This window comes from Solirubrum puertoriconensis (assembly GCF_001483135.1).
Lineage (GTDB): Bacteria > Bacteroidota > Bacteroidia > Cytophagales > Hymenobacteraceae > Solirubrum > Solirubrum puertoriconensis.
In genome coordinates, this window is sequence record NZ_LNAL01000008.1 from 1,146,000 (window position 1) to 1,201,846 (window position 55,847).

General features: G+C 61.3%; 51 protein-coding genes (2 of these 51 cut by a window edge). 23 read left to right on the forward strand and 28 right to left on the reverse strand.

Annotation, left to right across the window (positions count from 1 at the left end; all coding sequences use genetic code 11):
* Positions 1-70, reverse strand: the start of a protein-coding gene (locus ASU33_RS19170) for a redoxin domain-containing protein (protein ID WP_059072410.1). It extends 539 nt beyond the left edge of the window; only the first 70 of its 609 coding nucleotides appear in the window; the start codon lies at positions 68-70; its stop codon lies beyond the left edge, outside the window.
* Between the two features lie 27 nt (positions 71-97).
* Positions 98-745, reverse strand: coding sequence for a 4'-phosphopantetheinyl transferase superfamily protein (locus ASU33_RS19175; protein WP_059072411.1), 648 nt, complete (start codon positions 743-745; stop codon positions 98-100).
* Positions 746-868: 123 nt separating this feature from the next.
* Here ASU33_RS19175 and ASU33_RS19180 point away from each other — a divergent pair, with 123 nt between their 5' ends.
* The 7 genes from ASU33_RS19180 (at position 869) to ASU33_RS19210 (ending at position 9,925) form a co-directional block, all read left to right on the forward strand.
* On the forward strand, positions 869-1,807 hold the full coding sequence (locus tag ASU33_RS19180) for a WD40 repeat domain-containing protein (protein ID WP_059072412.1): 939 nt from the start codon (positions 869-871) through the stop codon (positions 1,805-1,807).
* A gap of 108 nt (positions 1,808-1,915) precedes the next feature.
* Entirely contained in the window at positions 1,916-2,917 is a 1,002-nt protein-coding gene (locus ASU33_RS19185) for a DivIVA domain-containing protein (protein ID WP_059072413.1), read from the forward strand.
* A gap of 176 nt (positions 2,918-3,093) precedes the next feature.
* A complete protein-coding gene (gene folB, locus ASU33_RS19190; protein ID WP_059072414.1) occupies positions 3,094-3,465 on the forward strand; it encodes a dihydroneopterin aldolase in 372 nt (123 codons plus the stop codon).
* A gap of 291 nt (positions 3,466-3,756) precedes the next feature.
* Positions 3,757-4,170, forward strand: a complete 414-nt coding sequence (locus tag ASU33_RS19195; RefSeq protein WP_059072415.1) for a BlaI/MecI/CopY family transcriptional regulator — start codon at positions 3,757-3,759, stop codon at positions 4,168-4,170.
* The gene (locus ASU33_RS19200) at positions 4,157-6,691 is read left to right on the forward strand and encodes a M56 family metallopeptidase (RefSeq protein ID WP_059072416.1); all 2,535 of its coding nucleotides are present in this window, start codon (positions 4,157-4,159) and stop codon (positions 6,689-6,691) included. The genes ASU33_RS19195 and ASU33_RS19200 overlap by 14 nt, the downstream gene beginning before the upstream one ends.
* Positions 6,692-6,925: 234 nt before the next feature.
* Positions 6,926-9,505, forward strand: coding sequence for a DUF5916 domain-containing protein (locus tag ASU33_RS19205; protein WP_078063261.1), 2,580 nt, complete (start codon positions 6,926-6,928; stop codon positions 9,503-9,505).
* A 15-nt stretch (positions 9,506-9,520) separates the two neighbouring features.
* Entirely contained in the window at positions 9,521-9,925 is a 405-nt protein-coding gene (locus ASU33_RS19210; protein WP_059072417.1) for a VOC family protein, read from the forward strand.
* Positions 9,926-9,941: 16 nt separating this feature from the next.
* On the opposite strand, the gene meaB is transcribed toward ASU33_RS19210, so the two are convergent.
* The 6 genes from meaB to ASU33_RS19240 form a co-directional block, all read right to left on the reverse strand.
* Positions 9,942-10,919, reverse strand: coding sequence for a methylmalonyl Co-A mutase-associated GTPase MeaB (gene meaB / locus ASU33_RS19215; RefSeq protein ID WP_059072418.1), 978 nt, complete (start codon positions 10,917-10,919; stop codon positions 9,942-9,944).
* Positions 10,920-11,078: 159 nt separating this feature from the next.
* A complete protein-coding gene (locus tag ASU33_RS19220; protein WP_059072807.1) occupies positions 11,079-12,185 on the reverse strand; it encodes a WD40 repeat domain-containing protein in 1,107 nt (368 codons plus the stop codon).
* A 223-nt stretch (positions 12,186-12,408) separates the two neighbouring features.
* A complete protein-coding gene (locus ASU33_RS19225) occupies positions 12,409-12,951 on the reverse strand; it encodes an NUDIX hydrolase (protein WP_059072419.1) in 543 nt (180 codons plus the stop codon).
* A gap of 35 nt (positions 12,952-12,986) precedes the next feature.
* Entirely contained in the window at positions 12,987-13,355 is a 369-nt protein-coding gene (locus tag ASU33_RS19230; protein WP_059072420.1) for a cupin domain-containing protein, read from the reverse strand.
* Positions 13,356-13,518: 163 nt separating this feature from the next.
* A complete protein-coding gene (locus ASU33_RS19235) occupies positions 13,519-14,253 on the reverse strand; it encodes a L,D-transpeptidase family protein (RefSeq protein ID WP_059072421.1) in 735 nt (244 codons plus the stop codon).
* 120 nt (positions 14,254-14,373) lie between these two features.
* Positions 14,374-14,694 carry a hypothetical protein gene (locus ASU33_RS19240; protein ID WP_059072422.1) on the reverse strand — a complete coding sequence of 107 codons (321 nt, stop codon included), beginning with the start codon at positions 14,692-14,694 and terminating at the stop codon, positions 14,374-14,376.
* A 185-nt stretch (positions 14,695-14,879) separates the two neighbouring features.
* Here ASU33_RS19240 and ASU33_RS19245 point away from each other — a divergent pair, with 185 nt between their 5' ends.
* The 4 genes from ASU33_RS19245 to ASU33_RS19260 all read left to right on the forward strand — a co-directional run bounded on the left by ASU33_RS19245 (position 14,880) and on the right by ASU33_RS19260 (position 18,313).
* Positions 14,880-15,425 carry a DUF4136 domain-containing protein gene (locus tag ASU33_RS19245; RefSeq protein ID WP_059072423.1) on the forward strand — a complete coding sequence of 182 codons (546 nt, stop codon included), beginning with the start codon at positions 14,880-14,882 and terminating at the stop codon, positions 15,423-15,425.
* Between the two features lie 7 nt (positions 15,426-15,432).
* On the forward strand, positions 15,433-16,401 hold the full coding sequence (locus tag ASU33_RS19250; protein WP_059072424.1) for an alpha/beta hydrolase: 969 nt from the start codon (positions 15,433-15,435) through the stop codon (positions 16,399-16,401).
* 138 nt (positions 16,402-16,539) lie between these two features.
* The gene (locus ASU33_RS19255; RefSeq protein WP_078063262.1) at positions 16,540-17,676 is read left to right on the forward strand and encodes an SDR family oxidoreductase; all 1,137 of its coding nucleotides are present in this window, start codon (positions 16,540-16,542) and stop codon (positions 17,674-17,676) included.
* Positions 17,677-17,827: 151 nt separating this feature from the next.
* Positions 17,828-18,313 (forward strand): ankyrin repeat domain-containing protein, encoded by a 486-nt coding sequence (locus ASU33_RS19260; RefSeq protein ID WP_059072425.1) that lies wholly within the window; start codon positions 17,828-17,830, stop codon positions 18,311-18,313.
* 173 nt (positions 18,314-18,486) lie between these two features.
* On the opposite strand, the gene ASU33_RS19265 is transcribed toward ASU33_RS19260, so the two are convergent.
* The 9 genes from ASU33_RS19265 to ASU33_RS19305 all read right to left on the reverse strand — a co-directional run bounded on the left by ASU33_RS19265 (position 18,487) and on the right by ASU33_RS19305 (position 29,432).
* Positions 18,487-20,118, reverse strand: coding sequence for a T9SS type A sorting domain-containing protein (locus tag ASU33_RS19265; protein WP_059072426.1), 1,632 nt, complete (start codon positions 20,116-20,118; stop codon positions 18,487-18,489).
* A 375-nt stretch (positions 20,119-20,493) separates the two neighbouring features.
* Positions 20,494-21,306, reverse strand: a complete 813-nt coding sequence (locus tag ASU33_RS19270) for a PIG-L deacetylase family protein (RefSeq protein WP_078063263.1) — start codon at positions 21,304-21,306, stop codon at positions 20,494-20,496.
* Between the two features lie 95 nt (positions 21,307-21,401).
* Entirely contained in the window at positions 21,402-22,643 is a 1,242-nt protein-coding gene (locus tag ASU33_RS19275) for a glycosyltransferase family 4 protein (protein ID WP_059072427.1), read from the reverse strand.
* Positions 22,640-23,599, reverse strand: a complete 960-nt coding sequence (locus ASU33_RS19280) for a sugar phosphate isomerase/epimerase family protein (protein ID WP_078063264.1) — start codon at positions 23,597-23,599, stop codon at positions 22,640-22,642. Before ASU33_RS19280 ends, ASU33_RS19275 begins: the two co-directional genes overlap by 4 nt.
* A complete protein-coding gene (locus ASU33_RS19285) occupies positions 23,592-25,082 on the reverse strand; it encodes a YcaO-like family protein (protein WP_078063265.1) in 1,491 nt (496 codons plus the stop codon). Before ASU33_RS19285 ends, ASU33_RS19280 begins: the two co-directional genes overlap by 8 nt.
* Positions 25,012-25,911, reverse strand: a complete 900-nt coding sequence (locus ASU33_RS19290; RefSeq protein WP_059072429.1) for an MBL fold metallo-hydrolase — start codon at positions 25,909-25,911, stop codon at positions 25,012-25,014. The genes ASU33_RS19285 and ASU33_RS19290 overlap by 71 nt, the downstream gene beginning before the upstream one ends.
* A gap of 43 nt (positions 25,912-25,954) precedes the next feature.
* Positions 25,955-27,058 carry a Gfo/Idh/MocA family protein gene (locus tag ASU33_RS19295; protein ID WP_059072430.1) on the reverse strand — a complete coding sequence of 368 codons (1,104 nt, stop codon included), beginning with the start codon at positions 27,056-27,058 and terminating at the stop codon, positions 25,955-25,957.
* Between the two features lie 91 nt (positions 27,059-27,149).
* Positions 27,150-28,082, reverse strand: coding sequence for an HD domain-containing protein (locus ASU33_RS19300; protein WP_059072809.1), 933 nt, complete (start codon positions 28,080-28,082; stop codon positions 27,150-27,152).
* Positions 28,083-28,097: 15 nt separating this feature from the next.
* The gene (locus tag ASU33_RS19305) at positions 28,098-29,432 is read right to left on the reverse strand and encodes an inositol-3-phosphate synthase (protein ID WP_078063266.1); all 1,335 of its coding nucleotides are present in this window, start codon (positions 29,430-29,432) and stop codon (positions 28,098-28,100) included.
* Between the two features lie 358 nt (positions 29,433-29,790).
* On the opposite strand from ASU33_RS19305, the gene ASU33_RS19310 reads away from it, so the two are divergent.
* Positions 29,791-32,394, forward strand: a complete 2,604-nt coding sequence (locus tag ASU33_RS19310) for a sensor histidine kinase (protein ID WP_059072431.1) — start codon at positions 29,791-29,793, stop codon at positions 32,392-32,394.
* Here ASU33_RS19310 and ASU33_RS19315 read toward each other — a convergent pair.
* Positions 32,391-33,128: a metal-dependent hydrolase gene (locus ASU33_RS19315; RefSeq protein ID WP_059072432.1), complete on the reverse strand. Its 738-nt coding sequence runs from the start codon at positions 33,126-33,128 to the stop codon at positions 32,391-32,393. The genes ASU33_RS19310 and ASU33_RS19315 overlap by 4 nt on opposite strands.
* Positions 33,129-33,287: 159 nt before the next feature.
* On the opposite strand from ASU33_RS19315, the gene ASU33_RS19320 reads away from it, so the two are divergent.
* Complete coding sequence (locus tag ASU33_RS19320; protein WP_059072433.1) at positions 33,288-33,710, forward strand: hypothetical protein; 423 nt, start codon at positions 33,288-33,290, stop codon at positions 33,708-33,710.
* A gap of 4 nt (positions 33,711-33,714) precedes the next feature.
* Here ASU33_RS19320 and ASU33_RS19325 read toward each other — a convergent pair whose 3' ends face one another.
* The 3 genes from ASU33_RS19325 to ASU33_RS19335 form a co-directional block, all read right to left on the reverse strand.
* On the reverse strand, positions 33,715-34,110 hold the full coding sequence (locus ASU33_RS19325; RefSeq protein ID WP_059072434.1) for a YybH family protein: 396 nt from the start codon (positions 34,108-34,110) through the stop codon (positions 33,715-33,717).
* A gap of 165 nt (positions 34,111-34,275) precedes the next feature.
* The gene (locus ASU33_RS19330) at positions 34,276-35,262 is read right to left on the reverse strand and encodes a TolB-like translocation protein (RefSeq protein WP_059072435.1); all 987 of its coding nucleotides are present in this window, start codon (positions 35,260-35,262) and stop codon (positions 34,276-34,278) included.
* Positions 35,263-35,539: 277 nt separating this feature from the next.
* Positions 35,540-35,986 carry a hypothetical protein gene (locus ASU33_RS19335; RefSeq protein ID WP_059072436.1) on the reverse strand — a complete coding sequence of 149 codons (447 nt, stop codon included), beginning with the start codon at positions 35,984-35,986 and terminating at the stop codon, positions 35,540-35,542.
* A 668-nt stretch (positions 35,987-36,654) separates the two neighbouring features.
* Between ASU33_RS19335 and ASU33_RS19340 the strand changes: the two genes are divergently transcribed.
* Together ASU33_RS19340 and nudK are read left to right on the forward strand one after the other, a co-directional pair.
* Positions 36,655-38,247, forward strand: a complete 1,593-nt coding sequence (locus ASU33_RS19340) for an ABC-F family ATP-binding cassette domain-containing protein (RefSeq protein ID WP_059072437.1) — start codon at positions 36,655-36,657, stop codon at positions 38,245-38,247.
* Between the two features lie 83 nt (positions 38,248-38,330).
* The gene (gene nudK / locus ASU33_RS19345) at positions 38,331-38,918 is read left to right on the forward strand and encodes a GDP-mannose pyrophosphatase NudK (RefSeq protein ID WP_059072438.1); all 588 of its coding nucleotides are present in this window, start codon (positions 38,331-38,333) and stop codon (positions 38,916-38,918) included.
* Between the two features lie 479 nt (positions 38,919-39,397).
* Here the strand turns inward: nudK and ASU33_RS19350 are convergent, their stop codons facing one another.
* Positions 39,398-39,736 carry a winged helix-turn-helix transcriptional regulator gene (locus ASU33_RS19350; protein WP_059072439.1) on the reverse strand — a complete coding sequence of 113 codons (339 nt, stop codon included), beginning with the start codon at positions 39,734-39,736 and terminating at the stop codon, positions 39,398-39,400.
* A 141-nt stretch (positions 39,737-39,877) separates the two neighbouring features.
* Here ASU33_RS19350 and ASU33_RS19355 point away from each other — a divergent pair, with 141 nt between their 5' ends.
* Positions 39,878-40,669: an MBL fold metallo-hydrolase gene (locus ASU33_RS19355; RefSeq protein ID WP_059072440.1), complete on the forward strand. Its 792-nt coding sequence runs from the start codon at positions 39,878-39,880 to the stop codon at positions 40,667-40,669.
* Positions 40,670-40,800: 131 nt separating this feature from the next.
* Here ASU33_RS19355 and ASU33_RS21355 read toward each other — a convergent pair whose 3' ends face one another.
* Complete coding sequence (locus ASU33_RS21355; protein WP_149867313.1) at positions 40,801-41,535, reverse strand: hypothetical protein; 735 nt, start codon at positions 41,533-41,535, stop codon at positions 40,801-40,803.
* A gap of 82 nt (positions 41,536-41,617) precedes the next feature.
* Positions 41,618-43,750, reverse strand: a complete 2,133-nt coding sequence (gene scpA / locus ASU33_RS19360; RefSeq protein WP_059072441.1) for a methylmalonyl-CoA mutase — start codon at positions 43,748-43,750, stop codon at positions 41,618-41,620.
* 159 nt (positions 43,751-43,909) lie between these two features.
* On the opposite strand from scpA, the gene ASU33_RS19365 reads away from it, so the two are divergent.
* A complete protein-coding gene (locus ASU33_RS19365; RefSeq protein ID WP_149867314.1) occupies positions 43,910-45,151 on the forward strand; it encodes an outer membrane beta-barrel protein in 1,242 nt (413 codons plus the stop codon).
* A gap of 21 nt (positions 45,152-45,172) precedes the next feature.
* On the opposite strand, the gene ASU33_RS19370 is transcribed toward ASU33_RS19365, so the two are convergent.
* A complete protein-coding gene (locus tag ASU33_RS19370; protein ID WP_059072443.1) occupies positions 45,173-46,987 on the reverse strand; it encodes a methylmalonyl-CoA mutase family protein in 1,815 nt (604 codons plus the stop codon).
* 200 nt (positions 46,988-47,187) lie between these two features.
* Here ASU33_RS19370 and ASU33_RS19375 point away from each other — a divergent pair, with 200 nt between their 5' ends.
* From ASU33_RS19375 to dnaA, 3 genes are all read left to right on the forward strand, one after another.
* Positions 47,188-47,949, forward strand: coding sequence for a 5'-nucleotidase C-terminal domain-containing protein (locus ASU33_RS19375; RefSeq protein ID WP_286130678.1), 762 nt, complete (start codon positions 47,188-47,190; stop codon positions 47,947-47,949).
* 97 nt (positions 47,950-48,046) lie between these two features.
* The gene (locus tag ASU33_RS19380; RefSeq protein ID WP_059072444.1) at positions 48,047-48,985 is read left to right on the forward strand and encodes a bifunctional metallophosphatase/5'-nucleotidase; all 939 of its coding nucleotides are present in this window, start codon (positions 48,047-48,049) and stop codon (positions 48,983-48,985) included.
* Positions 48,986-49,116: 131 nt separating this feature from the next.
* Entirely contained in the window at positions 49,117-50,691 is a 1,575-nt protein-coding gene (gene dnaA / locus ASU33_RS19385; protein ID WP_059072445.1) for a chromosomal replication initiator protein DnaA, read from the forward strand.
* Positions 50,692-50,873: 182 nt separating this feature from the next.
* On the opposite strand, the gene ASU33_RS19390 is transcribed toward dnaA, so the two are convergent.
* Positions 50,874-51,371, reverse strand: a complete 498-nt coding sequence (locus ASU33_RS19390) for a hypothetical protein (protein ID WP_059072446.1) — start codon at positions 51,369-51,371, stop codon at positions 50,874-50,876.
* 103 nt (positions 51,372-51,474) lie between these two features.
* Positions 51,475-51,900 carry an OsmC family peroxiredoxin gene (locus ASU33_RS19395; protein ID WP_059072447.1) on the reverse strand — a complete coding sequence of 142 codons (426 nt, stop codon included), beginning with the start codon at positions 51,898-51,900 and terminating at the stop codon, positions 51,475-51,477.
* Between the two features lie 110 nt (positions 51,901-52,010).
* On the opposite strand from ASU33_RS19395, the gene ASU33_RS19400 reads away from it, so the two are divergent.
* Positions 52,011-52,532, forward strand: coding sequence for a hypothetical protein (locus tag ASU33_RS19400; protein ID WP_059072448.1), 522 nt, complete (start codon positions 52,011-52,013; stop codon positions 52,530-52,532).
* A gap of 42 nt (positions 52,533-52,574) precedes the next feature.
* On the forward strand, positions 52,575-54,068 hold the full coding sequence (locus ASU33_RS19405; RefSeq protein WP_059072449.1) for a GH3 family acyl-acid amido synthetase: 1,494 nt from the start codon (positions 52,575-52,577) through the stop codon (positions 54,066-54,068).
* A 493-nt stretch (positions 54,069-54,561) separates the two neighbouring features.
* Here the strand turns inward: ASU33_RS19405 and ASU33_RS19415 are convergent, their stop codons facing one another.
* Complete coding sequence (locus ASU33_RS19415; protein ID WP_078063267.1) at positions 54,562-55,566, reverse strand: helix-turn-helix domain-containing protein; 1,005 nt, start codon at positions 55,564-55,566, stop codon at positions 54,562-54,564.
* Between the two features lie 222 nt (positions 55,567-55,788).
* On the opposite strand from ASU33_RS19415, the gene ASU33_RS19420 reads away from it, so the two are divergent.
* Positions 55,789-55,847: the 5' end (the start) of a DUF3575 domain-containing protein gene (locus tag ASU33_RS19420; protein ID WP_059072452.1), read on the forward strand. It continues 535 nt past the right edge of the window; only the first 59 of its 594 coding nucleotides appear in the window; the start codon lies at positions 55,789-55,791; its stop codon lies off the right edge, out of view.

Sequence of the window (55,847 nt, forward strand, 5' to 3'; positions counted from 1 at the left end):
CCGTAGTAGCCAAGGCCGCGGCAGTAAGCAGCAGCGCAGCGGTAAGCAGGGAAAGACGTCGGAACGACATATGATGAGGGGGAGAAGTCGAAAGATATTACAAAGCCACGCACCACGTTAGCACGCAATCATGGGTAAGGCGCTCGTAGCGGAGCAGGTGTTGCGAGGGTGCCTCGTTGGGCGGGAGCAAGTGCCCGGTAAGGGTGCCCTGCGCCTGCAAGGCAAACGGCTCGAGCTGGATGTGCTCTTTGAAAAGAAGGCGGCGGCGGCTGTGCAGTTTGTAGAGGGTTTCTTTGGCGCTCCAGTACAGGCTGTGCTTGGTTTCGTCGGGGCCGGCATCAAGGCGCTCGGCTTCGCTCAGAAACTTGGTAGCCAGCTGGCGGGCTTTGGGCCGTACTTGTTCAACATCTATGCCAACTCGGCCTTTGGGCGTAAGCAGCGCCGCCACCCACTCGCCTGAGTGCGAAAGTGATATGCCAGCACCCGATAAGCCTGTTACCAGCGGTTGGCCCGTGTCGGCATCGGTTTGCACCAAAGCAGGGGCGTCGGTAAGCTCGCGCAGCAGCTCGTGGGCCAAGGCGCGGCCGGCTAGCCATTGCCGCGGGCGCTCCGGGTCGCGGCCCGTGGGCAGCCAAGCGGCATAGTTGCCGGGCAGGCGCGCGAGCAGCTCTTCGGCAGGCTCGGTAAGGCGCCACAAACCCAGCAAAGCAGCATCGGGAGTAGTGGTGAGGCTATGAAGCGGCACTATTGATTGAAGTAGAGGCCTGCGGAAGCAAGCGAATTCGGCGGCAATTACGGTGGGGGCGGGCACTTGGCCGTACTTTCGCGCTGCCAAATCTTGCTGCCCTAGGTGGCAGCCCGCTTGCTCATGAACACCACCCAGCGCCCTCAAGTGCAGAAACTGGCTCAGCTCACCGGTCACCGCGACTGCGTGTACGCCTTGGCCGGGCACGCCACCGAGCCTCAGTTCTTTTCGTCGGGGGCCGATGGCATGGTAGCGGCTTGGAGCATCGACGAGCCCGAGCACGACGGCCAGCTCATTGCTAAGGTAGAAAACTCGGTGTACGCTCTGCACCACGAGCCCAGCCGGCAACTGCTCGTGCTGGGGCACAACTACCAGGGCGTACAGGTAATCAGCCTCGCCGATAAAACCCTGCTGCACGCCACGGCGCTGCCGCCCACGCCCATCTTCGATTTTGCCTACTCGGCCCAGCGGCAGCGGCTGTTTGTGGCCCTAGGTGATGGCACGCTGGCCGTGCTGCGCACCACCGATTTCGGCGTGGAGCGCCTCGTGCGCCTATCCGACAAAAGCCTGCGCTGCCTGAGCCTGCACGAAACCCTAGGTGAGCTGGCCGTAGGCGGCTCCGACCACCGCCTGCGCATCCTCGATGCCGATACCTTGCAGCTAAAGCACACGCTGGAGGCGGCTACTAATTCGGTGTTTACGGCGGCTTATCACCCTACCAATAACCGGCTCTACACGGCTGGCCGCGATGCTCATTTGCGCGTGTACGATGCCTCCCAGGGCTACGCCGAAGTGCACACGGTGGTAGCGCATTTGTTTGCCATCAACCACCTCACCTTCAGCCCCGATGGCCGCATGCTGGCCACCTGCAGCATGGATAAAAGCATTAAGCTGTGGGACGCCGATACCTGCCGCCTGCTGCGCGTGGTGGATAAAGCCCGCCACGCCGGGCACGGCACCTCCGTAAACCGGCTGTTTTGGTCGGGGCGGCAGAATCGGTTAGTTTCGTGTAGCGACGACCGCAGCCTAGCCGTCTGGCAGGTTGAAATGAGTAGCCAGTAAGCGGAAGCGGGATTGGACACGCGCCAAGCACCCTAGGTGGCTGGCCCGCAATTGGCTTCCGTAACTACGCACCACCAACTACTCAGTACCCAGTACCAGTACCTTTCCATGAAGATTACCGCTCTCGACATCCGCCAGAAAACGTTTGAGCGCGCCTTTCGGGGTGTTGATAAAGACGAAGTAGAAGGCTTCCTGCTCACGCTTTCGCAGCAATGGGAGCGGATGACCGACGAAAACCGCGAGCTGCGCCGCCAACTAGAGCAGGCTCAGCACGATGTGCAGCGCATGCGCGAAGTAGAAACGTCGCTTTACCGAACCCTTAAAACGGCCGAGGACACCAGCTCCAACATTGTGGAGCAGGCCCAGAAGTCGGCCGATCAGAAGCTGTACGAGGCCCAAACGATGGCCGAGCAGGTACTATCGGAGGCCCGCCAAAAGGCCCGCTCGGTGGTAGAGGACGCCTACAAGCAAGCCGAGCGTGCCTTGGCTGATATGCAAGGCGAGGTAAACAAGCTAGGGCAGGAGCACCAGCGCCTCGAGGGTGTGTACGACACCTTGGTGCGCGACTTGCAGCAACTGACCACCAACGTGCAGGAAAAGGTAGACGAGGCCAAGCAACGGCCCCGCGGCGCAGTGGCGGCTATCCTTTCGAAGGCGGCAAGCGTAAAGGTGAAGCGTGAGGAACCCACCTCGCCCACAACCGAACCAGCCATGTACGTGTCCGCCTCTTCCGCTTCATCTGCCGCCTACATTCCGTCGGCTGCCCCCGCCACGGGTGGCAGCGCTTTCGACGGCGGCGCACCCACCAGCCGGCCTATCGGGCCGCAGCCCGGCCGGCAAAACCAGCCCGGCGAACCTTCGCAGGTACCGGGGCCCGAAATCGATCCGCTCCGGCCGAGCGAAAACCCCGGCACCGCCGAGCCCTCGCGCATTCACGTGCCCGATCCGGTGCGCGTGCCCACGCCCGACGCGCCGCGCATCGAGCCCACTGCCCCCGATATTCAGCCAATCGGCCCCAGCGGCCCCGAGATTACGCAGCCCTCGCCGGCTACGCACCCGGGCTTGGCGGCCGTAGCCGAAAGCGAGAAATCGTTTTTTGATGAAATCTAGCGCCTTCCGCTGCTAGCAAGAGGCCTGCCCCACGGGGCAGGCTTTTTTGTTTCCTTTGCGGCGGCACGCAGGGCGCATCAAATCGGCTGGTTCGCAACCCCTAGGTGCCGCGGTGCTTTGGAGCAGAAAAGCCTAACTCGCCAATACAATAACTCACCAACTCGCTAACGGAACCCATGGGCCATATTGCACTCGAAGGACTGGAGTTTTTTGCCTTCCACGGTTACTACGACGAGGAACAGAAGATCGGGAACAAGTACGGCGTGGATTTGCGCGTGCGCACCAATCTGTACCGCGCCGGCAGCACCGACCACCTTTCCGAAACCGTAAACTACGAGGTGCTCTACCGCATGGTAGCCGAAGAAATGCAGGCCCCGGCCCGCTTGCTCGAGCACTTGGCCCACCGCATCATCGACCGCATTTTGCACGAGTTCGGCCACGTGCGTTGGGTTGAGGTAAGCGTTTCCAAGTTCAATCCGCCGGTAGGGGGCATTTGCCAGCGTGCCCGCGTTACGCTCAAGCGCAAGCGCCCGGCTCCGGCCTTGTAGGTGGCCGCATACTCGCTGTTTTTCCGCCCGATTGGCCGCCTAGGCTAATCGGGCTTTTTTGCGCCGCATAGGGTAGCTGACTGGCGAAAGACGAGGCCAGGGTTGCACTGAAATCAGCCGGTTTCATTCCGCCGAAAAATCCTAAGTAGCTGTTTGCCGCTCAAGCAGCTTGCAGTGGTATTTAGCGTCTGTCAGCAAGAGTGACGAAATATTTCGTAGCAATTGCTTGACTTCTACGATGTGTTTCGTATATGTTTGTTACGAAACGTTTCGTAACGACGCACCTGAGCAATGACCAAAAAGAACATACCGCGCCCGACGGAATCGGAGCTGGAGATTTTACAAGTGCTGTGGCAGCAAGGCCCCAGTACTGTACGCTTTGTAAACGACGAGCTGAGCAAGCGCCGCGACGTGGGCTACACCACCACGCTGAAGCTGCTGCAGCTGATGCACGAAAAAGGCATCGTTACCCGCGACGACTCGAGCCGCACCCACGTGTACCGCGCGGCCCTGCGCGAACAGGAAACCCAAGGCATGCTCATCGACCGCCTGCTGGATGCTGCCTTCGGGGGCTCGGCCCTGAAGCTGGTGCAGCAGGCCCTCGGCAACCGCCAAACCAGCCGCGAGGAACTCGATCAAATCCGCAATCTGCTCGACAGCATCGACAACCAAAACCCAACCACCGACCCCGATGAATTGGCTTGAGAACTTGCTAACGCCTGCGTTGGTGCGGGCCGTAGGCTACACCATCCTGCACTCGCTGTGGCAGGGGGCGGTGGTGGCAATAGCCCTGGCTGGCTTGCTGCTGCTGCTGCGCCGCCACTCGCCCCAAGTGCGCTACGGCGCTACGGCCGCGGCCCTCGGGCTGGTGCTGCTGCTGGCCGCCGTTACGTTTGTGCGCTACTACCTTACGGCCCTGCCCGGCGCCAGCAACGGCCCCGTTACGGCCGTGGTAATGGTGTCGGATGCGGTAGGGGCCCAAAGCAACGCTAACGGCGCTGCCCTGTTGGCCGACGAAGGCCCGCTGAGCGCCAAAACCGTGCTGCGTTACATCGAGCAACACTTGCCGCTGCTGGTTACGCTGTGGTTTATGGGCCTGCTAACGATGACACTGCGCATGCTTGGCGGCTTGGCCTACGTGCAACGCCTGCGCCACTACGGCACGCAGCCCCTAGGTCTGGCCTGGCAAAACCGACTAGCCAACCTCGCTGAGCGTGCCGGCCTGCAGCGCCCCGTGGCTCTCCTTGAGTCGTCGATGGTGCGGGTGCCCATGGTTATTGGCCACCTGCGGCCTGTTATTCTGCTGCCCCTAGGTGCCGTGGCGGGTTTATCAACGCTGCAGCTCGAGGCCATTCTGGCCCACGAGCTGGCCCACGTAGTGCGGCGCGACTACCTCGTGAACCTGCTGCAATCGGTAGCCGAAATCCTGTTGTTCTACCACCCGGCGGTGTGGTTCCTGACGGCCACGCTGCGCTCGGAGCGCGAAAACTGCTGCGACGACGTAGCCGCCTCGCTCTGCGGTGACCCGCTGGTGCTGGCCCGCGCCCTGGCTGCGCTGGCCGAGTTGGGCCTCGAACGTGCCGTTGCCCCGCGCCTGACGATGGCAGCCGTGGGGCCCAAGGGCTCGTTGCTGGGCCGGGTGCGCCGTTTGGTGCAAGGCCGCACGGCGCCCACTTTCTCCGAAGGTTTTATGGCCGCCTGCGTGGTAATGGCTGGCTTGGTGCTGCTGTCGTTTACGGCTGCTGCCGCCCTGGCCAACCCGCGCCTGGCCGCCGAAGCGCCCCGCCTGCTCCGCTCCACGGTGCTCAAGCCCTTTATGCCCGCTGTTGAAGCCGCGCTGCCTGCCTTGCCTGCTTTGGAGGAGGAATGCCCCGAGGAAGCTGCGCTGGCCGCTAAGCCGGTGGGTAATGCCGCCGACGACGATGAGGACAAGCGCAAGCGCAAAAACAAGCGCAACAGCGACACCCGTGTGGTAGTAGTTGATCGGGGCCTCGAAACCCGCGGCCGCCGCGGCGAGCCTGGCACCGTAGTTATCGAGAAGGATAAGAAAGGCCGGCTGAAAGAACTGTACGTGAACGGCCAGCGCGTGGAAACCGGCGACGAAAGCCGCCGCGGCGGCAAGTCAAAAGCCGACGAGCAGGTGCGCGTAATTCAGCTGCCCGCCACGGCCCACGGCCGCCACTACACGCCCGGTACCTACGAGTTTCACTTCGATAACGGCCTCGACGAGAAGAAGCTCCGTGGCCAGCTGCGCCAGCTTGAGTCGGGCACCAACTGGGTGCGCGTACCTTCCGAGGGTGAAGTGCGCATCATCAACCGCGATGCGCTGGTAACAGCCGAGCGCGCCTTGGCCAAGGCCCGCCTGAGCGGCGACCTGAGCGAAGAGGAGCGCGAGCGGATTGAGGATGAACTGGACCGCCTGCGCGACCAGCGCGAGGAACTGCACGAGCGCGATGCCGAGCAGCGCGCCCGCGAGGCCGAAGCCCGCGCCCGTTACAACGAGGAGCGCGCCCGCATCAACGAAGAGCGGGCCCGCGTAAACGAGGAGCGTGCCCGCGAGCGGGAAGCCCGGGCTCGGGAGCGTGAGGCGGAGGCCCGTGAGCGGGAGCGTAAGTTCCGCGAAGGGGAAGAAGCCTTTATTAAGGAGCTGAGCAAGGAAGGCCTGATCAGCGACGTTAATTCTTTCCAGCTGCTGCTGAACAACTCGCGCATGGTGGTAAACGGCAAAGAGCAGCCCGAGAATGTGCGCCGCAAATTTCTGGACCTCTGGACCAAGCACACCGGCCGCAACATGACGGGCTCTACCTCGCTCTCCATCAACCGCAACGGTGGCAACTCCAACATCTGGATTTCGGGCAGTGATTCGGGCCACGGCGTAGAGGCGCCGGTGCCTCCCACGCCCCCTGCAGCTCCGCGGCCACCTAGGGCTCCGCGTTCGGCTGCCGGCGCCTTGGCACCACTGCCTCCGCTGCCGCCAAGCGCCCCCCGCCCGCCGCGTGCGCCGCGCCGGAGCACCATGGTAAACGGTGTGAACCTGGGCGAGGAGCTGCGCAAAGATGGCCTCATCAGCGACGCCGACCGCAGCTACGAGTTTCGCCTGAACAACAGCGAAATGGTGGTGAACGGCAAAAAGCAACCCACCGCTATGGCCAGCAAGTACCGCAAGCTGCTGGGCGGCGACAAGGGCGGTAAAGTCGACATCAACATTGTGCTGCGAGAAGACTGATTTACCGCAGCCCTACCCACTGCTTGTATGACTAAGTAAGCAGCCAAAGCCGGTTGGGGTGCCTACCCCAACCGGCTTCTATTTTTGCGCCGCACCTAGGGTTGTTGTGGCCAGCGTCACATGCATGTTTGCCCTCACATAAATATGTGATGAAGCACAGGCAACCGCGCAGGCACCAACTGCATCTATTAGCGCACTTCATCATCCGCCGCCCATTTTCTGCCGCCGTTGCCTATGCTCACACGTACGCTATTACTGATTCTTTGTAGCCTCTTCATACGTTTGGCATGGGCGCAAACCCCAAGCGCAGCGGGCACTACACCCGCCACGAAAAAGCAGTTGCAGGCCCAGCGCATTACAGAAGGCATTAAGCTCGACGGCATACTGGATGAAGCCGTGTGGCAGCAAGCGCCCATTGCCACCGATTTTGTGGAGATGCGCCCCAACCCCGGTGCGCTCGAAAAAAACAAAACCGAAGTGCGCGTGCTCTACGACGACGCCAACCTGTACGTGGGCGCCATCATGCACGACGTGTCGCCCGATGCTATCCTGCGCGAGCTATCGGCCCGCGACCAGTTCGGCAACTCCGATTTCATCGGCATCTTTTTGGATACCTACCACGATAAGCTAAACGGCTACGGCTTTTTCGTGACGACGGGCGGCGTACAGATGGATGCACGCTACTCGCCGGCCGGCGGCGAAGACTGGAACTGGAACGCCGTGTGGGACTCGCGCACTACCATGCAGGGCAACGACTGGATTGCCGAGCTGCGCATTCCGTACTCGGCCATTCGCTTCAGCAACGCGCCCGAGCAGCTGTGGGGTCTCAACTTTATGCGCCGCCGCAAAAAGGACAACCAGGATTTCACTTGGAACGAGGTAAAGCCCGCCATCGATGGTTTTGTGAACCAATGGGGTACGCTACAAGGCGTGCGCGACGTGAAGCCGCCCTTGCGCCTCTCGCTGACGCCCTACGTATCGAGCTACCTGGAGCATTACCCGTACAACGAGCAGGGCAAGCGCAACACCAGCACCAGCTTTAACGGCGGGGCCGACGTGAAGTGGGGCATCAACGAGAGCTTTACCCTGGACGCTACGCTGGTGCCGGACTTCGGGCAGGTGCAGAGCGACAATCAGGTGCTAAACCTGTCGCCCTTTGAAGTGCAATTCGCCGAAAACCGGCAGTTCTTCACCGAGGGTACCGAGCTTTTCAACAAAGGCGGACTGTTTTACTCGCGGCGGGTAGGAGCACAGCCCATAGGCGTTGGGCAAGTAGAAGGCCAACTGCGCCGAGGCTACTACGACAACGACGGCCAGCGCGTGGCGGGCGAATATGTGGTGCAGAACCCGGGCGTAACGCGGCTGCTGAACGCCACCAAAATATCGGGCCGTACCAAGGGTGGCCTGGGGGTGGGCGTGTTCAACGCGCTCAGCAACGATGTCTACGCCATTGTGCAAGACAGCACCAGCGGCGAGCAGCGCAAAATCCTGACCCAGCCCTTCAGCAACTACAGCATTGCTGTGCTCGATCAGTCGCTGAAGAACAATTCCTACGTCTCGCTCATTAATACCAACGTGACGCGCTGGGGCCAAACCTACGACGCCAACGTAACGGGCGGCCTGTTCCGGTTTGCCAACAAAAGCAACTCTTACGCCGTGGATGGCCGCGTGGTGTACTCGCGCCGGCGCGGCAACAGCTTCGGCTCCGACAAGCAAATCGACGACCGCGACGGGTACAAGTACTCTCTGAGCGTAGGCAAGATCAGCGGCGCGTTTACCTGGACACTAAGCCACGGTATCGAATCGGACCGGTACAACCCCAACGACCTGGGTATTTTGTTCGGCAACAACAAAATCTCGCAGGAGCTGCAGGTACGCTACAACAAGTTCAAGCCCTTCTGGAAGGTTAATAACCTCTCTACCTACCTAGGTACCTACTACGGGTTGCTGTACTCGCCAACGCGCTACCAGGCCGTGAACTTGTACGGCGGCGCTAACACTACTTTTACCAAAAGCTTCCTGAGCACAGGCTTTTACTTTGAACTGTACCCCGTAACGCGGGATTATTTCGAGCCGCGTCAGTACCCGTTGGGCCGCTATTTCGTCAGGAAACCTGCCAATGCAGTGGTGGGGGGCTACGTCTCCTCCGATTACCGCAAAAAGCTGGCCTTGGACGTGAATATGAACTTGGTGCCGTATGCCCAGGACGACCGGCTGCCGCGTCCGCGCCGCATGGATGTCAGCTTTGGCATCTCGCCCCGTTACCGCGTAAACAATCAGCTGAACTTTCGCTACAGCATCGATTGGAGCTTGAACCACAACCAAATCGGCTACGTGAACGGCGGCATGAGCAAAGATGAACCGCTCGATCAGCCTTTCGCAGAACAAGGCCAGGTAATTTTGGGACGGCGCAACGTGGTGACGGTGTCGAACGTGGTGCAGATGGCCTACACCTTCAACAACCGCATGTCGTTTACGCTGCGCACGCGCCACTACACCAGCAACGTGCGCTACCGCGACTTCGCGCGCCTCTTGCCCGGCGGCGACGAGGAGCTCATCGACTACCGCCGCAACCGCGACAACACCTACAACGCCTTCAACGTGGACGCGGTGTACTCCTGGTGGTTCGCGCCCGGCTCGCAGGTGAGCTTCGTGTGGAAAAACGCCGGCTCCACCTTTTTGCAAGCCGAGCAAGCCACGCCGCTGTACTTCGACAACCTGAACAACACCATCAACACTCCGCACAACAACTCGGTGTCCATCAAGGTGCTGTACTACCTCGATTACCTTGCGCTGCGCCCCAAGCGCAACTAACCGCAACCTCTCGCTATGAAAGCTCAACGCCTAGGTGCTGTGGCCTTGCTCGTGCGCGACTATGACGAAGCCATAACGTTTTACACCCGCGCCCTAGGTTTCGAGCTGATCGAGGACACCAACCAAGGCAACGGCAAGCGGTGGGTACTGGTGGCACCGCCGGGCGCGTTGCCGGGTACTTGCCTGCTGCTAGCCAAGGCCGAAGGCGACGAGCAAGTGCAGGCCGTAGGCAACCAGAGCGGCGGCCGCGTGTTCCTGTTTTTGTATACCGACGATTTTTGGCGCGACTACCACGCCATGCGCGAGCGAGGCGTGCACTTTTTAGAGGAGCCGCGCACCGAAGCCTACGGCACCGTGGCCGTGTTTCGCGACTACTACGGCAACAAGTGGGATTTGCTGGAGCCTCGTGCTGCCGAGTAGCCCTAGCCCCTAGGTGCTACAAATCGAGTAGCTCGTCGGCAGCAGCAAAGGCCGATTTTTCGCCGCGCATCACCTGCTCGCGAATTGCGCCTAGTTGCTGCTGCACCGCGGGGCGGGCATAGAAGCGCTCCTCCAGTGCCTCCCGGATGCTGTGGTGTAGCCACTGCAAGTTTTGCTCTTGCCGGCGGCGCTCGAAGTAGCCGTTGCCGCGCGCGTGTTCCAGGTAGCGTTGTAGTTCTTCCCACACGCCGGGCACGCCTTCGCCGGTAAGGGCCGAGCAGGTGCGCACCACGGGTGCCCAACCCGAGCTGCCCAGCGGAAACAGGTGCAACGCGCCCTGGTACTCGCGGCGGGCGCGTTTGGCGGCCAGTTCGTTGCCCGAGTCGGCTTTGGTGATGACGACGGCATCGGCCATTTCCATGATGCCGCGCTTCACGCCCTGCAGCTCGTCGCCGGCACCGGCCAGCATCAGCAGCAAAAAGAAATCGACCATGCCGTGCACGGCCGTTTCGCTTTGTCCCACGCCCACGGTTTCGACGAAGATGACGTCGTAACCAGCCGCTTCGCACAGCAGCAGGGCCTCGCGCGTAGCCCGTGCCACGCCACCTAGGGAGCGGCCCGCCGGCGAAGGCCGAATGTAGGCATTGGCGTGCGCCGAAAGGTGCTGCATGCGGGTTTTGTCGCCCAGAATGCTGCCGCCGCTGCGTTGGCTGGTGGGGTCGATGGCCAGCACGGCCAGGCGCAAGCCCAATTGCTCCACCACGTACATGCCCAAGGCCTCGATGAAGGTGCTTTTGCCCACGCCCGGCACCCCCGTAATACCAATGCGCACCGAGCGACCCGTGCGCGGCAGCACGGCGCCAAGCACTTGCTGCGCCAGCGCGTGGTCGGTAGCCAAGGTGCTTTCAACGAGGGTAATGGCGCGGCTGAGCACGAGCCGGTCGCCGGCAAGCAAGCCTTTGGTGTATTGTTCAGCGGTAAGGCGTCGGGCCAAAGCAGAGGGGCTAGGTAGGCAGTCGGGAAAATCAAAGCCGCAGCACGGAGCGGCGGCTTTGGGTGGATAAAAATACTTACTCGTGGGCTACGGCAAGGAGCTGCCTGGGTTGGGGCTGCAAACAAACCGGGCCGAGCGTTGTGTGCTCGGCCCGGGGCGTTAGGGTTTCTGCTGAAAGTAGATTTGGATGAAGTTGGGCAGCCCCAGCTTGCCGCGTCGGCCGCCGAGCTTAATGCCGTCGTCGACGTATTTGCTGCCCATGCCCATGGCGTTGGGGTTTTCGATAACGCCTAGGTAGGGGTTGTCTTCGCGGGCCACGTAGATGCGGCCATCGGGGCCGAGCTGCAGCGAGCCGATTTTGCGGTTGGCCGAGTTGCCCACGGCGGTTTTGGTGCCACTGGCCAAATCTACCTGCCACACTTGCGCGTTGCCGCCGCCGTTGCCATTGCTGGTAGCGTAAAGCTTGCTGCCATCGGGCGAAAACTCCACGCCGTACGCTTCCTCAAAGGGGCCGTACGATTTGGGGTTGCTCACCTTGCCAGTAGCGTTGTCGAAATCGAATACCTCCACGCGGTTGGCCTCGCGCCAGATAGCTACGGCCAGTTTACGGCCATCGGGCGAGAACTTCATGCAGCCAATGGCGTTGCGACCGGGGCCGGCGTGCATAGCGCCCACGTTGCTGAGGTTGGGCTTGGTTACCACACCGTCGGGCGTAACGAGGTAGCTCACGAAGGCATTGGAGTTCCAGCGGTGGCCCACCACCCAAATGTCGCGGCCGTTGCGGTGGCGCACGGCGGCTAACTTTTCGGCTACCGGCGAAATCAGCAGCATGTTGCTGCGCTTCACGTCGCCGAGGCCGCCTTCGGCCGTCATATCAACCACGGAGTAGCGCATGCCGTTGGAGCTGCCTTCGGCACCGGTAGTGAAGATGTAGAACACGTTGCCGCTGCCGGGGTCGGGCACGATGAGGGCGCTCTGGCTGCTCGATTTGCTGCCCATCAGGTTTTTACCGTTCAGCATGGGCTCGTGCTGGCGGTTCCAGACGGTGACGCCGTTGGTGTAGAATAGCAACTGCCCGCGTGAGGTAGTCGCCACCGACGAGCCCTCGTAGGTGCTCAGCTTGCCATCGAGCAGGGGCGTGGGGGCACCCTGCCGGAAATCGAGGCCGGCCTCTTGGCCAAAGTACCAGATGGAGGATTGCTGTTGGGCCTGAACTCCTAGGGCGCCGAACAGTAGAAAGAGGAACGGAAAAAGTCGAAAACGCATGTGCATTTACCACGGCCAAACCGGAGGGTTAGCGGTTGGGCTTGGCCGACTAATAACGCAAAAGCGTGCCAAACAGAGACGCGAGGCAGAAATTGCGTGTGTAAGGTGTTGAGATAAGGCCCAGTGCGCCTGCCGCCGTTGTGCATACCTAGGTGCTACTAAAGGATGTTGAGGTGCGCTAGTAAAGCGAACTAGCGGTAGGCCGAGGCGGCCTACTAGCAACCTATACCGCCCACTCACCCGCTAGCAACCTAGGCAGCAGTGGCCGCACAATGCGGTAGCTCAGGCCCCAGAGTTTATGCTCGCCGATGCGGATAAACGAGATGGGCATGGGGCGAGGCCAGCCGTCGAGCTGCCAGTGCTCGGTGGCGTGATTGGCCGGGTTGGCTAGGTCGGCCACGCGTACTTCTAACACCTCTTCCACTTCGCGCTCCAGCCAGCGCCACACCTCGGGGCGGGTAATGCGGGCCAGAAAAGGCGCTACCTGGTAACCCGTGGTAATGGTGCTGATGATGGGCAGCTCGGTAAGCACCTGAATGGCCGAGCTAGGCAGGTGTACTTCCTCTTCGGCTTCGCGCAGGGCGGTGTGCAGCAAGGAGGCATCGGTGGGGTCGTGCTTGCCGCCCGGGAAAGCCAGCTGTCCGCCGTGTACGCCGAAGTTGCTGCGCCGCACCAGCACTAGGCGCAGTTCGCCCTCGGCGTCGCGGTACACGGGCACGAGCACAGCGGCGGGGCGGAGGGTGGCAAGTGTGGTAGGCTCCGACATGCGGTACTTGTTGCTAATTAACCTAGGGCTGCGCGCTAAATACGCTCCAGGTTTTCGACGGTTCGCTCGCCCTGCACATTGCCGGTGTTGAGGGTGCCGGCGGGTTCGAACAACAACAGGTGTACCTCTTCGTCGGCTACGGGGCGGTGCTCCACGCCGCGCGGCACCACCAAAAACTCGCCCGGCTCCAGCCAAATCGGCTCCTGGCCCTGCAGCTCCATGCACAAGCGACCTTTCACTACCAGAAACAGCTCGTCTTCGTTCTCGTGGTGGTGCCACACAAACGGGCCTTGCAGCTTGGCCAACTTTACGTGTTGCCCGTTCAGCTCGCCCACAATCTTGGGGCGCCATTGTTCCTGAAACAGGTTAAACTTCTCCTGCAGGTTTACTTTCTGAAGTGTCATATCGGGTGGGTTGTTGGCATTGCAGATGGCGGAGGTTGCGCGGTGTAAGGGCACACAGGCAGCCAAGGCACCTAGGCGTAGCCGAGGGTTGCCGCGGCTTCAAAAGTATCAGTAACCAACATACTCAACGGTCCGCAGCCGACGACACCGTGCGGAGCCAGTATCAGGGCCGTACGTGGTAACCACCGCGGGCATCTACCTCTACGCCAGGCACGGTGCGAGTTGCCTCGAAATAGCGGTAGGCCGGGGCCAGGCTCTGCCAAAAGGCGTAGTGCGGACTGCTGCGGCGTGTTTGCAAGGCCGCTTCGGTAAGCTCGAAGGGGAAGATGTGCACCGGCAGCTCGGCCTGCCCGGCGGCGCGGGCCTCTACAGCCAGCACGTACAGCTCTTCCATCAACGCATCGGTGATGGGCAGGCAACCAATGGTAACATCGGAACCATGGATGAAGATGTCGCCGCCGGGGTTGGGAGCGGTGTGGGCGAGGTCGGCGGCGTTGGGGTAGTCGAGGCCGAGCGAGAGGTGGTAGAGGCTTTGGGGGTTAAAACGGTCGACGAAGTAAAAGCCTTCGGGCACCTGCCCGTCGCCGGAGCGGCGCTTGGGGCCCAGGGTGCCCGAGGTGCCGGCTATGTAATAGTTGCGCAGCAGCTGAAATCGGCCTTCGCCTTGGTTGCGGGCCCACACCTCCAACCGGCGGCCAACCTTAAACGCACGCAGGTACAGCTCGAGCCGCTCGGGCTGCAACTTCAGGCGCTGTAAATCGGCAAGTAACCTAGGCCAGCTGTTGGCATAGGCGGTGCGCACCCGCGGGTAGCGGTTTTGCTCGAGCCGAAAGGTAGGGGCAGAGGAGGATACAAAGCCGAGAATCGGCAAGAGCAGCAGGCACAGCAATAAGCGCATTGGTGGGGCAGAGGAGCAAATTCGCAACCTCAACGCTACCGCACAGGTGCTTAGTATTCGAATATTTTAATATACAAACGCTATGCTTCGGTGCCTTGCCGTGGTGCTGGGCTGAGCGTGCTACCTAGGGCCGGGCAATGTTTTCCAGGTCACCTCCGACACGGCGTCGGTTTTGGTGGAGAGGTACTTGTTGTAGAGCGCCTCCGCCTGGCCGTGGTCGAGCACGGCGCCACCTTCGGAGCGCAGCACCAGCAGCGGGGCGTTGGCGCCCAACCCAAGGCCTTGCGAAAGCGCTTGGTGCAGCTCGGGTGGCGTGGCAGCATCTTGCAGCTTTACCACGGTAATGGTTTGGCCGTCTTGCTCGATTTGCGTGAACACGCCCGTGGGGCTGGTCGAGAACGTGCCGCCGGGGCCTGCGGAGTAGTCTTGGTCGTGTGGCATAAATGTGGGTTGCGGGTAACTAATGCGCTGTACGCAGAAGCGCCACCGCACGGCCAAACCGCCCTAGGTGGCACGTGCCAATAAGTGGCTGGGCATCTGCGGGCGGTGCGGCTGCGTAGAGGCTTAGGCTTGCCGGGTGCCCGTGGCACCTAGCTGGGCTTTTGCGCACCCAACACTCTATTGCTATGAAAACCCTTTTGTTTGCGCTGCTGCTGAGCTTGGCGGCCTGCACCGCCACCAACGTCGAATCGGTAAACGAAGCGCCGGGTGTCAACTTTGCTGCCTACCGCACCTACAACTTCCTGGATGTATCGGCCCGCAACGAAGCTGCGTTTCAGAGCCCGCTCAATGGGGTGGAGGAGCTTAAAAGTGCTATTGCCACGCAGCTGGAGCGCCGCGGCTACCAACGCGCCGAGCAGCCCGATGTGTGGGTGAACATTGGCATAGTAACCCAGCAGCGCGTGCAAACCCGCGAAACCACCGTGCGCGAGGCCCCCGTGTACCTGGGGCAGCGGCGCTACGCGTGGCGCAGCCAGGAGGTGCCCGTGCGCGAGTACACCGAAGGCACGGCCACCGTGGAGCTGGTTGATGCCGCCCGCAACGAGCAGGTGTGGGAAGGCGCCGTGGCCGGGGTGCTCAGCGATAAACCCGAGGCCCTGAGCAAGCGCATCGAAGCGGCTATTGAAGACTTGTTTGAGCGCTATCCCGTGAAGCCGCAGCAGCAGCCCTAGGTAGCTTATGCCCGCCGCCAACGCCTACCTGCCCGATGTGCTTGAGGGCTTCGAGCAGCTGTTTATCGAGCAGCTTGCCGATTACGAAGGTCCGGTGCGCTGCACCTTGGTGCGGCCACAAGCGCCGCCGCCCGCCACGGGGCGCGCCGTACTTTACGTACACGGCTTTTCGGATTACTTTTTTCAGCAGGAGCTGGCCGAGCAGTGGCAGCAGCATGGCTTCCGATTCTATGCCCTCGATTTGCGCAAGTACGGCCGCTCGCTGCTGCCCCACCAGCGCGCCAACAACGTGCGCCACCTAGGCGAGTATTTCGCCGACCTCGACGCCGCTCTAAGTCAGTTGCAAGCCGAGGGAGCCCGTACCATCGTGCTGAACGCGCACTCCACCGGCGGGCTGATTGCCGCGTTGTACGCCGATGGGGGCACCCGCCGCGCGGCCGTGGCGGCGCTGGTGCTCAACAGCCCCTTTCTGGAGATGAACCAGCCCTGGCTACTGCGCCGCGTAGCCTTGCCGGTAATTACCCGCCTGGGCGCGGTGGCGCCCAACTTCAGCCTGCCCGCCCGGCTGCCTTGGGGCTACGGCCAAAGCCTGCACCGCCAGCACCACGGCGAGTGGGACTACAACCTCATCTGGAAGCCTATCGAGGTATTTCCCGTCAATTTTGGCTGGTTGCGCGCCATCCGGCAGGGGCACACGCGTGTGGCCCGTGGCCTGCAGGTGCAGCAGCCCATGTTGGTGTTGCACTCGGCCCGCACGGTACGCCGCTACCACCCGTTTTCCGACGAGTATTTCGGGGCCGATGGCGTGCTGAACGTGCAGCACATTCGAACGCTGGCGCCGCGCTTGGGGCCGCAGGTTACGGTGTGCGCCATCGAGGGCGGTATGCACGATCTGGTACTATCGCGGCCCGAGGTGCGCGCCGAGGTGTACCGCGTTATGTTCGGGTGGGTGCAGCAGGCCTTGCCACCGCTTTAGCTGCGGGCAAGCTCGGCTACATCGCAATCGGGCAGGGTGCGTATGTGCAGTAATCGGCCCAATGGCCCTAGGTGCCAGCAGCCCGGCGGGCAAGGGCACCTTGGCGGGGCAAATATCCACGTCAAACTATCCTTCCCGATGAACGTCAAGCTCAAACCGCTCGATCAGCAAACCATTGTAATAACGGGCGCTAGCAGCGGCATTGGCCGCGCTACGGCCCTGCAAGCGGCCGCCAAGGGCGCCAAGGTGGTGCTGGCCGCCCGCAGCGAAGACGAGCTGCGCAAGGTGGAACAAGAAATAACCAGCAAAGGCGGCCAGGCCTTGGTAGTAGTAACCGACGTGGCCAACCGGGCTGATATTCGTAGGCTCGCCGACCGCACCATCGACCACTTTGGCGGCTTCGATACGTGGGTGAACGATGCCGGTATTTCTATTTGGGGCCGCCTCGACGAGGTAAGCGACTACGACCACCGCCGCCTGTTCGAAACCAATTTTTGGGGCGCTAGCAACGGTTCACTCGAAGCCATTAAGTACCTGCGGCGGCACGGCGGCGCGCTCATCAACGTGGGCAGTGTAGCCTCCGATGTGGCTTTTCCGCTGCAGGGTATGTACTGTGCCAGCAAGCACGCCATCAAAGGGTTTACCGATGCCTTGCGCATGGAGCTGGAAGAGATGGGCGCACCCGTTTCGGTTACGCTCATCAAGCCTGCGGCCATCAACACACCGTTTCCGCAGCACGCCCGCAACTACATGGAGAAGGAGCCCAAGCTGCCCCCGCCCGTGTACGAGCCCGAGGAGGTAGCCGCGGCCATATTGCACGCCGCCACGCACCCCGAGCGCGACATGTATGTGGGCGGCGGGGGCAAGCTAATGAGCACCCTTAACAAGCACGTGCCCCGCGCCATGGACCGCTTCAGCGAAACCCTAATGGTGGAGCAGCAGAAGCGCAAGGAGCGGCCTCGCAAGCCGCAGGGCTCGTTGCACCAGCCTAGCCACGGCGGCCCCATTAAAGGCGACCACCCCGGCTACGTAATGAAAACCAGCCTCTACACCCGCGCCACTATGCACCCCTGGGCTGCAGGTGCCCTCATGGCCGTAGTAGGTGCCGCCACCGTGGCGCTGCTGGGTGGCAAGCGTAGTAAAGGCACCGCTGCTACCACCCCAGGTGGAGCACATGTGGCACCCGGCTACACCAGCCGCCCGCCCGTGCCGGTAGGCCAAAGCCCTGCCCTAGGTGCTGTGGGCACAACCAACCAAACCGGAGCCGGCATTTGAACACACTTCACCGGTTCGTAAAATCGGCTGGGTACTTGGGAAAGCAGGGGCCGCTAGGCTCACTTACTCCTAGGTACGCGGCCCGTAAGCATCATTCTGGCGTTTGCGCCGTATGGTGGGCTGCTGTTGTGTTCACTTTAGCTCTGCCCTTATGTCCTTCTCCTCTGCCCAACCCGAAGACCTACTCATCGACGCTGCCCGCCGGGGCGACGTAGCCCTGATTCGGGAGCTGCTGGCCACCGGCCTCGATGTCAACCTACAAAATGGCAAGGGCTTTACCCCGCTGATTGTGGCCTCGTACGACGGCAACCTCGAAGCTACCCAAGTGCTGCTCGAGGCCGGGGCCAACCCCAACGTGCATGACGTAAGCGGCAACACCGCACTGATGGGGGTTTCCTTCAAGGGCTACCCCGAAATTGCCCGCTTGCTCATTGAGCACGGCGCCGACCTGAACCAGCAGAACGGCAACGGCGGCACGGCGCTCATGTTTGCCACTCTTTTCGGCCGGCACAACATCGTGCCCGTGTTGCTCGAAGCCGGCGCCGATACCAGCATCCGGGACGTGCGCGGTCTGTCGGCCCGCGACCTGGCCGTGCAGCAAGGCAACGAGCAGGCGCTGCAATTGCTGAAAGAGTAGCCGCAGCGCCTAGGTGCTTGCAGCTGAAGGAGCTGCTGGTACTTGCATTGGCATATCAAAAAGGGCCGCCAAACATATGTTTGGCGGCCCTTTATTGTTGCGCTAGGTGTGCTGTGCGCAAAGCGGCAGGGTAGCACACGATGTATGCGTGCTGGCGGAGGTTACTGCTGGCCTTACTGCACCGTAACGGCGCGGGTAGTTACCTGCTGACCGTGCTCTACGCGCAGGATGTACACGCCCGTTGGCAGATTGGCCGTGTTGAAGGTGGTTTCGGTAACGGCACCGGCGAGCTGCAGCGTTTGCTCGGCAACGCGGCGGCCCAGCTGATTGAGCAGCACTGCCCGCGCGGGTTGGGCATCGTAGCCCTCGAGGCGCAGCGTAAACTGCTCGCGGGCCGGGTTGGGATACACGCTGGTCGCGGCGAGGGTAGCGTTGCTTTCAGTGATGCGGTTGCGGGCGTTGGAGGCGCCAAAGCTCGCGAGGTAGCCGCTCGTAAAGGTGCTGTTGAGCGCATCGGTGCCAAACCGGCACGAACCCGTGAACACACCCGCCGTGAAGATGGTGTTGTTGCGGTCGATGGCCAGCGCGGTGCTGGAGCTGGTACCCGGGCCGCTAACCAATGTGGGCTCAAATGCCTTGCCGTTGGGCTGCAGCTGCACCACAAACGATTGGTTGGTGCTCTGCGAGGTAAAGTTTGCAACACCCGACATAAACACTTTGCCCGTTGCCTTGTCCACGGCCAAGTCGCCGTCGTAGTCGCCGTTGGTGCCCCCTACGGCGGTAGCCCAGCCTACTCGGCCGTCGCGGTTGTAGCGCACTACTACTGCATCGGCGTCGCCGTGGCTGGTCAGGATTTTGCTGCCAAAGGTGCTGGTGCCCGAAAACGAGCCCGCCAGATACACATTGCCCTGGTTGTCGGTGGCCAGGGAGTTGCCGTTGCCGTTGGCGGCCGGAGCCTGCAGCCATTGCAGCTGGCCCTGGCGGGCATCAAACTTGGCCAAAAACAACGAGTAGCTGCTATTGGCCGGAATGCTTTGGCCCGCCAGCTGCATGCCGCCAAACTGGTTGCCGCTCAGGTAGCAATTGCCAAAGTTATCCACCGACACGCCCCAGCCGCGGTTGCCGCCGTAGCTGGCTACGCTTTGCCACATTTGGGCCCAGCGCACCGTGCCCTGCGGCGTGTAGCTGGCGAGGTACGTTTGCCGCTCGCGGTTGGCAAAGGCCAGCGCCCCGATGTGCACCTGGCTGCCGCTAGCCTGCCCCGTGAGGTAAGCATTACCCGCCAGATCGACGGCCACGGCCCAGGCCTCGCACGTGCCGTAGAGCTCGGTGCCCGATGCGCTGATTTGTTGTACCCACTGCACCTGCCCCGCGGAGCTGCACTTCAGCAGAAAAGCGGTATTGCCGCCGTCCGGGGTTTGGGCCGTTACCTGCTGGTTGTTGCCATAGCTCAGCGTACCCTGAAAATAGCCGGCCACGTAGCTGTTGCCCTGGGCATCTACCTGCACGCTGGTACCTAGGGCATTGGCGCTGCAAGGCAGTTGGGTAGCCCACACCACTTCGCCCGAGGGGCGGCATTTGGCTACGTACACGCTTAAGCTACCGGGCGAGGTAAGCTGCGTTTTGCCGAGCTGCAGCGTGCCAGCCACACGGCCGGTAACGTAATAATAGCCCGCGGCGTCAGTGGCTATGTCCATCACGCCGTTGAAATCAGAAACCGGTTGCGCCCACTTCCAAGTGGCGTTGGGTTGGGCTTGGGCCGACATACCAATAAATAGGCACAGGGCGAGTAGTAGCTGCTTCATACACAAAAACGGTAAGTAGGGGGTGGAGGAGTGGCCCGGCGTGGGGCCTGTGTGGCTGGTGCATAAGCACCCCAGCTCTTACGGTAACGGGCCAGAACAAGCTGCCCAAACTTTCAATCAACACTCGATGCCAACCAGCGCAGCTAATACCCTTAAATGGGCCACTGCCGACTAACCTCCCAAGCCAAGCTTACGGCGGAGGTTAGTAACATAATTCGAATACTAAAGCTAGGAGTGCTTGTGGTTAATCCAAAACAAAAATGAATAAGTTATAATAGTTGAGCTTGATAGTTGTGTTGTTTATTTAGTGTTGATGAGCTTTAAGCAATTGGTTATTAATGTGCTGCAATTATTTGCTGCATAAGGTAGGTGAGCCTAGGTTTTAATGGCTAAAGGAGTGTGCAGTCTTAACCCGGAAGGTAGAGCTGCAAGGTGCTCCGCATGTATGCTGAAACGCTCCGCTACCGAGTTCAAACCGGCCGCTTGGCCCTCGGCCTGCGCCAGCGCGTGCAGCTTGCTGGCGGCCTGCTCGGGCCCTCCGAACTGAAACGGTACTTGGGTGCAGTACGCCTGCGAAGCTGCGATTTTAGCCTCCAGAGCCTCGGCGGATAGTGGCACGGCTACTTCGCCCAAATTGGTAGGTAGTTCGGGCGCGGGCTGGGCCGTGGGCTGCCGAATAATATAGGGCGTGTCGCGGTACCACAGCACTGGCAACTCGCCGGCTGCAGCGCGTACGGCCTGCATCAGCCGCCGGTGGTCGACGTGCAAGCCCAAACCTTGCGGCGCAAACAGCAGTTGAGGTTGCAGGGCAGCCAGCTCGTGCCGGAGCAAAGTTTCTATTTGCTGGCCGATGTCGTCGGAGGGCAGCAGATCGGCAAACAGCGCGGCCGCGCTTTGGTAGCCCCGGTGCGGTGCTTCGGGCAAATCGAGCCAGCGCACGGTCGCTGCCCCAAGCAAGCTGGCGGCGGCGGTGTCTTCCTGCCGGCGCAGGGCCAGGTAATCTACCTCGGCGGGCAGGCCCTTATCGGTTTGGCAGGCCAGCGCAAAGCCGGTGGGATTGGGCACCGAGCGCGTAAAGGCCGTAAGCAGCACGCATTGCCAACCTTGGTGCGCTAAGCTGGCAAAGGTGCCGCCGCAGGAGAATGCTACGTCATCGAGGTGCGGCGAAAGAAACAGCGCTATGGGCATAGGCCAGGTATTCGGTATTGAGTACTACGGAATGGTTCACTTCTGACTTTATGCTGTTAACCGCTCATTGCTCATCATTTATTGATAATTGCCTATTACAGCAAGTGCGGAGCTTCGCGGTAGCGGCAAGGCTCGGGCGCGGCTGAGTCGTCGGGCCAGCCCAGATCGGGGGTGGTGCCGGCAAGCTGGCGGTACACCGCGTCGATTTGCCGCCCGATAATGGGCCAAGCATAGGTACTACGTACCTCGTTAAGGGCGGCGTGGGCCAGTTGCGCCCGCAAAGGCTCATCGTCTAGGGTTAAAGCCAGGGCATTGGTTAGGGCCGCTACATCGCCGGGGCGCACCAGCAGGCCGTTTTCGGCGTGGCGCAGGCAGTCGACTACGCCCACGGCCTCGGCCGCTACGCAAGGCAAGCCGCTGGCCATGGCTTCGAGAATGGTGTTGGAGAAGCCCTCGGCGTAGGTCGGCGACACAAACACATCGGCGCGGTGGTACACGGCGGGCACCTCGTCGTAGGCTACGTAGCCCGCAAGCTCCACCTGGGCCTGCCACGGGGCAGTTTGCACACGCTGGCGTACGGCTTCCAAATCGGGCCCAATGCCCGAAACAATCAGGCGCAGGTTGGGGCGCGTGGGGGCGAGTTGCTCAAAGGCATAAAGCAAATCAAGCACGCCCTTGCGCCGATCGACGCGGCCGTGGTAAAGCAGCGTGGGGTGGGCGGCGTTGGCCCACTGCCCCGGCTGCCAGTCGGCCCTAGGTCGGAAGCGGCTTACATCCACGGCACCGGGCACGTAGGTAAACCGCTCGGGCGCGGTGCCGTGGTTTTCCATCACCTCCTGCGCAAACGAAGGGCAGCCGATGAGCACCGCGCCAGCGTGGTTGAGCACCGCCCGAATGGCCCGCTGGTGGGTGCCGCAGCAGTTCACGCCTACCCAATGCCCGTCGCCGCCTTGGATGCTGACCACGTTAGGCACGCCTAGCAGCCGGCTCAGCTGCAGCGCGGCCAGGCCGGGTGGGTAGCCGTACTGCGCATGAATAATGTCGAAAGGGCGCTGCTGGTGCAGGTGTTGCACGGTATCCACAATGGCTTGCACGTCGTCTTCGAACCGCCCGCCGTTTTGCTCGCCGTGAGCTTCGAGCCCTACCACCCGCACGCCCGGCACCGGCGGCGGTGGCCCGCCGCCGTACACGCCGCGGCCCACGGCATCGTTGCGGTACTGCGACACCATGGTTACCTCATGACCTAAGGCCACCAGCTCGCGCAGCAGGTTTTGCGCGTACACGCTCATGCCCGAAATGGCCGGAAAGTAGCGGCGGGAGATAAAGCAGATGTTCATGCGGATTGCAGTTGGCGTTCGGTCTGGCGCAGGTAGCGCAGGGCTTCGGGTATCATGAGGTGGGCGCGGTGCGACTCGCGCGAAAGCTCCACGCACACCAGGCCCCGGAACCGCACGGCGCGCAAGGCTTGAAGCACGGCGGCTACGTCCATGTCGCCTTCGCCGAAGGGCAGGTGCTCGTGCACGCCCCGCCGCATGTCTTCGATGGCTACGGTACCAAGCAAGGGCGCCAGCTCGTGCACGGCAGCGGCCGGTTCGCGCTCCTGCGTAACCAGCAGGTGCCCCGTGTCGAGGGCCAGGCGCAGGCTGGGCACGGCCTGGCGCACCCGCAGAAAGTCATCAACGGTTTCAATCAGCATGCCGGGCTCGGGCTCCACGGAGGCTACCACGCCGCGCTCCTGAGCTGCCGCGGCTACTTGGTGCAAACCTTCGAGCAGCCACTCCCAGGCTTGCTCGCGGGCCACGCTCGGTTGCGGCACCCCGGCCCAAAACGACACGGTTTCGCTGCCGCAGGCCGCACAAATGTCAAGGCAGCGCGTCAGGAACTCGACGCGCCGCTGCCGGCCGGCCAGGCTGGGGCTGAGCAGCGTGGGCTCGTGTTTCTGGCGGGCATCGAGCAGGTAGCGGGCGCCGGTTTCAATTACCAGTCCTAGGTTTAGCTCGCGCAACTGGCGGTTGAGCTGGGCGTTGCGGCCCCCGAAGTCGGGCGCAAACGGGTCGTGGTGATGGTGGTCGAGCGTTAGGGCCACGCCGTCGTAGCCGGCTTCGGCAATCAGTTCCAGCGCATCGCTGAGGCGGTGGTTAGCAGCCCCGTTGGTGTTGTAGGCGTAGCGAAGCCCTAGGTTATCCGGCTTGCTTTCCGGTTGTGAGGTAGGGTGGCTTGGAGTAGCAGCGACCGAGAAGTTAGCCGGGGTTGTGGGCTGAAGTGCCCCGCGGGCAGCAAAGTTTTCAGGCATGGGCGGGAGCAGTTTCGGGCGTGCTGAAATGGTAGACGTGGCGTTCCGGCTCGCGGTACAGCGCGTACAACTCGCCCACCACCTCGCGGGCCAGCACGGGGTTAAACCAGGCCGGTTCACCTAGGGCGGCCTCGGCGGAGGCGGGCAGCGGCACGCGCAGAGCACCGGGGGGCGGCGTACCTAGGCCCACCAGTGGGCTGCGCCGGGCTAGTAGTTTGCTAAGGTTGCGGCGACCGATGCGGTCGTACGTCATGGTTTCGACCTCCAACTCGGGCACTACGGCCTTGAGGGTGCGCACCGGGCCGCTGGGGTCGGTAAACTCCACGTAGTACACTTCGAGCCCCGCGGTAGCTAGTCGCTCGTGCACCACGCGCAATAGCTCAGCAGGGTTGCCGAGCGAGCCGTAGGGCACCGTGGGTAGCTCCGAAAACCGCACCCTGCGCGCTACCCGAAACACCGTATCCTGCAGGCGGGCAAATAGCTCGGTGGGCGTAAGGGCCAACCACTGCCGCATGGCCTCGGCGGCGCGAGTTTCCTGGTTTTCGAGGCGGGGTGGGTCGTGGCGTACCTGGGCCAGGTACTCCGGCGCCACGTCATTCAGCCAAGCCATATCGCCGTGCTCGAAGCGCTTGCGCACGCGGCTCGAGGCAAACTCGCGCAGGGCTTTGGCCAAGGCTACTTCGCGGTCGGGGTGGGCGGCCTCGCCGCAGCCCGTGAGCATCAGCGGGTGCGGCACCTGCCCTAGGTCGCGCTCGTAGCCCACCACGTAGAGGCTGCAAATACCGAAGTCAGCCGAAGCCAGCTTTACCTGAATTTCTAGCCCGGCCTCGTCGTAGCGCTGCAGCAGGGCGCGGGTTTCGGGGTCCTGCACCTCATCAAGCTCGATGAGCACGCCTTGATCGAGGGCACGGTAGCTAATGGCGTTGCCGTCGCGCTGCAGCAGCTCAAGCAGCCCGTGCGACAGCGCCCGCTCCAACGACTCGCCCGCGCCCATGCCGTTGGTTATGGGCGTGTACAGCCAATCGTGCGCGGCTTGGCCGTGCCAGTCGCCGGGCCAGGTAGCCGCCGTTTCAATGGGCACCCAAATAACTTCCTGACTTGGGTAGGAGCGGGCTTGTGTCCAGAGCAGTTCGGTGTCGGGTGTGTAGGAGGTGCCGACGGGCAGCCGGTCGCGCATCGGATCGAGGCAGCGTACGCCTTCGGCCAGCAGCTGCCGGTACGAGGCCCGGCGCCGCGGCATTTGCGTGAGGTAAAGGTTCACGAAGGTTTCCTCCGTGATTTCGCCATAGGCACCTAGGCGCGCCTGGTAATCGGTGGGGCCGTAACCGGTACCGGTGCTCATACCGCCGGGTAACCACTGCGCCAGGCTCCAAACGGGCACGCCTAGGTAATCGAGCGAGCTGAGGGGTATTTCATACACCGGCGCCGGCGGCAAGGCTTTCTGGTACAACTGAATTGGATCCGTGGGTGAGGTCGGGGGCATGGCTGGAAGTCGTTAGCGGAAGGATATCGGCGAAGGGGCGCCCGGCGAGCTGGGCCGCGAATAGCTGCCGGGCGGCGGCTTTGCCGCCCGCGGGCACGGGCTCCCAAGGCGTGAGTACCCCGTCGAACTCGAGCGGCTCGAGTACGGCCTGGTAGTGGCGCACATCGGCGTGCGATAGGGGAATGTGCGCGTCGTAGGCCCGGTGGGTGCTGATGTGGGTAGCCTGCCCATCGGCATCGAGCTTAAACTTGAGCGCATCGCCGCAGCACAGCAGCTGCCGCGGGGGCAGGTGCAGCACGGCGTGGCCGGGCGTGTGGCGGCCGGTGTGGTGAAGCACGGCGCCCGGGTGCAGCTCGGCGCGGTCTTCGTAGGGCCAGTTCACCCGAAAAGCCTGGCAGAACGGCAGCTCATCTTGCTGCATTACTACCTCGGGCTCGAAGGCCTCCACCAGCTGCCACAAGGCGCCAAACACGTGGCAGTGCGAAGCCGATAGGTACCGAATGCCTCCTAGGTCGCGGATGAAATCCAGCGCCTCGGCGCTGTAATAACCGGCGCCTTCAAAGGCTACGTTGCCGTGCTCGGCATCCACAATGAGGTAGCCGCGCGGGCCAATGCCCAACTGCGGCTCGTTCCAGAACTGCCAGATGCCCGGCAGCACCTCGGCCCACTGCATGCGCAAGCGGCCGCCCACCTCGGCTTCGGTGGCGAAGGTCCAGCCATTAGGGGGCAGGGGGTGGCGGTAATCGAGGCAAACCGGGCAGCTGGGTGGGCCCGGCGCAAAGTAGCGCTGCCAAAAACCGCAGTTGGTGCACGCGTAAAGCTGATGCATGGAAAGCTGGCGTTTGGGTAGGAGGAAAGTACCTAGGTCGCAATCAGTACGTCAGGGCCAAGGAGGCTTGGCCCGCGCCGGGTTCGGTTGCGGCGGGCGCAGCAGCTGATGCCGGCGCCACGGCATGCGCGGTGGGCTGCGCGGCGGCATCGAGCAGGCGCATGGTGTGCAAATCGAGGGTGGCGGGGTACGGAAACGGCCGGCCCGTGCGCACGGCTTCGGCAAAAGCCTCGATCTGCCGCTGAAAAGGCGAGGCTTCTAGGTCGAAAGCCACGTCTTCGGTGCGGCCGTCGGCGTGGGTAAGCTGCAGCGAACCGCCGGGTGTCTGGCCCATGGTGTTCAGGGCCACGGCGCGGGCCCGGTCGCCGATTACCTCCAGCGTGCGGCGCGGGTAATTGTCGGGGCAGTTGTAAGCCACAGAGTGCGAAAGCAGCACGCCGCTGGCCGTGCGCCCAATCAGCACGGCGCCATCGTCGACGGGGTAGGGGTGCACGCGGCGCTGCATGAGGGCGGCAATTTCCACGAGCGGCTCGCCCAGCAGCGTTTGGGTGAGGTCGAGGCCGTGCGGCGCCAGGTCGATCATGGCGCCGCCGCCAGCCTCCTCGGGCGAAATGCGCCAGTTGTGGTACACACCTAGGTCGGTTTGCGGCGTCCAGTCGGCGGGCGTCCAGCAGGCGTAGTGGATGCGCACGCAGGTGATGGTGCCCAGCACGCCGGTTGCAATCAGCTCGCGCAAGCGCACGTGGGCCGGATGGAAGCGCTGATCGAAAGCCGTAGCCAGCAGGGTGCCCGCTTCGGTAGCCGCTTCAATCATGCTGGCCGCTTCTGGGGCTGTACGGGCCAGTGGCTTTTCGCAAAGCACGGGCAGACCTGCCGCGGCCAAGGCCTGTACTACGGCGGCGTGGTGGGCGTTGGGCGTGGCCACGTACACGGCCTGCAGCCCCGGCGTGTGGATAAACTCTTGCAGGGCAGTGGTGCGCAACACCTGCGGCTGCTCGGGCGCAACGGCTGCCAAGGCCTGCGGATTCAGGTCGCAGAGGGCGACTAAGTGGCCGTTGGCCGAGGCCGTAATGGCCGGCGCTACGTAGTCGCGAGCTACCCAGCCGCAGCCTACAATACCCCAACCAACCGATGTTGCGTTGCTCATAACCTAGGGGTTGCGTTGCTGAATGAAGTTGCCGAGGGTCGGACAAGCCTAGCCCTGCGGCTTTGCCTAAGCGGGTGCCGAATGGCGCTGCCTAGGTATGCGGCAACAAGCCGGCTGCGGCCAGCACCTGCCGGTGAAACTGCTGCGTAAAGCCGGCGTGCACGATGTTCAAATCGTCGAGGGCGTGGTGCAGCCGGAACTGCGCGCTTTGGTCGTGCCAGGCCATTTCGAGCACGCGGTCGAGCACATCGGCGGCATGGAAAGCCTGGGCCGAGGCATGCTCCAGCGCTTGAATACGCGCCAGCGCCTGCTCTACGGCGGGCCGCAACGTGGCCGGCAATTGCCCTAGCGCCTGCGCAGTGGCCTGCGCCATGAGCCCTGGCAAATGGTTGCCCAGTAGCTCGTCGCCGGCGTAGCCGGGGTCGGGCAGCACGGCGTTGTGCAGGTGGTGCGCCATGCCCATCAGGAACGCCTCGCCGGGCTCTGCTTCAAACTGCGGAGAAAGCAGCACGGCGTAAACAGCTACCATCAGGCAATGGTCGGCGTGGCTTTCGGTAGGCCACAGTATAATGCGCGCCCGGCCGGGGTGCGTAGCGCCGGCGCGGGGCTGCTGGGCGAGCTGCGCTACAAAGGCGGGCTCGGCACCTAGGGCGGGCGTGGCAAACAAGGCATCGGCCAGCTGCGCGCTTAGCGCGGGCGGTAACTGGGCGGTAATTTGCCCTAAAGCCTGTTGCAATACTTCGCGGGCGGTTTCGGCGGGCATGCCCAGTTGTTGCAGTAGCGCGGCGTGGTAGCCCGGCAGGCGCACACTTACCAGGGCGCGGGCAGTTTCGTGCAGGGCTACTTCGGCTAAGGGTGCGCCCGCTGCCAGCGCGGCCCACGCGCGGGCAAAAGCCTGCTCGGCCAGAGAGTGGGAACTACCGGCCACGCGTACCCGCTTCAGGTCGTTTAGTTCGCGCAGCAGCGGGGTTGGGGTGCACAAAGCGGCCAGCGCCTCGGACCTGGCCGGAGCGCTGGTAGGCAATGCAGCCAGCACCACCTAGGCCGTAGGAGCGTTGGGGCTGAAATTGGCCAGCGCCGCTGCCATGGCGCCGTTCACGGCTACTGGGGCGGCGGGTTGCTCGGCAGCCAGCCAATCGAGCAGCATGGCCTGTTGGCGCTCAAATGCGTGCTCGGGCTGGGTGTGCGCATCGGGCACCATCGGCGATTTAAAGAAGCCGCTCAGGGCCGGCACCACGCCGCCTTCGCCGCGGCGCTTGGCTAAATCGGCGAGGCGTACCAGCTCCAGCACCAGCGGCGCGGCCAAAATGGAGTCGCGGCACAAGAAGTTAACCTTGATCTGCATTTTCTGGCCCAGGAAACCTTCGACGTCGATGTTGTCCCAAGCTTCTTTGTTGTCGCCGCGCGGCTGGTAGTAGTGAATGTGCACCACGTGGCTATCCACCTTGTAGCCCAAAATCTGATCGAGCACCGAGCCTTTGGTGGTGAGCTTGGAAGCCAACGATTCAGGGTTGTCGAGCGCCTTGCCGTCGCGGTTGCCCAGGATGTTGGTCGAAAACCAGCCGTCGACGTGCAGGTTGCGGGCGCGGAAGGCCGGCGCCAGCACGGTTTTCATAAAGGTTTGGCCCGTTTTGCCATCCTTGCCCGCCACCGGAACGCCGCGCTGCTCGGCCAGGCGCAGCAACGCCGATGCATCGGCCGCGCACGAGGGCGTGAAGTTGACGTAGGGCACCTCCTCCAGAATGGCCGCGTAGGCGTAGAGCATGGCCGGCGGTATGCGCTCATCGTTGTTGCGCACGGCTTCGTCAAAGGCTTCGGGCGTGGCAAACAGGGGCAGCGTAAGGTCGGGCATGGCTTCCGTCGAAGCCAGATTAACTACCACCACGCGCTCCAACTGCTGTTCATCTTTAAAGCGCCCTAGGTCGGCCCGAATGGCCTCTACGGCGGCAGCGTGCGAGCTTACCGCCAGCAAGTGCTGGCCCGTAACGTTGCGGCAAAAACGCGCATTACCCACGGCTGGCCAGGGCCGTAGAGCACTAAGCTCGGCATCGGCGGCGGCTAGTTGCTGCGGCTCCAGCACGCGGTGCTGGCGGGCGGCGGTAGCAAGGTCGTCGGCACACAAATCCCAGCCGGCAAATACCAGGTTCCCGTAATCAGCGAGTTGGGCGGTAAGCTCGGCGGGCAAGGTAGCCAGCGGCAAACCCGTGGTGCCAATTGCGCCAGCCCGCATTAGAGCTACGCCGGCAATGGCGGTGCTGGCCACTGCACCACCTAGGCCCACTACCGCTACGCCAACGCGCTCCGAGCGGGCATTACTACGAGATGTGACGGTGCCGGCAACTGCCCCGTTACGTGGAGTGGTAGATAACGACATACAAAAGGGTTTTGGTTGGGGGATAGACTAGGCTAGCTAAAGGCGCAGGATCAGGAGTTTACTAGAACGAGGGGCATTGCGTATGGTTGAGAGTATCTAGGTATTTTTATATAATATTTTAACCAGCTAAACAATGCAGTAACACAGCTGTTGTAGCAGCCCCATTGTGCTTACAACTGGTAGCTTTGTTAGCAGAACACCTCGCTCCGGGCTGGCTGCGCTTTAGCTAACCCCAAGCGGAGCCCAGCGAACGTATGCCAACCGTTGCACTTGCCAACTGCGCTGGCTGCTATAGGTATGCTGCCTTCGCTGGTGGGCTTTTAGGAGCTGTTCGCTTCTCCCGATTACTTGGCTAATTATGCCTACTGCAGCCCCTCAGCCCAATGCCAATTTGCAAGCCAGTACGGCCGAACAAGCGCTGGCGCTCGGCTCCATGTTCGACACCATGCCGTGGGGCGTGCTGCAGTTTGCGGCCGATGGCACGCTGGCTCTGGTAAGCAAGGCGGCCGAAGCGCTCTGGGGTTTATCGCGCCCGAAGTTGATGGGCACGGTGCCTTGGCAAGCCTATCCCGAGGCACTGCCAGCCCAACTCTACCAAGCCCTGCAGTACGCGCTGCACCAACCCGGCACCCCCGAGTTGGCCGTGTTTTGGTTGCCCAATACACAGCGCTACATCAGCATGAGCAGCGCGCCTGCCTCCAATGGCGGCGTGTGGGTGTACTGGCAAGATGTAACTGAGCAGCAGCAGCAGGTGCAGCAGTACCAAGCCCTTGTCGAGAATACGCCCGACATCATTACGCGCTGGAACCAAGAGTTGCGGCTGGTATTCAGCAACCGGGCATTTCAGCAGAAAACGGGGGAGCCGCCCGCTTGGCTGCTAGGCAAAACCACCCACGAAATAAGTCAGCCCGAAACCGTAACCGGTCCGTGGGTGGCCAAGCTGCAGCGCGTGCTCGATACGGGCGAGCCGCAGGAGCACTACAGCTCGGTGACTACTGCCAACGGGGTAGCGCACTATTTCACGCGCATGGTGCCCGAGCTGCACAACGGCATTGTGCAAACGGTGCTGGCCATTACGCACGACATCACGGAGCTGCGCGAGCAGGCCTACTTCACCGAAAAACTTACCAACAGCACCCCCGATCTGCTGTACGTACTGGAGCTTACCGAGCCGCACGTTACCTACATCAACAGACGGGTAGAGGCCGTGCTGGGTAGTCCGCCCTCGGAGGTAACGGCCACCGGGGCCATGGTGCTGCGCAATGCCCTTCACCCCGACGACCTAGGCCGCCGCATGGCGCACATTGCTGCCTGCCGCGACTTAGCCGACGATGAAGTAAAAATCATTGACGTGCGCTTTCGCGTAGCCGATGGCTCGTACCGCTGGTTTCGGCTGCGCGACCGGGCCTTTATGCGCGGGCCCGACGGCCGCGTAACGCACACCATTGGCTCGGGGCAGGATATTGATGCCCAGCGTAAGGCCGAGCGCGAGCTGCAGGAAAGCAAGGCTTTTATCGAGGAAGTAACCAAGTCGACGCCCGATCTGATTACCATTCATGATGTGCCGAGCAACCGCGTGGTGTACGCCAACCATACCGACCCGTGGTACGGGCAACTCGCGTTGCCCTTGGTGCACAGCATGCCCGACTCTGAGCGCGTGCAGCTGCTCTTTCACCCCGACGACCACGTGCGGGCCAATGAGTTTATGCAACAGCGGCGGCAGCTAGCCGACGGCGACATCTTGGAAATTGAGGTGCGCAACCAATTCGGGAACACCGAATGGCAGTGGCTGCGCATCAGGAGCAAGGTGTTTCGGCGCAATGCTGCCGGGCAGCCCTTGCAAATCATTTCGTTTACCAGCAACATCACCGCCGCTAAGCAGGCGCAGCAGGCCCTGCAGCAAGCCCACGCGCAGCTTACCTGGGCCAGCTCTACCATTCGGCGCATGCTCGATGGCTCGCCGGCGGCCATTTGCCTGATGGAGGCCCGGCGCGATGCACACGGGCGGATCGTCGACTTTGTCTTCCGGGGAGTAAACCAGGCCGCCGAAGATCTAAACCAACGCACCGAGGCCGAACTGCTGGGCCACGGCTTGCTCGAGTTTTACCCCAACGTGCGGCAGGTGTTTTTCGACGATTACGTGCGCGTGGTAGAAACCGGTGAGCCTTTCCGGACGGAGCGGGGCTACACCGGCGAGCATTTCCGCAACCGGTGGTTTGATGTATCGGCCGTGAAAAACGAGGACGGCTTCATCATGACCTACCTCGATATATCCAGCCGCAAGCAAATTGAGCTGGCCCTGCAGCAAGCCAATACGCGCCTGCAGCAGTTAAGCGGGGCCGTGCTGCAAGCGCAGGAAGAGGAGCGCCAACGTATTGCCGAAAGCCTGCACAACGGCCTGGGGCAGGTGCTGTACGCCGCCAAGCTGCAGCTCGATCAGTTGCCCAGTGCGCAGGCGCTTTCCGATACTCCTCGGCAAGCTGCTGCCCGCCGCGAGGCCGACCGCTTGCTGGCCGAGGCCATCCGGCTCACGCGCAGCATTTCGCACGAGCTTACACCGCGCATTGTGGCCGAGCTCGGCCTGGAGGCTGCCCTGCAGGATATCTGCCGCAGCCTTAGCACAGGCATGCTGCACATGCAATGCCTGATACTGCTCGACGACGAATTGCCCTTAACCTTGCAAGTAGCCTTGTACCGCTTAGCGCAGGAATTGGCCCAGAACATTGTAAAGCACGCCGGCGCCACCCAGGCCACTCTGGAGGTAGCCACGCGCCCCGGTTGGGTGGTGATGCAAATTGAAGACAACGGCTGCGGCTTTGTGCCCGAAGAACCGACTACCGGCATTGGCCTCAAAACCCTGCGCGACCGGGTCGACCTGATTGGCGGAACCACGCACATCAGCACCTCGGCCCGGCAGGGCACGCGCATTCAGGTGCGCATACCGCTGCCGGCGGCCAATTAGGCGAGCTGGCCTAGGTCGAGCACCGCGCCGGGCTGCAGGGCATGAATGCGCACATCGGCTTCGGCTGATAAGTGCGCTTGCAGTTGCTCGGGCGTGCCTTTCAGGGCGGGGTAGGTGCCGTAGTGGAAAGGCACTACGTGGCGCACCTGCAGCAGGCGTGCAGCGCAGGCCGCCTCCAACGGGCCCATGGTGTACTGGTCGCCGATGGGCAGCAGCGCCACGGTGGGTTGGTACAGCTCGGCCAGCAGGCGCATGTCGCCAAACACGGCTGTGTCGCCGGCGGCGTACACCACCGCGCCATCAGAGAAACGCAGGATAAAACCTACGCCCTCGTGCGGGAAGCCGGCCGTGCCATCGGGCAAATCGATGTGGGCGCTGTGGAAAGCCAGCGTCATGGTGATGCGCACGCCTAGCACCTCAATTGAGCCGCCTTTGTTCATGGGCTCGAACTGCGCAGTGGGCACGCCTTGGCTGTAAAGGTAAAAGCGCACTTGCGGCTGGGCGATGCAGCGGGCACCGGTGCGGGCCAGCAGCTCGGCTAGATTCGCGTCGAAGTGGTCGTCGTGGCCGTGGGTGACCAGCACCAAGTCGGCCTGCTCGGGCTGCCACAGGTGCTCGGGCACGAATGGGTTGTTGGTAAACCACGGGTCGATGAGAATAACGCGGCCCTCAGGCGAGGTGAGGCGAAAGGCCGCGTGGCCCAGAAACTGCAGCTGCGTGCTGGCGTTTGGCATGTGGTGAGGTGCTGGTTGGGGCCGCAAAATAGCGGGTTGGCAGCCTGGGACAGCTAATGACTTGCTGCCCCACTGCCAACCTAGCCGATGGGTTTGCGTAGGCCTAGCCCAACCAATCGCACCGGGTACCAACCCCGAAGCCTTCCTTACGCTTACCGCATGCAATCAGCCCCCGCCACCCTGCGCGTTTATTTCGAAAATGCTTCGGGCCGCGTAGCCGAGCACCCCGAAGGTTTTGCGGTGGTTACCTGGTACAAAGGCACGCGGCAGCTCGACGACTTCAGGGCGGTGCTTAACCACCTCGACCGCCTGCTGCGCCTGCGCAACGGGAGCAAGCTGCTGGCCGATCAGCGGCTGATGACGCCCTTTACGCCCGCCGAGAGTAACTGGGTGGTAGAAGACTGGCTGCCCAGGGCCGTGGGCGAAGGGCCCTACCGCTACGCCGCCGTGCTGCTGCCGCTCGATGTGTTTGCTCGGCTTTCAACCAAAAACGTGCTGTCGGAGTCGCAGGAGAAGTTTCTGGCCTACCAGTTTTGTGCCGATGAGGCGGAAGCCGCGCAGTGGCTGCGGCAGCTACCGTAGCCAATCAGGCCATCGGCATGCTGCTGTTCCAAATGTCGCGGTGCAGCTTCCACTGACTGCCTTCGTGCTTCCAAACGGCCAGGTACTTGCCGCGGTCGACGAGTTGGTGCGCTTCGCCAAACAGCCGGTAAGTGCCTATTTCAATGGCCGTATCATCGTCGAGCTGCTCTACCTCCACGGGGTGCAGCGCCGCCTCCCGAATACCGCTTTGCATGGCGGCTTGCCAATAAGCAGCAATGTTCTCCTGGCCTACCACCGGCTCGTGGCCCGAGGGCAGCACCGTGCCGCTGGTGGTATAAAGCCGAGCCAGCCCAGGAGCATCGGCGCGCCCAAACGTGCGCTCAAAAGCCTGGTTGGCCTGCTGTATTTCGTCCATAATCGTTACCGACAGCGAATCCATAGGGCAGGAGATTAGGTGATGATCGACAAATACTTACCTGTCAGGATAAGGTATAGCATTCTTTCGATACTCCGCGCCCGCGCCGACTACATTCTTCCGGTAGGTTGGCTGCCCTAGGTGCCAACGCAAGCTGCTGCGCTGGGCACCTAGGGCAGCACCAGTGCTTTAGCGGCTCGCGCTAGCGTGGGCTTTGCCTGTTTGCAGCCGCACCCGGTACAGGTTGCTTTGCCCGTTCAGCACGTTGGCAGGGGCTCCTTCGGCGGCAGTGCGCATGCTGCCAAAATACAGCCACTGCCCATCGGCTGAGAGGGTAGGCGTAAAATCGAACTGGGCCGAGTTGAGCCCGCCGGGCAGGTGCACCGCAGCGCCCCAGCCGGTTTCGGTGCGGGGTGCGGCGTACAGGTCGCCGCCGCCCAGGCCGTTGCCACGGTCGCTCCAGAACAGCAGCCAGCGGCCGTCGCGGGTTACCTCAAAGTCACTTTCCGATGCTTTGGAGTTGAGCTCGGGCCCTAGGTTTTCGGGTGCCTCGAAGCGGCCTTGCACCAGGCGCGAGCGGTAGGCATCGAGGCCGCCGTGGCCGCTGCGCCGCGCCGAGCTAAAGTACAAGTAGCCCTCGTGGAAGGAGGGCCCCAGTTCCATGCCCTTGCCGTTAATGTCTGGCCCTAGGTGCTGCGGCGGGCCCCAGGTGCGGCCGTTCCAGGTTACCTGCCACAAGTCTAGGTCGCGGCGGGTGGAGTCGCGGCCCGCGGTGGGGCGGTCGGAGGCAAAGTACAGCGTGCGGCCATCGGGGCTGAAGGTGGGGTCGGAGTCGGCGTAGCGCCCATCGGTAAACGCTACCGGCTGCGGCGCCTGCCACTGCCCGCGCTCCATACGGCTGATGAAAATGTGTGCGTCCTGAAAATCGGGCTTGCTGCGCGCAAACACCAGCGTGCGGCCATCGGGCGTGAGGCTGGGGTTGTACTCGTTGGCTTCGGTAGAGAGCGTGCCCGGCCCCACCAGCTCGGCCGGTGCGGCAGTTAGTACACTAAAATCAGGCACGGGCGCAAGCCGTTGCGAAGTAGTTGCCGGGCGGGTGCAGCTCAGCCCAACCACACCAAGCAAACCCAGCGCAGCGGGCCGCAGCAGCAGCCGTTGGTAAGCAAATCGGAGCATAAGTCAGTAGCCAAAAGGTTGTGCGTTACTGACTAGGCACGGCTCAGGTAAGTTGCAAAAGCCAGCCCACATGATGATGTGAGAACCGCGTTTGCAGCGTGTTTGAGCGGTTTTGCTACCGGCACCTAGGGGCTACCGCGCTTGTTGCGCTCATCGAACGTCATGCTGAGCGCAGTCGAAGCATCTCTACCGCTTCGCTGAGTGGTAGAATACTACCGGAAGAGATGCTTCGATTGCGCTCAGCATGACGTGCTAAGCTTTTCAGACACAACTTAAATTAAGCCACGCCTGCAACATTAAGCCGTGTAAGCTGAGGCACCGCAACGGGTAGCTGGGTGCGGAGCAGCAGGGCCGCAATGGGCCCCGGCAGCTCGGCCAGGCGCAGCGGCTGGGCCGGGCGCGCTACCAGGTGGTACTGCGTATCGCGGTGCTCGTGCAGATTGGTTTTGTCGAACGAGTACAGGCCGCGGCGGGCGTAGCGTACAAAGCCTTCGGCGTTGCGGCCGCTCTGGGCAGCGTTGGCTTCGGGCTGCACCAGCGCGGCGGCTTCGGTTTCGGGCAACGTCAGGAAGTACTGGTGCAGCTGCAGTAAGTCCTCTTCCGAAGCGGCTACCGACTCGGGCAGCACGCCGCCGCCCGAGGCCACATGCACTACGTGGCCCTCGCTATCCACCGCAAACCAATCGATGTCGGCGTGTTCCTGGTTTAGTTCGTCGATGCGCATGGGGCAGCAGTGGTAAGCAATTGTACGGGCTGCAAAGGTACCGCCTGATGGCATCATTGGCTTGGCCAAAGTGGCTGCTTGTGCTGCGTGGCGCTTGTGGTACCTAGGCAACAAGGAGCCAAATGTGATTGATTTGCTTATACTTGCAGCAGGATAAGCCACTTTCTATTCCAATGGAAATCAACTGAGTTGAACCGCTGACTACGTGCCAGCGCGCAGGCCGCCCTCTGCAGGCGGCGCCTCTAGGTACTCTCATTGTCAAGGCGTTCGTCGGGCCCCCTTAGCTGGTTCAATAGTCAAACTCAGGTTTATGTAATCCATTCATCGGCGGCATTGCCGCGCAGGAGCAGCGCCCAACAACCCAGGCCCGACGAGCTCCTGCCTAGTGGCTTACCATTTCTAACTCAGCCCAATTCACAGCCGCGCAGCACGCTTAGCCGTGTGCGTTGCTGGCCCTGCCGTTTGCCTGCGAGGGCAAGCCGCACCTAGGGGCTTTGCGATTGGCTTTCGTTGGCCCCCGATGCGGGCGTTTGGCTGGTAAGCCAATCCTTTCAACTCTGCACTTCGCCTTAGGTCTAGCGCGTGCGCTACGGGGCGGGGGCTTGCCTTACTGCCGCGGTCGGGCCGGGCAGGGGCGTGCATTGTTCACCCCAAATCCGCATCAAGCCATGAGTATCGTTGCCAACGCGCTTGCCTATACCCACCCCGACCGCGAAATCCTGTTCCAGAACCTGCACTTCAGCGTGCCCAAGGGCGGCAAGGCCTCGGTGGTGGGGCACAATGGCGTGGGCAAATCCACGCTGCTGCAGGTAATTGCCGGGCGCATACCGCCCTCGGCTGGCGAGGTGGCGCTGCCCGAGCCGCCCTACTACGTGCCCCAGCACCTAGGCCAGTACGACAACCTCTCAGTAGCCGAAGCTCTTGGCGTGGCCGGCAAGCTGCAGGCCCTGCACGCCATCCTGGCCGGCGATGCTGCGCCCGAGCACTTCGCTGCCCTCAACGACGATTGGGACGTGGAGGAGCGCATTGGCGCTGCCATGCAGTTTTGGCAGCTGCAGCACCTAGGGCTCGGGCAGCCCTTGGGCAGCCTGAGCGGCGGCGAAAAAACCAAGGTGTTTTTGGCCGGAGCGCTGGTGCAGCAGCCCGGTGTTATTCTGCTCGACGAGCCTTCCAACCACCTCGATGCTGCCAGCCGCCGGCTGCTCTACGAGTTTATTGGGCGCAGCAAGGCCACAATGCTGGTCGTCAGCCACGACCGCGCCCTGCTCAACCTCGTGCAGCTTACCCTGGAGCTTACGCCCACCGCCGTGGAGGCCTACGGCGGCAACTACGATTTCTACCACGAGCAAAAGCAAACCAAAGTAGCCGCCCTGCAAGCTCAGCTCGATGAGAAGCAGAAAACCCTGCACCAGGCGCAGCACAAAGCCCGCGAGCTGGCCGAGCAACGGCAAAAGCTGGAGGTGCGCGGCAAAGCGCAAGGCCTGAAAAAAGGCTTGCCGCGTATTGTGCTCGGCAACCTCAAAAGCAAAGCCGAACAAAGCTCGGCGCAGCTGAAAGAGGCCCATCAGGAGAAAATTGGCGGCATCAGCCACGAGGTGCAACAGCTCCGCACCCAGCTGCAAGAGTACAAACCCTTGAAAATCGACCTAAGCCAGTCGGAGCTGCACCGCGGCAAAGTGTTGGTAGAGGCCGAGGCGGTAAACTTCGGCTACGGCGAGCAGCCGCTGTGGCCGGCGCCGCTCACGTTTCAGATGCGCTCGGGCAGCCGCGTGCGCATTGCCGGCCCCAACGGCGCGGGCAAAACCACCTTGCTCAAGCTGATGCTCGGCCAGTTGCAGCCCACCGCCGGGCGCATGCAGGTGGCCGGTTTCCGCTGGTTTTACATCGATCAGGATTACTCCATGCTCGATAACCAGCTCTCGGTGTTCGAGCAGATACAGCGCTACAACTCGCGCGGCCTGCTCGAGCACGAGCTGAAAACCGTGCTGCACTACCACCAGTTTCCGCGCGAGGTGTGGGAACGGAAGTGCGGCGGCCTGAGCGGCGGCGAGAAAATGAAGCTGCTGCTCTGCTGCCTCACGGCCAGCAACAACGCCCCCGATGTGCTCATTCTCGACGAACCCACCAACAACCTCGACCTGCGCAGCCAGCAAGTGCTAACCAACTCGGTTAAGGACTTTGGCGGCTCGGTGTTGCTGATTTCGCACGATCAATACTTCGTCGACGAAATAGGTGTGGATACCACCATTACCCTCGGCTGAGGTTGCTCCTAGGTGCGTAGCCACACTGCTGCCCCGCTTTTGCCGGGCTGGCGTAGCTTTGTGCGACCAACGCCCCAGCCATCATGTTCAACCCCGAGGTTCGCATCAAGCAAACCGAGTTACTCTCCGACGACTGGTACACGCTGCACAAGTACACCTTTGAGCTGCAGCAGCACGACGGCGACTGGTGCCACCAAAGCCGCGAGGTGTACGACCGCGGCAACGGCGCCGTAATCCTGCTCTACAACCTCGAGCGGCGCGCGGTGGTGCTCACGCGGCAGTTTCGGCTGCCCACCTACCTCAACGGCAACCCCACGGGCATGCTCATCGAGGCGCCCGCCGGCCTGCTCGACGACGACCACCCCGAAGACTGCGTACGCCGCGAAGCCGAAGAAGAAACCGGCTACCGCGTGCACCACGTGCAAAAGGTGTTCGAGGCTTACATGTCGCCGGGCTCGGTAACGGAAATCGTGTACTTCTTCGTGGCCGAGTACCTCGACGACCACCGCATGCACGCCGGTGGCGGCGTAGTGCACGAGCAGGAAAACATCGAGGTGCTGGAGCTGCCCTTTACCGAAGCTCTGCGCATGGTAGCTACCGGCGAAATCAAAGACGCCAAAACCATTATGCTGCTTCAATACGCCCAAATCCACGGCCTGGTGCAGCCCTAGGTCCCCAGTCGCCTAGGTGCGCCCACACACCCGGCAGAGGCGTTACCCACAGGACTCGTAACGGGATAACAACAATTTATACCGTCATGCTGAGCTTGTCGAAGCATCTCTATTGCTTCGTTGCGCGGTGTAGCGCGGACTTTAGTCCGCGTTTGCCAGAACGAGCGGCGCCGCAGTAGCGCGGACTCTGTAGTCCGCGTCCACAGATAGTAACTTCTGGTGCCTAGGTCGATTATCTGAGGAATGTATCTGGGGGCTGCGGACTGCAAAGTCCGCGCTACATCTCGTTTCGGCGCATTTGCGCTGGCTGCATCGTTCACGCAAACGCGGACTAAAGTCCGCGCTACACCGTTCTGTAGAGATACTTCGGCCGGGCTCAGCATGACGGGCTACATGTGCAGGCTGAACACGCCGAAGCTGACGAGGCAGTGCCTTACCAGCGTGTCAGCAAACCCACCTAGGCCAACCCAAATACCTGCTCAGGAAATCTGTACCACGCCCTCGATGTGCCGCATGGCCCACTGATCGAGCCTATACAGAATAGGAGCCAGCTCGGCGCCCTTGTGCGTGAGCTGGTAAGTAACCTCCGGCGGAAAGCCATTCTGCACGGTGCGCTCCACCAGCCCGGCGCTTTCGAGTTGGCGCAATTGTTCCAGCAACACCTTCTTCGATACCCGCGGGATTTCGCGCCACAGCTCCGTAAAGCGCATCGCCCCTGACGACAAGTGGAAGAAAATAATCGGCTTCCATTTGCCCGAAATCAGGTTGAGGGCCACTTTGGTGGCGCACTGCTCAACTTCGCGGTAGGTATGGCGCATACTGAGGGAAACCAAAAGGTAACTGGGTAACCAGCAGGTAAACTTCTTGAGGCGGCAGGGCAGGGGGCGCAACCTTTGCCCAGGTCGGGTGTTGGCCGCTAGTGCCGCGCCGCCAAGGTAGTACTCAACCTGCTTACCCCTATGCAAGTTCAACTCATTCGCCATGCCACGCTGCTGGTAAAAGCAGCCGGCAAAACCCTGCTCGTCGACCCCATGCTGGCCCCACGCGGCCACGACGAGCCCGTGCCCATGTCGGCCAACCAGGTGCGCATTCCGCTGGTCGATCTGCCATTCCCAGCCGCCGAGCTGCCCCAGCTGCTGGCCTTGGTAGATGCCGTGCTGCTCACCCACACCCACCGCGACCATTGGGACAGCGTAGCCCAGGAGCTGCTCGCCAAGCACCTGCCCATCCTGTGCCAACCCGCCGATGCCGAAACCCTGCGCGGCCAAGGCTTTACGCAAGTACTGCCCGTTGAGGCGCAGCTCGATTGGGAGGGTATCCGCATTTACCGCACGGGCGGCCAGCATGGCACCGGCGAAATAGGGCAGATGATGGGCACCGTATCGGGCTTTGTGCTGGAGGCCGAGCAGCAGCGCCTCTACATTGCCGGCGACACCATCTGGTGCGAGGAAGTAACCCAAGCCCTCGACCAATGCCGCCCCAACTACATTGTGCTGAACGCCGGCGGTGCGCAGTTCCTGAAGGGCGACCCGATTGTGATGACCGCGGCTGAAGTAGCGCAGGTAGCCCGCTACGCCCCGCAAGCTACCGTGTACGCCGTGCACTTGGAAACCGTAAACCACAGCACCGAAGACCGCGCTACCACTAAGGCTTACCTGGTGCAACAGGGCCTAGGTTCGCAAGTTCACGTGCCGGCTGATGGCGAGTGGCTGCCGTTCACATCGCTGCGAACAGAGGAGCAGCTGAGTTAACAGAAGGAAGTAAACAAACCGGCCAGTTGAAGTAGCGGGCTAGGTTGTATGAGCAGACTGTTCTATTGCGAGGCGCAGGCCCGAATGCCAGCACAAGCTACAAGCTCGCGCGGAACGGGGCTATCTAGTATTTAAAGAATAAGCGGTTTTATTTCGCAATAAGGTTGGTATACTTTAATTGAATAAACTAGCTTTTTATGTCTTTTGGGTATTCCTATGAATTGATATATCCTATTGTTTCTGCTGTCTAAAAATGTAGTAAAATCTCTAAAACTGTGTTCTGATGGGTGAATTACTTTGTGTATATGCATCCAGTTTTTTCTTTGCATAATAGAGCAACTATCCTCAGGCTCATCTTCATTTCTATAAACAGACCTGAGCATGCCATTGAGATCTGTGCTGTCGCTGTCATGTATGCTACGGCAGCGTAGTAAGCTGAGGAAAATTTCTTCTAAAACCATTCCAGTTGTTCCTGTAGTATCGTTAAGGCCGAGCCCCTCAATACTGTTTTTAAGCTCTTTCTCAAACGTGTAATTGGATCTTAAAAGATTTGGCAAATGCTGAAATTGCCAATAATCTCTGAACGGATTGGGGAGTAAAGGCACATGGGCCGTTTGACCTTGAGCGTTGATGATCGTAATGACTTGATGTATCCTATTATCTGAGTCAGATGCTTCTCTAAGTTGGATAGTTACGTTTCTGTCATTAGAAATACTCCGAATAAATTTATAGTTGTTACCTGATTTAGTGGTTTGTCGCGGGAGCTGTGGAAATCTACTTAGAAGCTCTTTAAAGCTTTCTCCTTTCTGCTGGTTAAAGCATCCTGTACAACCAACAAGAAAGAAAAGAGCATACACGACTTTCATTAGGATGTTGAAATGTAAGTGGGGCCTGCGTTTGAGAGTTATTTCAAACATAGGCCCCACTTATTGTATGTGAATTACTAGTTTACCTTTCGACCTGCTCCTGCAGCTTCCCCAAAATCTCCTGCGCCGCCACGGCAATGACGGTACCGGGCCCATAAATACCCGTCACACCAGCGTCGTAGAGGAACTGGTAGTCCTGGGCGGGGATGACGCCGCCGGCAATGACGAGGATGTCTTCGCGGCCGAGCTTGGCTAGTTCGCCGATAAGCTGCGGAATAAGGGTTTTGTGGCCGGCTGCCAACGACGACACGCCTACCACGTGCACGTCGTTTTCGGCAGCTTGGCGGGCTACTTCGTCGGGCGTCTGGAACAAGGGGGCAATGTCCACGTCGAAGCCTACGTCGGCGAAGGAGGTGGCAATTACCTTGGCGCCGCGGTCGTGGCCGTCCTGGCCCATTTTGGCCACCATCATGCGGGGGCGGCGGCCTTCTTTCTGGCTGAACTCGTCGGCCAGCTGGCGAGCCTTGGCAAATTCCTGGTCGTAGTCCATTTCGGCAGAGTACACACCTGACACGGTGCGGATGGTGGCCTGGTGACGACCGTACACCTTTTCGAGCGCGTCGGAAATTTCTCCTAGGGTAGCGCGCAGGCGGGCGGCCTCCACGGCCAGCTCCAGCAGGTTTTGCTGGCCCGAGCGCGCGGCATCGGTCAGGGCCTCGAGGGCGCGCTGCACAGCGGGCGTGTCGCGCTCCGAGCGGATGCGGTTGAGGCGAGCAATCTGCGAGTCGCGCACGGCGGCGTTGTCGATGTCGAGAATCTCGATATCGGTTTTCTCCTCCACGCGGTACTTGTTCACGCCCACAATCACCTCCTTGCCCGAGTCGATGCGCGCCTGCTTGCGGGCGGCAGCCTCCTCGATGCGCAGCTTGGGCAGGCCCGTCTCAATGGCCTTGGCCATGCCACCTAGGGCTTCTACCTCCTGAATGAGGGCCCAGGCTTTGTCGGCCAGCTCGTGCGTGAGCGTTTCTACGTAGTACGAGCCGCCCCACGGGTCAACTACCTTCGTGATGTCGGTTTCGTGCTGCAGGTACAGCTGGGTGTTGCGCGCAATACGGGCCGAGAAATCGGTGGGCAGGGCAATGGCCTCGTCGAGGGCATTGGTGTGCAGGCTTTGCGTGCCACCTAGGGCGGCGGCCAGCGCCTCCACGCAAGTGCGCGTTACGTTGTTGAAGGGGTCTTGCTCGGTGAGCGAGTAGCCCGAGGTTTGGCAGTGCGTGCGCAAGGCCAACGACTTCGGGTTTTCGGCCCCAAACTGCTTGATGAGCTTGGCCCACAGCAAGCGCCCGGCGCGCATCTTGGCAATTTCCATGAAGTGGTTCATGCCGATGGCCCAGAAGAAGGAGAGGCGCGGCGCAAACTGGTCGATGGTCATGCCCGCTTTCAGGCCGGCGCGCACGTACTCCACGCCGTCGGCCAGGGTGTAGGCCAACTCCAGGTCGGCGGTGGCGCCGGCTTCCTGCATGTGGTAGCCCGAGATGCTGATGGAGTTGAAGCGCGGCATCTTCTGCGAGGTGTAAGCGAAGATGTCGGCAATGATGCGCATCGACGGCTCGGGCGGGTAGATGTAGGTGTTGCGCACCATGAACTCCTTCAGAATATCGTTCTGAATGGTGCCCGACAGCTTCTCCGGCGCTACGCCCTGCTCTTCGGCCGCCACAATATAGAAGGCCATAACCGGCAGCACCGCCCCATTCATGGTCATCGACACCGACATCTGATCCAGGGGAATCTGGTCGAAGAGGATTTTCATGTCCTCCACCGAGTCGATGGCCACGCCAGCCTTGCCCACGTCGCCCACCACGCGCGGGTGGTCGGAGTCGTAGCCGCGGTGCGTCGCCAGGTCAAACGCTACCGAAAGGCCCTTCTGCCCGCCAGCGAGGTTGCGGCGGTAAAAGGCATTCGATTCTTCGGCCGTCGAGAAGCCCGCGTACTGCCGAATGGTCCAGGGGTTCTGCACGTACATGGTGCTGTACGGCCCGCGCAGGTAGGGCGCCTGGCCGGCGCCAAACCCTAGGTGGTCGAGCGAGGCTACGTCGTTGGCAGTATAAAACGCCTTCAGCTCGATGCCCTCCGGGGTAGTGGAGGTTTTGGAGGAAGCCGGGTTGGCAGGCAGCGGGGCTGCGTTGTAAGGTATATGAGCGAAATCGGGTTTCATCAGAGCGGGGCGGGAAGCAGAGTTCAACCAAGGAAAGCTGGGGACGAAAGATACCAGCTTTAGGTTGAAGCCAACCTTCGGATACCAGTAACGAAATAGGCTACCGCCGAGCTAACTTTGGCAATTGGCATCTATATCAATTGCTAAGAGTTTGCTTGCATGAGTTCATCGTTACACGTATTGGTTAAGTCTCTGTTGGTTGCAGGGATTGTATTTGGTAGTGTAGCTTCTGCGTGGGCCCAATCGGGGCCGCAGGCTGGTTATGTGGTGCCTGTGGCTGGCGACACCATCAAGGGCATCATCGACCTAGGGCGCGACCAGCGCAACGCCCAGCTTTGCTACTTCCGGCCAGGCAAAGGTGCCGAAGAAGTTATCTATAATCCGCGGCAATTGAAGGCATATGGCACCTCCGACATACAGTTTGAAAGCCACAGCCTGCCCAAGGCAGTTGCTGCCGAGGATACCTTAAGCCGCGCCTTTCTGGAGAATGTAGTGCGCGGGCCGTTATCGTTGTATTACATGCACAACGGGGAACAAGAGCGTTACTTCGTGGCGGGATACCGCCCGGGCGAGCTTACCGAGCTGCGCATCCGTACGCAGCAAATCAACCGCGGAGCGCAGTCGTTTTTGGCCGTTGAGCGCGGCTACCGCGATACGTTGGCTAATGCCGTAAAAACATGTCCGAAAGCCAGCAAGCAAGTACCCAATCTGGCATTCCGGATGAAGGATATCGAGCGCGTGGTGCGGGCTTACAATAGCTGTGCAAACCCAAATGACGGTGCGGCCGGGCAGTTGTCGGCAAAGCGCCGGAGCCACCTTGCCGTAGCACCCATGGTAGCAGTAGGGGTTGCAAACCGGCTAACTATGGGCAACGGCAAAGCAAACGAGCCCTACAACGATACCTACCAGGGCAACACCTATTTGGCAGGCGGCATAAGCTTACTGTATGTGCCTGGCTTGCGCGGATCAGGCTTTAGCGTGCAAACCGGGTTGATGTACGAACGCAATCGGCGCTTCGCAAAGGAGTATTCCTACGGCTCGGTCACGGTTGCTGCTAGCGCGTTAGCCGTCGATTATGTACAGTTGCCACTCTTTGCCCGGTACAGTTTCGGGCATGGCCTGGTTCGGCCATACGCAGAAGCCGGTGGGGCACTGCGCGTGGTTACCAAGCTTCGCGAAGACAGTTACGGCAACATCTACAGCAGCGGCCGCCTGCTGGGTGGGCACAATTGGGGCGGTGCTAGCTTGGGTGCCGGTGCCGGCCTAAGCATTGGCCGCTCCGAAGGACGCCAAGTGCAGCTGGGTGTTCGTGCTGAGCAGGGCGGGGGCCCTTCGCCTTACCTAGCAGGCTCGATACTGGAGAGCATTACGGTGCATGCTTCTTTCCCGCTCAACAAGTAATTACCGGGGCAGGGGCGCTGTTTAGCGCCCCTGCAGCCTGGCTAGCACATCCTCAGTGGTGTGGCCGTGCACGGTAAACTCCCGAAACCCGAAATGCTTCACGGCGTCCTGCATAGTAGCCAGGTCGGCGGTAAGCAGTAGCGGCGCTTCCAGTTCCAACTCGGGTGCGTTTTCCTCGTCGAGCTTCATGATGAACTGCGCAAACTCGCGGAACTGCGGTTCGTTGGCGTACATGAGCGTAGCGGCATCGGGCGAGGAGAACAGCACCGACAGCGTGCCTACAGGGGGCAAATCGTTGGAGCTGGGGCGCTCATCGGGCGGCAGCAGGTTGGTGTACAAGTCGTGCACGAACTGGATGGTATCGGGCCCGAGCAGCACCACCGCCGCCGATTTCTTTTGCAGCTCCTTGCGCACAAAGTGCATGGCCGTGGCCAGGCGCAGTACCTCCGAGGGGTAAGCTGCCCGCGTGGTATCGAAGTGGCGGCTCCGGAGCAGTTTCTTGGGGTCGAAGTCGAACTGCTCGTTGGGGTTCTGGAAGCGGTTGGTGCCCACAATTACCTGCTCGCCGGTGGCAATGCGGTGGAATTTGTCGAGCGCCAGCTTGCGAATGTCCTCCATGATACGGCCCCGGCTCTGCAGGAAGCCGCCCTTGGCTTCGGTTTCCTGGAACATTGCCCATGCCTCCTGCGCCAGCTGGTCGGTAAGCGTCTCGATAAAGTACGAGCCGGCCGCGGGGTCGGCTACACGGTCGAGGTGAGCTTCCTCACGCAGAATGATGGGTACGTTGCGGGCAATGCGCGCCGAAAAATCGTTGGGTGCAGCGTACAGGCTGTCGTGGGGCGTTACCGAAATCGAATCGGCCCCGCCCAGCACCGCGCTCATGGCCTCGGTGGTTACGCGCAGCAGGTTGGTGTAGGGGTCGAGGGTCGTCTGCGTCCACGACGACGTGGCGGCGTGAATACGCAGGGCGGCCGCTACCTCGGTGGGCAAGCCGTAGGCGTGCAGCAGCGTAGCCCACAAGCGGCGCAGGGCGCGCAGCTTGGCTATTTCCATAAAGTAGCTGGGGCCAATGCTCACGTGCACGTGCATGGCCGAGGCCACCGTAGCCGCATCTACGTCGAGGTCGTCCGAAATAAAGTTTTCGAGGTACGCCACCGCCAAACCCAGGATGCAGGCCAGCTCTTGCGTAGCCGATGCACCGCGGTTGTTGAAGAAGCTGCCGTTGAGGGCTAGGGTATAGAAGTTGGGGAGGTGCCGGGTGAGTAGGGCACAGCGGCGCAGGCCGTGCACCTGCATGGCGTAGTCGTCGGGCAAGCTAAAGGCGCCGGGAGCATACCGCAAAAAGCCCTGGAGTTGGGTCCCGCCCGTAGCTTCGAGCAAGCGCGTGGTAAACTCTTCGGGCTGGCGGCACACCGTAAAGCCTAGGTAGGCGGTGCTCAGCGGCAGGTTAGCAGCCAAGTAGCCCACGTCAAAACGCTCGGGTGCGTCGAGGTCGAAATGAATGCCGTCGGCGCCGCTTTGCAAGGCTTTGGCCGCAAAGTCAACGGCGGCGTGGCCGTCGTCGGTGGTGGCGACGCGCAGGGTGGGCACGTTGCGCCAGGCATTGGGAGCCGTGTTGTGGGTGTGGCGCACCTGCGGCGTGGGCTGCTGACCTAGGGCAGCCAAGGCTTCGCGATGATAAAAGGGTTCGATAACCAAGCCATCGGGCGTATGCCATTGCAGGCTGGCTGGATCGGCACCTTTCAGGTCGCGCCGGATGCGCTCCTGCCAGGCCTCGGTGCTAAGCGAATCGAACTCAGTGAATGTAACGGGCGCAGAACGGGGCGTATCGGACATAAAAAGCGGGGAAACTAGCAGTGGGCAACGCGGGCCAGCTTTAGCGGCGGAAAGATACCGGGTTTGGTGGCAAAAAAGCGGCTGCCATTGGCCATGTGCCCAAACCCAGCACTTTCTGCCAAAAGCATCGCACCTAATACGGGGCGTTGGCGTTGGGGTGGCGCCCGTAGCCGTGGCTTGCTTATTGTACCTTTGCTGTTATGACTGCACTCCTGAATCGGAGCCTGGGGTTGTTGTTGGCCGCTGTGGTAGCCCTGCCGGCTTGCCAGCGCGCTGCTTATCAGCCCCAAGCCCAACTGCCGGCCACCACGGCCGTTACCGTAACGGCCGCCCAAGCCGCCGACCCCAAGGTAGAAGCCGTTGTGGCGCCTTACCGCCAAAAAGTGAAAGAGCAGATGGACGAGGTAATTGGCACCGCGCCCACCGCCATCCGCAAAAACAACGGCGAGTCGCCGCTGGCCAACTTCACGGCCGACATCCTGCGCGAGCGTGCTGGCACGGCCCTGGGCCAACCCATCGACCTAGGCGTGATGACCAACGGCGGCCTGCGCGCCGAGCTGCCCGCCGGCAATATCACCGTGGGCTCGGTATTCGAGCTGATGCCGTTTGAAAACGAGCTGGTGGTGCTGGATGCGCCCGGCCCTGTGGTGCAGCAGATGTTCGACTACGCCGCCCGCGTGAAAATGGCGCTGGCCGGGGCCACCTACACCGCCACTACCGATGGCAAGCCCACCGACATCCGCATCGGCGGCAAACCCTTCGATGCCTCGCGCACTTACACCATTGCCATTTCCGACTACCTCGCCGGCGGTGGCGACCAACTCACGTTTTTCAAGCCGATCAAGCCGCGCACGACCGGTGTATTGGTGCGCTCGGCCATCAACGACCACATTCGCCAGCTTACCAAAGCCGGCAAACCCGTAGAGGCCAAAGTTGAAGGCCGGGTAAAAGTGCTGCAATAACAAGCCCGCTCCGGTGCCGGGCGGAGGTTTGCTACATGCAGCCGCCCCCGTGCGCCAAGCACTTGTTTGTTGCTCCTCGATAACTGAACATCAGAACATGAATCGTCGCGACTTTATCAAATCTTCGGCATGGGGGGTGGCAGGCCTAGGTCTGCTGGGCCCGGGCCTCATCAGCTCGGCCGAGGCAGCCGGCGGCCAGGTGCGCCTCACCATTCTGCACACCAACGACATGCACTCGCGCATCGACCCGTTTCCGGTGGGTAGCGCGCAGTTTGCCGACCAAGGCGGTATGGCTCGCCGCGCCGCGTTGGTAGCCAACATCCGCAAGGAGCAGCCCAACGTGCTGTTGCTCGATGCCGGCGACATTTGGCAGGGCACGCCTTACTTCAATTTTTTTGGCGGCGAGGTGGAGTATAAGCTGATGAGCCAAATGGGCTACGACGCGGCCACCCTAGGTAATCACGACTTCGACAACGGCCTGCAGGGCCTGGAGAAGCAGCTGCCCAACGCGCAGTTTCCGTTTATCAATGCCAACTACGACTTCTCGCAAACCCCGCTCAAGGGCCGCTTTCAGCCGTACAAGGTGTTCGAGAAGCAGGGCGTGCGCATTGGCGTGTTTGGCGTAGGCATTGAGCTGGCCGGCTTGGTGGGCGACCGTAACTTCGGCAACACCAAGTACCTCGACCCAATTGCCGTGGCCAAGGAGCAAGTGCAGCACCTGCGCGGCCCCGAAAAGTGCGACCTGGTCATCTGCCTGTCGCACCTGGGCTATAAGTATGACAGCGCCAAAGTCGACGACCACAAGCTAGCCGCGGCCGTGCCGGGCATCGACCTGATCCTAGGTGGGCACACGCATACTTTCCTCGATACCCCCACCGTTGTGGAGGGCGGGCAAGGCCAACGCACGCTCATCAACCAAGTGGGTTGGTCGGGCATCAAGCTCGGGCGTATCGACTACGTCTTCGACCGCAAAACGCGTACGGCAGGCGTGGCAGCAGCCGGAGCGCTGAGTATCAACGCTTCAGCTATCGGTTAGCGCGAAAGCGTTTGGCAGCCTCCCGATTTTTCCACAATTTTGTCTCCCTTTCGCCGAAACCGGGCCTGCGGGCCTGGTTCTCGGTCTACTTAGTCTCCACCTCTCCGCACATCGCTTGCGCCGCCTAACTGATGCAGAAGGATTGCCGTACCGTATGGGCCAATTGCCTGCGCGTCATCCGGAGCAGTGTCGGAGAGCAGAGCTTCCGTACGTGGTTTGAACCCATCGTACCGGTAGGCCTGCAGAAGAACCTGCTCATTATACAGGTTCCGAGTCAGTTCTTTTACGAATGGCTGGAGGAGCACTACGTTGATGTGCTCAAGAAAGCCATTGTGCAGGAGCTCGGCTCCGAAGGCCAGCTTGAGTACTCCATTGTAGTAGACCAAGGCAACGAGCAAGCACGCCCCCGTACCGTAAACCTGCCTGCCACCCGTGGCGGAGCGCCTCATCGGCCGCCCACGCACACGCCCATGGCAGCCCAGGTACGGCCCATGGCCCCGCAACAACCTAACGGCGCCGCACAACCCGCACAGCAAAACTTTGCCGGTGCCAACAGTGCTGCTTACCCCAAGCGCCAGACGCCGCCGGCCGCTGCTGCAGCCGTAGCTGCCGCGGCCGTAGCACCGCCACCGCTGCGCAACCCCTTCGAGGTGCGCGCCGTGTCGGACCGCAGCTACCTGGATTCGCAGCTGAATCAGAACTACACGTTCACGAACTACATCGAGGGTTCGTGCAACCGTTTGGCCCGTTCAGCTGGCTGGGCCGTGGCCAACAAGCCCGGCACTACCTCCTTCAACCCGCTAATGATTTACGGCGGAGTGGGCCTAGGTAAAACGCACCTGGTGCAGGCCATTGGCAACCACATCAAGGAGCACTCCGGCAACAAGTTCGTGCTGTACGTGTCGGCCGAAAAGTTTACCAACCAGTTTATCGAAAGCCTGAAAACCAACTCGGTACAGGATTTCGGCAACTTCTACCTGCTGGTTGATATCCTGATTCTGGACGACGTGCAGTTCCTGGCCGGCAAAGACCGCACCCAGGAAATGTTCTTCCACATCTTCAACCACCTGCACCAGGCCGGAAAACAGGTTATTATGACCTCCGACGTGCCGCCGCGCGAGCTGAAAGGGTTTGAAGAGCGTTTGTTGTCGCGCTTTAAGTGGGGCCTCACCGCCGACCTGCAAAGCCCCGATTTCGAAACACGCGTGGCCATCATCATGAACAAGATGCAGGCCGACGGCATCGACATCCCGCCGCAGGTGGTGGAGTACCTCGCGTACTCCGTCGAGACGAACGTGCGCGAGCTGGAAGGCGTGCTGATTTCGCTCATTGCGCAGTCGAGCCTCACGCGCCGCGAAATTGACCTGGAAATGGCCAAGCAGGCTCTGCGCCACATTATTGAGGACGTAGAGGCGGAGGTAAACCTCGACTTTATCCAGAAAACCGTAGCCGAGCACTTCGGCATTGCTGTTGACTTGCTGAAGGCCAAAACCCGCAAAAAAGAGGTAGTTACCGCACGCCAGGTAGCTATGTACTTCGCCAAGGAGCACACCAACCATTCGCTCAAGAGCATTGGTTACCACTTCGGCGGCCGCGACCACAGCACCGTTATTCACTCGGTGCAAACCGTATCGGACCTGATTGATTCGGACAAAACGTTCCGCACCACCATTCAGGAGCTGCGCAAGAAGTTCACGGGCAAGTAACCTGTAACGCGGTGTAGCGCGGGCTTGGCTACGCCTTCCTTTGGTTCAGCCCGCGTTTGCCAGAACATATTCGTCTGAGCAGTTACGCGCGGTACCAATCGTTCACGCAAACGCGGGCTGAAGCCCGACATAGAAAAAGCCCGCATTGCTGCGGGCTTTTTACGTTTTAGAGCACCTAGGGCTTACAAATCGGAAGCCGAACGCTCGCGCAGCTCCAAACCATTGCGCTGGGCAAAGTTGCTGAGCATGCCGCGCAGGTTTTGCCGGCGCATGCGGCCGCGCACCTGGCGCAGGTTGAGCGAGTAGCTGGTGCCATCGTGCAGGCGGAGCAGCAATTGGTTGGGCTCTAGGTCGAGTGCGCGCATTTCTTTGGCGGCAAAGGGCTGCTTGGGGGCAAACAGGCCGGGCTTGTGCACCAAATAATCGGGCGTGATTTCGAGGTAGGTTTGGGTGCCGAAGAGGGGCAGGTTCTGCACCGAGATGTAGAGCAGAAACACCACCGCCAGACCTAGGAACATCCAATCGAGGTAGCGCAATACGCCGGGCGTACGATTAGGGTCGCCGAGGATGGACAGCAGGGGGTAAGCCACAGCTACCAAGCCGAACACAAACTGCCCGAAAAACGGTACGCGAGAGGTGTTGGCCGGCTGCAGACCAATGCGAGTATATGATGACGGCATAGGCAGGGGAGAGATTCAGCCGGCAAAACTAATACAAAACCGCCGGGTGCGGACTTAAGCACCCGGGGCGGCAACACGGTGGGGTGCTGCCCCGGGTGGCTGTTTACTGCAGCTTGGCTTCCAAAGTCATTTCGGGTACGGCCGATAACAGCTGCGAAATGGGGCAGTTTTGCTTGGCGTCTTCGGCATAACGCTGGAAATCCTCGGCGCTGAGGTTGGGTACCTGGCCGGAGGTGCTTACGGCAATCTTCACCACCTTCGGCGACATATTGCCCGGATCGAGCGTCACCTTCGACTCGGTGCTCACCTGCGTGGGCGAGTAGCCTTCGCGGGTAAGCAGGCTCACCAGGTACATGGTGTAGCAAGCGGCGTGGGCGGCCCCAATCAGTTCCTCGGGGTTGGTGCCTTTCTGGCCTTCGAACCGGGTGCCTACCGAATAAGGCGCTTTTACTACGCCGCTCTGGGTAGTGATTTCGCCACTGCCTTTGATGTCGCCGTTCCAGACGGCCGTACCGCGTTGGTTGATCATGGTGTTTGGATTATAAGGGGTGAGAGGATGTGCTAATTTAGAGTAGCATACCACCAGCATATGGCAGATGTTTGGTGAACTTTACCTGCCCCAGTATCACCTATTCGTATATGCCTCAGGCAAACATCCCTTTCGCAACTCCACTTAGCTTTTTTCGGAGCTTGGTTATTGGTCTAGGCTGGCTAGGTGGTATGTTCTGGTTGATTGATGCATTAGCAAACTACTTCTCAGTTGAGACGACCAGTAGCTCTCTGCGTCTCTATTTTAATTTGGCAATGGTAGGGCTTGGCTGGTTATGGCCGCTAGCTGTTGGTTTGCAGCTTAAGGCCTCATCTATGCTACGAGTTTTACTCGGTGGGTTGAGCATAGTGCTGCTGTTCCCGTCCGTATTGTTCTTTGGACTTGTTTGGGTTATCGACCGCGCAGATTGGAATAACGAGCAGGTGTTATTTGTCAAGAGGCATGAGCCGAGCACTCAGGTTGTGGTGCAATCAAGGAATGCTCAGTTTGCCACTCTAAGCACGAGCTACCGTACCGTACAGCTAACGCCGATGCTAGACCTATGGCAGCGCATTGAACCCGTAGATACGGCCACTTTCGACACAACGGGCTGGCAGCGCGTACCGCAATAGCCGCTACATTTACCGCCCCGCCTTTTCCTCAAGTTCTTCCGCATGGGCCTGAAGTCCTTCCTGAGCCGCCCGCTCGCCGCCTACACCGTTAGTCAGTACCAGAAATGGGCGCACCAGCCCGAGGTGGCCCAGCAGCGCATTTTGCAGAACCTGCTGCAGCAAGGCACCGCCACGGCCTTCGGCCACGACCACGGCCTGGCCGATGTGCGCTCGGTGCGGGACTTTCAGCGCCAAGTGCCGGTGCGCGACTACGAGGCCCTAGGTGCGTACTTCAACCGGGTGAAGGAAGGGAAGCGGGACGTGCTCTGGCCGGGCAAGCCGCTGTACCTGGCTAAAACATCGGGCACCACCTCCGGGACCAAGTACATCCCCATCAGCCAGGACAGCATTGGCAACCACATCAACGGCGCCAAGGATGCCTTGCTGCACTACGTGCACCGCACGGGCAAGCCGCAGTTTCTAGATGGCAAGCTCATCTTTCTCTCAGGTTCGCCCGAGCTGGAAGAGGTAGGCGGCATCCCGACGGGGCGTTTGTCGGGCATCAGCAACCACCACGTGCCGGCTTACCTGCGCCGCAACCAGCTGCCGAGCTACGCCACCAACTGCATCGAGGATTGGGAGCAGAAGCTCGACCGCATCGTGGACGAAACCCTAGGTCAGCCGATGACGCTGATTTCGGGCATACCGCCGTGGGTGCAGATGTACTTCGACCGGCTTACTGCCCGCACGGGCAAGCTGGTGGGCGAGGTGTTTCCGGCGTTTCAGCTGTTCGTGTACGGCGGCGTCAACTTCGAGCCGTACCGCCGCAAGCTGCTCGAGAGCATCGGCCGCTCGGTAGATACGCTGGAGCTTTTTCCGGCATCGGAGGGCTTCTTTGCTTTTCAGGACGAGCCCGGCAACCCCGGCATGCTGCTGCTTGCCAACGCGGGCATTTACTTCGAGTTTATTCCGGCCGAGCGTTTCTTCGAGCCCAACCCGCCGCGCCTGACGCTGGCCGAGGTAGAGCTGGATAAGAACTACGCCTTGGTGGTAAGCTCCAACGCCGGCCTGTGGGGCTACTCCGTGGGCGACACCGTGCGCTTTACCAGCCTGCGCCCGCACCGCGTGGTGGTATCGGGCCGCATCAAGCACTTCTTGTCGGCCTTCGGCGAGCACGTAATTGGCGAGGAAGTGGAGCAGACCTTGCGCGAGGCGCTGCAGCAGTTCGCGGAGGTAGAAGTGACGGAGTTTACCGTGGCTCCGCGCGTGAGTGAAAACAAAGCCGAGCTCTCGCGCCACGAGTGGCTGGTGGAGTTTGCCCGCCCGCCCCACGACCTAGGTGCCTTCGCCGCAGCACTGGACGCAGGCCTGCGCCGCCGTAACGTGTACTACGACGACTTGCTGGCGGGCAACATCCTTGCGCCGCTGCTGCTGACGCCGCTGCCGGCTGGCGCTTTTCAGCGCTACATGAAAAGCCAAGGCAAACTAGGCGGGCAAAACAAAGTGCCTAGGTTGAGCAACGACCGGAAGCTGGCCGAGGGGCTGATGCGCAACTAAGGCCTGTATTACGATACAAAGAGGTAAATGCAGCAAGGTAAAATAAGAGTAGCAGCCACTATCGATAATGATGGTGACTGCAGGTTATTCCTTAAAGTATCTAAGTTGGATGTTAAAGCCGAATGCGCTTTTTGGGGGCATCCGGACCAATTCAAGGACTATGCTGATGCGCTGAAAAGCTTTCCTCGGAGTTTAAGCGATTGTGTGGTAACCGAACTAGGCGAAGAGCAACGAGGTTCCTGCCAACCTTACCTCTTACTCAAGGCCAGTTGCTATGATGACATGGGGCACACGGTGTTGCAGGTAATCACAAATAATAACCTACCGTTACCCTACGCTCAGCGGCTAGAGTTTTGCATTGAAGCCGAAGCAGCGTCGCTCAATCAATTGGGGGTTCTGCTTGCCCATTGGGACATTGAGCAGACACCGGAGGTAGTCTGGGAAGCACGAATCAGCTGAGACTGCTAGCCTTTCATGTGCAGATTCAGCATCTCTACCGCAGCTTGCGCCGTTGCTCCTCGATGCGGGCGTAAGTCTTGTTAAAAAAGCGGTTGCGCTCTTTCTCCGACACCTGGCTGATAAGCGTTGATTTCTCCGTCTGAACGCGCATCCACTGTTTCACCTCGGCGCAGAAGGAGGCATCGGTGGTGTGCAGGTAATCCATGCCGTTGTAGCTTACCAGCACGCGGTCGTGGCCCTCGGCGGCGGTGTGAATGGTGTTGTCGAGCAGCAGGATTTCGTTGAAGTAAAGCTGATAGGGGGCCACCTCTAGGTTGTTGCGCAGGGTACGGCCCGTTAGGGCTTGCCGCTGAATATGCTGCACCAACGCCTCCAGCGCATCGAGCAAACGGGGAATGTCGGCGGGCTGCTCATACAGGCCGGCGTCGAGGTAGTACTCGATTTGCCGCAGGGTGCTGTTTACCGTTTCGTCGTTCCAGATTTCGACGGTGGGCATGCGCAGGTACTGCTCGGCGGCGGCGGCTCCGGCGGCTATTACGTCGTCGGGGATGTGCTGGGCGGCGTAGCGTAGGTTGCTGAAAGTCGCTACGGTTTTGATGGTTTTCAGCCAGAAAAACACCTTAAACCGAGCCAGCTCCGGAAACAGAAAGTGGTAAATGGCCGGAATATCCTTGGCGGCGTAGCTGATGTGCGCGTTGGCCGCGGCCGCTTGGCCAAAGTAGCTGGCCGTGTAGCGCAGATAGTCGCCAATGCCGCCGGGTTGGGCGTTGATGCTCATGCGCTGAAACGTAACCGACTCGCGCGGGCTGGCGAGCAAATCGGTAAGCGGCAGCTGAAAGTGCTGGGCCAGGCGAGTGGCTTCGTCGAGCGACAAAGCGGTTTCGCCGCGCAGGCGGCGGTAGGCGCTATCGGTGCTCAGCTGCAGCACATCGGCTACCTCATCAACCAGCGACAAATGCGCGGGTAAGTGCCCCCGCAGGCGGGCGAAAAACGCCGCTTGGGCGGGCAGCGCAGGAGCAGACTTAACGGATAACGCCATAAAACGCGAGCAGCAGGCCTAGGTAATACTTGCGAAAATTGAGTAAGCAGGCTGCCGAAGTTGCAAAAAACACTTGTTGCTGCAAATCCGGCCGGCGCTGGGGTGGGGTTTTGCGCTTTCTGCAACCGGCAGGTTTGGAGAGCCCTTGAAGGCCGTTGGGCAGTGGGTAAACGGAGTTTTAGTTTTGGTCAGTGCTCCTTATCACCTAGCCCAAACCATGTCATGAAGAAAACGCTACTCTGCCTTGCCGTTTTGCTGAGCGCCCACCTAGGGCACGCGCA

What these genes read in the sequence shown, in the direction of transcription:
- ASU33_RS19180 (WP_059072412.1), top strand. Translation starts at nt 869, where the DNA reads ATGAACACCACCCAGCGCCCTCAAGTGCAGAAACTGGCTCAGCTCACC.
- ASU33_RS19185 (WP_059072413.1), top strand. Translation starts at nt 1,916, where the DNA reads ATGAAGATTACCGCTCTCGACATCCGCCAGAAAACGTTTGAGCGCGCC.
- folB (WP_059072414.1), top strand. Translation starts at nt 3,094, where the DNA reads ATGGGCCATATTGCACTCGAAGGACTGGAGTTTTTTGCCTTCCACGGT.
- ASU33_RS19195 (WP_059072415.1), top strand. Translation starts at nt 3,757, where the DNA reads ATGACCAAAAAGAACATACCGCGCCCGACGGAATCGGAGCTGGAGATT.
- ASU33_RS19200 (WP_059072416.1), top strand. Translation starts at nt 4,157, where the DNA reads ATGAATTGGCTTGAGAACTTGCTAACGCCTGCGTTGGTGCGGGCCGTA.
- ASU33_RS19205 (WP_078063261.1), top strand. Translation starts at nt 6,926, where the DNA reads ATGCTCACACGTACGCTATTACTGATTCTTTGTAGCCTCTTCATACGT.
- ASU33_RS19210 (WP_059072417.1), top strand. Translation starts at nt 9,521, where the DNA reads ATGAAAGCTCAACGCCTAGGTGCTGTGGCCTTGCTCGTGCGCGACTAT.
- ASU33_RS19220 (WP_059072807.1), bottom strand. Translation starts at nt 12,185, where the DNA reads ATGCGTTTTCGACTTTTTCCGTTCCTCTTTCTACTGTTCGGCGCCCTA.
- ASU33_RS19225 (WP_059072419.1), bottom strand. Translation starts at nt 12,951, where the DNA reads ATGTCGGAGCCTACCACACTTGCCACCCTCCGCCCCGCCGCTGTGCTC.
- ASU33_RS19230 (WP_059072420.1), bottom strand. Translation starts at nt 13,355, where the DNA reads ATGACACTTCAGAAAGTAAACCTGCAGGAGAAGTTTAACCTGTTTCAG.
- ASU33_RS19235 (WP_059072421.1), bottom strand. Translation starts at nt 14,253, where the DNA reads ATGCGCTTATTGCTGTGCCTGCTGCTCTTGCCGATTCTCGGCTTTGTA.
- ASU33_RS19240 (WP_059072422.1), bottom strand. Translation starts at nt 14,694, where the DNA reads ATGCCACACGACCAAGACTACTCCGCAGGCCCCGGCGGCACGTTCTCG.
- ASU33_RS19245 (WP_059072423.1), top strand. Translation starts at nt 14,880, where the DNA reads ATGAAAACCCTTTTGTTTGCGCTGCTGCTGAGCTTGGCGGCCTGCACC.
- ASU33_RS19250 (WP_059072424.1), top strand. Translation starts at nt 15,433, where the DNA reads ATGCCCGCCGCCAACGCCTACCTGCCCGATGTGCTTGAGGGCTTCGAG.
- ASU33_RS19255 (WP_078063262.1), top strand. Translation starts at nt 16,540, where the DNA reads ATGAACGTCAAGCTCAAACCGCTCGATCAGCAAACCATTGTAATAACG.
- ASU33_RS19260 (WP_059072425.1), top strand. Translation starts at nt 17,828, where the DNA reads ATGTCCTTCTCCTCTGCCCAACCCGAAGACCTACTCATCGACGCTGCC.
- ASU33_RS19265 (WP_059072426.1), bottom strand. Translation starts at nt 20,118, where the DNA reads ATGAAGCAGCTACTACTCGCCCTGTGCCTATTTATTGGTATGTCGGCC.
- ASU33_RS19270 (WP_078063263.1), bottom strand. Translation starts at nt 21,306, where the DNA reads ATGCCCATAGCGCTGTTTCTTTCGCCGCACCTCGATGACGTAGCATTC.
- ASU33_RS19275 (WP_059072427.1), bottom strand. Translation starts at nt 22,643, where the DNA reads ATGAACATCTGCTTTATCTCCCGCCGCTACTTTCCGGCCATTTCGGGC.
- ASU33_RS19280 (WP_078063264.1), bottom strand. Translation starts at nt 23,599, where the DNA reads ATGCCTGAAAACTTTGCTGCCCGCGGGGCACTTCAGCCCACAACCCCG.
- ASU33_RS19285 (WP_078063265.1), bottom strand. Translation starts at nt 25,082, where the DNA reads ATGCCCCCGACCTCACCCACGGATCCAATTCAGTTGTACCAGAAAGCC.
- ASU33_RS19290 (WP_059072429.1), bottom strand. Translation starts at nt 25,911, where the DNA reads ATGCATCAGCTTTACGCGTGCACCAACTGCGGTTTTTGGCAGCGCTAC.
- ASU33_RS19295 (WP_059072430.1), bottom strand. Translation starts at nt 27,058, where the DNA reads ATGAGCAACGCAACATCGGTTGGTTGGGGTATTGTAGGCTGCGGCTGG.
- ASU33_RS19305 (WP_078063266.1), bottom strand. Translation starts at nt 29,432, where the DNA reads ATGTCGTTATCTACCACTCCACGTAACGGGGCAGTTGCCGGCACCGTC.
- ASU33_RS19310 (WP_059072431.1), top strand. Translation starts at nt 29,791, where the DNA reads ATGCCTACTGCAGCCCCTCAGCCCAATGCCAATTTGCAAGCCAGTACG.
- ASU33_RS19315 (WP_059072432.1), bottom strand. Translation starts at nt 33,128, where the DNA reads ATGCCAAACGCCAGCACGCAGCTGCAGTTTCTGGGCCACGCGGCCTTT.
- ASU33_RS19320 (WP_059072433.1), top strand. Translation starts at nt 33,288, where the DNA reads ATGCAATCAGCCCCCGCCACCCTGCGCGTTTATTTCGAAAATGCTTCG.
- ASU33_RS19325 (WP_059072434.1), bottom strand. Translation starts at nt 34,110, where the DNA reads ATGGATTCGCTGTCGGTAACGATTATGGACGAAATACAGCAGGCCAAC.
- ASU33_RS19330 (WP_059072435.1), bottom strand. Translation starts at nt 35,262, where the DNA reads ATGCTCCGATTTGCTTACCAACGGCTGCTGCTGCGGCCCGCTGCGCTG.
- ASU33_RS19335 (WP_059072436.1), bottom strand. Translation starts at nt 35,986, where the DNA reads ATGCGCATCGACGAACTAAACCAGGAACACGCCGACATCGATTGGTTT.
- ASU33_RS19340 (WP_059072437.1), top strand. Translation starts at nt 36,655, where the DNA reads ATGAGTATCGTTGCCAACGCGCTTGCCTATACCCACCCCGACCGCGAA.
- nudK (WP_059072438.1), top strand. Translation starts at nt 38,331, where the DNA reads ATGTTCAACCCCGAGGTTCGCATCAAGCAAACCGAGTTACTCTCCGAC.
- ASU33_RS19350 (WP_059072439.1), bottom strand. Translation starts at nt 39,736, where the DNA reads ATGCGCCATACCTACCGCGAAGTTGAGCAGTGCGCCACCAAAGTGGCC.
- ASU33_RS19355 (WP_059072440.1), top strand. Translation starts at nt 39,878, where the DNA reads ATGCAAGTTCAACTCATTCGCCATGCCACGCTGCTGGTAAAAGCAGCC.
- ASU33_RS21355 (WP_149867313.1), bottom strand. Translation starts at nt 41,535, where the DNA reads ATGAAAGTCGTGTATGCTCTTTTCTTTCTTGTTGGTTGTACAGGATGC.
- scpA (WP_059072441.1), bottom strand. Translation starts at nt 43,750, where the DNA reads ATGAAACCCGATTTCGCTCATATACCTTACAACGCAGCCCCGCTGCCT.
- ASU33_RS19365 (WP_149867314.1), top strand. Translation starts at nt 43,910, where the DNA reads ATGAGTTCATCGTTACACGTATTGGTTAAGTCTCTGTTGGTTGCAGGG.
- ASU33_RS19370 (WP_059072443.1), bottom strand. Translation starts at nt 46,987, where the DNA reads ATGTCCGATACGCCCCGTTCTGCGCCCGTTACATTCACTGAGTTCGAT.
- ASU33_RS19375 (WP_286130678.1), top strand. Translation starts at nt 47,188, where the DNA reads ATGACTGCACTCCTGAATCGGAGCCTGGGGTTGTTGTTGGCCGCTGTG.
- ASU33_RS19380 (WP_059072444.1), top strand. Translation starts at nt 48,047, where the DNA reads ATGAATCGTCGCGACTTTATCAAATCTTCGGCATGGGGGGTGGCAGGC.
- dnaA (WP_059072445.1), top strand. Translation starts at nt 49,117, where the DNA reads ATGCAGAAGGATTGCCGTACCGTATGGGCCAATTGCCTGCGCGTCATC.
- ASU33_RS19390 (WP_059072446.1), bottom strand. Translation starts at nt 51,371, where the DNA reads ATGCCGTCATCATATACTCGCATTGGTCTGCAGCCGGCCAACACCTCT.
- ASU33_RS19395 (WP_059072447.1), bottom strand. Translation starts at nt 51,900, where the DNA reads ATGATCAACCAACGCGGTACGGCCGTCTGGAACGGCGACATCAAAGGC.
- ASU33_RS19400 (WP_059072448.1), top strand. Translation starts at nt 52,011, where the DNA reads ATGCCTCAGGCAAACATCCCTTTCGCAACTCCACTTAGCTTTTTTCGG.
- ASU33_RS19405 (WP_059072449.1), top strand. Translation starts at nt 52,575, where the DNA reads ATGGGCCTGAAGTCCTTCCTGAGCCGCCCGCTCGCCGCCTACACCGTT.
- ASU33_RS19415 (WP_078063267.1), bottom strand. Translation starts at nt 55,566, where the DNA reads ATGGCGTTATCCGTTAAGTCTGCTCCTGCGCTGCCCGCCCAAGCGGCG.